The organism is Ensifer adhaerens, from assembly GCF_000697965.2.
GTDB lineage: Bacteria > Pseudomonadota > Alphaproteobacteria > Rhizobiales > Rhizobiaceae > Ensifer > Ensifer adhaerens.
Genome location: NZ_CP015882.1, coordinates 1,329,153 through 1,384,583, shown reverse-complemented (window position 1 = coordinate 1,384,583; position 55,431 = coordinate 1,329,153). Strand labels below are relative to the sequence as shown.

The 55,431-nt window shown below is 58.7% G+C and carries 58 protein-coding genes (2 of these 58 running past the window's edge); 23 read left to right on the top strand and 35 right to left on the bottom strand.

Annotated elements, in window-relative coordinates; translation table 11 throughout:
* Positions 1-215, top strand: the end of a protein-coding gene (gene katE, locus FA04_RS33890) for a catalase (protein ID WP_051659524.1). 1,933 nt of this gene lie to the left of the window's left edge; only the last 215 of its 2,148 coding nucleotides appear in the window; its start codon lies beyond the left edge, outside the window; its stop codon occupies positions 213-215.
* Between the two features lie 207 nt (positions 216-422).
* On the opposite strand, the gene FA04_RS33885 is transcribed toward katE, so the two are convergent.
* The 3 genes from FA04_RS33885 to FA04_RS33875 all read right to left on the bottom strand — a co-directional run bounded on the left by FA04_RS33885 (position 423) and on the right by FA04_RS33875 (position 2,831).
* Positions 423-725, bottom strand: a complete 303-nt coding sequence (locus FA04_RS33885) for a DUF982 domain-containing protein (protein ID WP_034800001.1) — start codon at positions 723-725, stop codon at positions 423-425.
* A 109-nt stretch (positions 726-834) separates the two neighbouring features.
* Positions 835-2,463 carry a chaperonin GroEL gene (gene groL / locus FA04_RS33880; RefSeq protein ID WP_034800000.1) on the bottom strand — a complete coding sequence of 543 codons (1,629 nt, stop codon included), beginning with the start codon at positions 2,461-2,463 and terminating at the stop codon, positions 835-837.
* 53 nt (positions 2,464-2,516) lie between these two features.
* Complete coding sequence (locus FA04_RS33875; RefSeq protein WP_034799999.1) at positions 2,517-2,831, bottom strand: co-chaperone GroES; 315 nt, start codon at positions 2,829-2,831, stop codon at positions 2,517-2,519.
* Between the two features lie 278 nt (positions 2,832-3,109).
* On the opposite strand from FA04_RS33875, the gene FA04_RS33870 reads away from it, so the two are divergent.
* The 3 genes from FA04_RS33870 to FA04_RS33860 all read left to right on the top strand — a co-directional run bounded on the left by FA04_RS33870 (position 3,110) and on the right by FA04_RS33860 (position 4,411).
* Complete coding sequence (locus tag FA04_RS33870; protein ID WP_034799997.1) at positions 3,110-3,382, top strand: usg protein; 273 nt, start codon at positions 3,110-3,112, stop codon at positions 3,380-3,382.
* Between the two features lie 204 nt (positions 3,383-3,586).
* Positions 3,587-3,994 carry an Hsp20 family protein gene (locus FA04_RS33865; protein WP_051659528.1) on the top strand — a complete coding sequence of 136 codons (408 nt, stop codon included), beginning with the start codon at positions 3,587-3,589 and terminating at the stop codon, positions 3,992-3,994.
* Positions 3,995-4,108: 114 nt separating this feature from the next.
* Positions 4,109-4,411, top strand: a complete 303-nt coding sequence (locus tag FA04_RS33860) for a DUF982 domain-containing protein (RefSeq protein ID WP_034800027.1) — start codon at positions 4,109-4,111, stop codon at positions 4,409-4,411.
* A gap of 1,441 nt (positions 4,412-5,852) precedes the next feature.
* Here FA04_RS33860 and FA04_RS33855 read toward each other — a convergent pair.
* The 5 genes from FA04_RS33855 to FA04_RS33835 form a co-directional block, all read right to left on the bottom strand.
* Positions 5,853-6,251, bottom strand: coding sequence for a response regulator (locus tag FA04_RS33855; protein ID WP_034799996.1), 399 nt, complete (start codon positions 6,249-6,251; stop codon positions 5,853-5,855).
* A 13-nt stretch (positions 6,252-6,264) separates the two neighbouring features.
* Positions 6,265-7,371 carry a PAS domain-containing protein gene (locus FA04_RS33850; protein WP_034799995.1) on the bottom strand — a complete coding sequence of 369 codons (1,107 nt, stop codon included), beginning with the start codon at positions 7,369-7,371 and terminating at the stop codon, positions 6,265-6,267.
* A gap of 155 nt (positions 7,372-7,526) precedes the next feature.
* A complete protein-coding gene (locus tag FA04_RS33845) occupies positions 7,527-9,062 on the bottom strand; it encodes a sensor histidine kinase (RefSeq protein WP_034800026.1) in 1,536 nt (511 codons plus the stop codon).
* A gap of 263 nt (positions 9,063-9,325) precedes the next feature.
* Positions 9,326-10,765: a UdgX family uracil-DNA binding protein gene (locus FA04_RS33840; RefSeq protein ID WP_034799994.1), complete on the bottom strand. Its 1,440-nt coding sequence runs from the start codon at positions 10,763-10,765 to the stop codon at positions 9,326-9,328.
* Positions 10,762-11,985, bottom strand: coding sequence for a putative DNA modification/repair radical SAM protein (locus tag FA04_RS33835; RefSeq protein ID WP_034799993.1), 1,224 nt, complete (start codon positions 11,983-11,985; stop codon positions 10,762-10,764). Before FA04_RS33835 ends, FA04_RS33840 begins: the two co-directional genes overlap by 4 nt.
* A gap of 222 nt (positions 11,986-12,207) precedes the next feature.
* Here FA04_RS33835 and hemH point away from each other — a divergent pair, with 222 nt between their 5' ends.
* Positions 12,208-13,254, top strand: a complete 1,047-nt coding sequence (gene hemH, locus FA04_RS33830; RefSeq protein ID WP_064817088.1) for a ferrochelatase — start codon at positions 12,208-12,210, stop codon at positions 13,252-13,254.
* 12 nt (positions 13,255-13,266) lie between these two features.
* On the opposite strand, the gene FA04_RS33825 is transcribed toward hemH, so the two are convergent.
* Positions 13,267-13,557, bottom strand: coding sequence for a hypothetical protein (locus FA04_RS33825; protein ID WP_051659614.1), 291 nt, complete (start codon positions 13,555-13,557; stop codon positions 13,267-13,269).
* A gap of 38 nt (positions 13,558-13,595) precedes the next feature.
* Here FA04_RS33825 and FA04_RS33820 point away from each other — a divergent pair, with 38 nt between their 5' ends.
* Positions 13,596-14,057: a hypothetical protein gene (locus FA04_RS33820; protein WP_034802190.1), complete on the top strand. Its 462-nt coding sequence runs from the start codon at positions 13,596-13,598 to the stop codon at positions 14,055-14,057.
* 839 nt (positions 14,058-14,896) lie between these two features.
* On the opposite strand, the gene FA04_RS33815 is transcribed toward FA04_RS33820, so the two are convergent.
* Positions 14,897-15,922 (bottom strand): IS1595 family transposase, encoded by a 1,026-nt coding sequence (locus FA04_RS33815; RefSeq protein WP_034802192.1) that lies wholly within the window; start codon positions 15,920-15,922, stop codon positions 14,897-14,899.
* Positions 15,923-16,035: 113 nt separating this feature from the next.
* Between FA04_RS33815 and FA04_RS36265 the strand changes: the two genes are divergently transcribed.
* Positions 16,036-16,551 carry a hypothetical protein gene (locus FA04_RS36265; protein WP_234798842.1) on the top strand — a complete coding sequence of 172 codons (516 nt, stop codon included), beginning with the start codon at positions 16,036-16,038 and terminating at the stop codon, positions 16,549-16,551.
* Positions 16,552-16,738: 187 nt separating this feature from the next.
* On the opposite strand, the gene FA04_RS33805 is transcribed toward FA04_RS36265, so the two are convergent.
* Positions 16,739-17,236 carry a TspO/MBR family protein gene (locus FA04_RS33805; protein ID WP_051659619.1) on the bottom strand — a complete coding sequence of 166 codons (498 nt, stop codon included), beginning with the start codon at positions 17,234-17,236 and terminating at the stop codon, positions 16,739-16,741.
* Between the two features lie 384 nt (positions 17,237-17,620).
* Here FA04_RS33805 and FA04_RS33800 point away from each other — a divergent pair, with 384 nt between their 5' ends.
* Positions 17,621-18,178: a fasciclin domain-containing protein gene (locus FA04_RS33800; protein WP_034802194.1), complete on the top strand. Its 558-nt coding sequence runs from the start codon at positions 17,621-17,623 to the stop codon at positions 18,176-18,178.
* 173 nt (positions 18,179-18,351) lie between these two features.
* Here the strand turns inward: FA04_RS33800 and FA04_RS33795 are convergent, their stop codons facing one another.
* Positions 18,352-19,047: an SDR family oxidoreductase gene (locus tag FA04_RS33795; RefSeq protein WP_034802197.1), complete on the bottom strand. Its 696-nt coding sequence runs from the start codon at positions 19,045-19,047 to the stop codon at positions 18,352-18,354.
* A 495-nt stretch (positions 19,048-19,542) separates the two neighbouring features.
* On the bottom strand, positions 19,543-20,457 hold the full coding sequence (locus tag FA04_RS33790; RefSeq protein ID WP_034802198.1) for a MurR/RpiR family transcriptional regulator: 915 nt from the start codon (positions 20,455-20,457) through the stop codon (positions 19,543-19,545).
* Between the two features lie 105 nt (positions 20,458-20,562).
* Between FA04_RS33790 and FA04_RS33785 the strand changes: the two genes are divergently transcribed.
* The 5 genes from FA04_RS33785 to FA04_RS33765 are packed head-to-tail and all read left to right on the top strand — an operon-like array spanning position 20,563 to position 24,693.
* Positions 20,563-21,300 carry a transporter substrate-binding domain-containing protein gene (locus tag FA04_RS33785; protein WP_159416306.1) on the top strand — a complete coding sequence of 246 codons (738 nt, stop codon included), beginning with the start codon at positions 20,563-20,565 and terminating at the stop codon, positions 21,298-21,300.
* A 54-nt stretch (positions 21,301-21,354) separates the two neighbouring features.
* Positions 21,355-22,044: an ABC transporter permease gene (locus FA04_RS33780; RefSeq protein WP_034802202.1), complete on the top strand. Its 690-nt coding sequence runs from the start codon at positions 21,355-21,357 to the stop codon at positions 22,042-22,044.
* Entirely contained in the window at positions 22,041-22,784 is a 744-nt protein-coding gene (locus FA04_RS33775) for an ABC transporter permease (RefSeq protein ID WP_034802203.1), read from the top strand. Before FA04_RS33780 ends, FA04_RS33775 begins: the two co-directional genes overlap by 4 nt.
* Positions 22,784-23,899 (top strand): succinylglutamate desuccinylase/aspartoacylase family protein, encoded by a 1,116-nt coding sequence (locus tag FA04_RS33770; RefSeq protein ID WP_034802204.1) that lies wholly within the window; start codon positions 22,784-22,786, stop codon positions 23,897-23,899. The genes FA04_RS33775 and FA04_RS33770 overlap by 1 nt, the downstream gene beginning before the upstream one ends.
* A 23-nt stretch (positions 23,900-23,922) precedes the next feature.
* On the top strand, positions 23,923-24,693 hold the full coding sequence (locus FA04_RS33765; protein WP_082572972.1) for an ABC transporter ATP-binding protein: 771 nt from the start codon (positions 23,923-23,925) through the stop codon (positions 24,691-24,693).
* A gap of 34 nt (positions 24,694-24,727) precedes the next feature.
* Here the strand turns inward: FA04_RS33765 and FA04_RS33760 are convergent, their stop codons facing one another.
* The 3 genes from FA04_RS33760 to FA04_RS33750 are packed head-to-tail and all read right to left on the bottom strand — an operon-like array spanning position 24,728 to position 26,527.
* The gene (locus tag FA04_RS33760; RefSeq protein WP_034802206.1) at positions 24,728-25,132 is read right to left on the bottom strand and encodes a DUF2177 family protein; all 405 of its coding nucleotides are present in this window, start codon (positions 25,130-25,132) and stop codon (positions 24,728-24,730) included.
* Positions 25,133-25,145: 13 nt separating this feature from the next.
* On the bottom strand, positions 25,146-25,817 hold the full coding sequence (locus tag FA04_RS33755) for a ChrR family anti-sigma-E factor (protein WP_034802209.1): 672 nt from the start codon (positions 25,815-25,817) through the stop codon (positions 25,146-25,148).
* Positions 25,814-26,527, bottom strand: a complete 714-nt coding sequence (locus FA04_RS33750; RefSeq protein ID WP_309139286.1) for a sigma-70 family RNA polymerase sigma factor — start codon at positions 26,525-26,527, stop codon at positions 25,814-25,816. The genes FA04_RS33755 and FA04_RS33750 overlap by 4 nt, the downstream gene beginning before the upstream one ends.
* An 89-nt stretch (positions 26,528-26,616) precedes the next feature.
* On the opposite strand from FA04_RS33750, the gene FA04_RS33745 reads away from it, so the two are divergent.
* The 3 genes from FA04_RS33745 to FA04_RS33735 are packed head-to-tail and all read left to right on the top strand — an operon-like array spanning position 26,617 to position 29,986.
* Positions 26,617-27,975, top strand: coding sequence for an NAD(P)/FAD-dependent oxidoreductase (locus tag FA04_RS33745; RefSeq protein ID WP_051659616.1), 1,359 nt, complete (start codon positions 26,617-26,619; stop codon positions 27,973-27,975).
* On the top strand, positions 27,912-28,772 hold the full coding sequence (locus tag FA04_RS33740) for a DUF1365 domain-containing protein (RefSeq protein WP_335669416.1): 861 nt from the start codon (positions 27,912-27,914) through the stop codon (positions 28,770-28,772). The genes FA04_RS33745 and FA04_RS33740 overlap by 64 nt, the downstream gene beginning before the upstream one ends.
* Positions 28,769-29,986, top strand: coding sequence for an SAM-dependent methyltransferase (locus FA04_RS33735; RefSeq protein WP_034802214.1), 1,218 nt, complete (start codon positions 28,769-28,771; stop codon positions 29,984-29,986). Before FA04_RS33740 ends, FA04_RS33735 begins: the two co-directional genes overlap by 4 nt.
* Positions 29,987-29,992: 6 nt before the next feature.
* Here the strand turns inward: FA04_RS33735 and FA04_RS33730 are convergent, their stop codons facing one another.
* The 4 genes from FA04_RS33730 to FA04_RS33715 all read right to left on the bottom strand — a co-directional run bounded on the left by FA04_RS33730 (position 29,993) and on the right by FA04_RS33715 (position 33,162).
* Positions 29,993-30,799 (bottom strand): SDR family NAD(P)-dependent oxidoreductase, encoded by an 807-nt coding sequence (locus FA04_RS33730; RefSeq protein WP_034802217.1) that lies wholly within the window; start codon positions 30,797-30,799, stop codon positions 29,993-29,995.
* A 71-nt stretch (positions 30,800-30,870) separates the two neighbouring features.
* Positions 30,871-32,199, bottom strand: a complete 1,329-nt coding sequence (locus tag FA04_RS33725; RefSeq protein WP_051659617.1) for an MFS transporter — start codon at positions 32,197-32,199, stop codon at positions 30,871-30,873.
* 3 nt (positions 32,200-32,202) lie between these two features.
* The gene (locus tag FA04_RS33720; protein WP_034802220.1) at positions 32,203-32,706 is read right to left on the bottom strand and encodes a DUF3833 family protein; all 504 of its coding nucleotides are present in this window, start codon (positions 32,704-32,706) and stop codon (positions 32,203-32,205) included.
* 66 nt (positions 32,707-32,772) lie between these two features.
* Entirely contained in the window at positions 32,773-33,162 is a 390-nt protein-coding gene (locus FA04_RS33715; RefSeq protein ID WP_034802223.1) for a hypothetical protein, read from the bottom strand.
* 470 nt (positions 33,163-33,632) lie between these two features.
* Here FA04_RS33715 and FA04_RS33710 point away from each other — a divergent pair, with 470 nt between their 5' ends.
* Positions 33,633-34,400: an alpha/beta fold hydrolase gene (locus FA04_RS33710; RefSeq protein WP_034802225.1), complete on the top strand. Its 768-nt coding sequence runs from the start codon at positions 33,633-33,635 to the stop codon at positions 34,398-34,400.
* 261 nt (positions 34,401-34,661) lie between these two features.
* Here the strand turns inward: FA04_RS33710 and FA04_RS33705 are convergent, their stop codons facing one another.
* The gene (locus tag FA04_RS33705; RefSeq protein WP_034802228.1) at positions 34,662-35,561 is read right to left on the bottom strand and encodes a LysR family transcriptional regulator; all 900 of its coding nucleotides are present in this window, start codon (positions 35,559-35,561) and stop codon (positions 34,662-34,664) included.
* 116 nt (positions 35,562-35,677) lie between these two features.
* On the opposite strand from FA04_RS33705, the gene FA04_RS33700 reads away from it, so the two are divergent.
* The 6 genes from FA04_RS33700 to FA04_RS33675 all read left to right on the top strand — a co-directional run bounded on the left by FA04_RS33700 (position 35,678) and on the right by FA04_RS33675 (position 42,015).
* Complete coding sequence (locus tag FA04_RS33700; protein ID WP_034802231.1) at positions 35,678-36,610, top strand: VOC family protein; 933 nt, start codon at positions 35,678-35,680, stop codon at positions 36,608-36,610.
* Between the two features lie 133 nt (positions 36,611-36,743).
* Positions 36,744-37,433 (top strand): hydrolase, encoded by a 690-nt coding sequence (locus tag FA04_RS33695; RefSeq protein ID WP_034802234.1) that lies wholly within the window; start codon positions 36,744-36,746, stop codon positions 37,431-37,433.
* 71 nt (positions 37,434-37,504) lie between these two features.
* Entirely contained in the window at positions 37,505-37,777 is a 273-nt protein-coding gene (locus FA04_RS33690; RefSeq protein WP_051659618.1) for a XapX domain-containing protein, read from the top strand.
* Between the two features lie 2 nt (positions 37,778-37,779).
* Positions 37,780-39,762, top strand: coding sequence for an amidohydrolase (locus FA04_RS33685; RefSeq protein ID WP_064817080.1), 1,983 nt, complete (start codon positions 37,780-37,782; stop codon positions 39,760-39,762).
* 220 nt (positions 39,763-39,982) lie between these two features.
* Positions 39,983-40,420 carry a DoxX family protein gene (locus FA04_RS33680; protein ID WP_034802058.1) on the top strand — a complete coding sequence of 146 codons (438 nt, stop codon included), beginning with the start codon at positions 39,983-39,985 and terminating at the stop codon, positions 40,418-40,420.
* The gene (locus tag FA04_RS33675) at positions 40,417-42,015 is read left to right on the top strand and encodes an MFS transporter (protein ID WP_034802060.1); all 1,599 of its coding nucleotides are present in this window, start codon (positions 40,417-40,419) and stop codon (positions 42,013-42,015) included. The genes FA04_RS33680 and FA04_RS33675 overlap by 4 nt, the downstream gene beginning before the upstream one ends.
* Positions 42,016-42,104: 89 nt before the next feature.
* Here the strand turns inward: FA04_RS33675 and FA04_RS33670 are convergent, their stop codons facing one another.
* The 14 genes from FA04_RS33670 to FA04_RS33605 form a co-directional block, all read right to left on the bottom strand.
* The gene (locus tag FA04_RS33670; protein WP_234798841.1) at positions 42,105-42,356 is read right to left on the bottom strand and encodes a hypothetical protein; all 252 of its coding nucleotides are present in this window, start codon (positions 42,354-42,356) and stop codon (positions 42,105-42,107) included.
* Between the two features lie 200 nt (positions 42,357-42,556).
* Positions 42,557-42,940: a RidA family protein gene (locus FA04_RS33665; protein WP_034802064.1), complete on the bottom strand. Its 384-nt coding sequence runs from the start codon at positions 42,938-42,940 to the stop codon at positions 42,557-42,559.
* 11 nt (positions 42,941-42,951) lie between these two features.
* On the bottom strand, positions 42,952-43,338 hold the full coding sequence (locus FA04_RS33660; RefSeq protein ID WP_034802067.1) for a RidA family protein: 387 nt from the start codon (positions 43,336-43,338) through the stop codon (positions 42,952-42,954).
* A gap of 26 nt (positions 43,339-43,364) precedes the next feature.
* Positions 43,365-44,825 (bottom strand): NAD-dependent succinate-semialdehyde dehydrogenase, encoded by a 1,461-nt coding sequence (locus FA04_RS33655; protein ID WP_034802112.1) that lies wholly within the window; start codon positions 44,823-44,825, stop codon positions 43,365-43,367.
* Between the two features lie 14 nt (positions 44,826-44,839).
* Positions 44,840-46,225, bottom strand: coding sequence for an aspartate aminotransferase family protein (locus FA04_RS33650; protein WP_051659610.1), 1,386 nt, complete (start codon positions 46,223-46,225; stop codon positions 44,840-44,842).
* Between the two features lie 39 nt (positions 46,226-46,264).
* A complete protein-coding gene (locus FA04_RS33645; protein ID WP_034802069.1) occupies positions 46,265-47,314 on the bottom strand; it encodes an ABC transporter ATP-binding protein in 1,050 nt (349 codons plus the stop codon).
* A 15-nt stretch (positions 47,315-47,329) separates the two neighbouring features.
* Positions 47,330-48,160, bottom strand: a complete 831-nt coding sequence (locus FA04_RS33640) for an ABC transporter permease (RefSeq protein WP_034802072.1) — start codon at positions 48,158-48,160, stop codon at positions 47,330-47,332.
* Entirely contained in the window at positions 48,157-49,008 is an 852-nt protein-coding gene (locus FA04_RS33635; RefSeq protein ID WP_034802075.1) for an ABC transporter permease, read from the bottom strand. The genes FA04_RS33640 and FA04_RS33635 overlap by 4 nt, the downstream gene beginning before the upstream one ends.
* Positions 49,009-49,134: 126 nt before the next feature.
* On the bottom strand, positions 49,135-50,208 hold the full coding sequence (locus FA04_RS33630; protein WP_029742656.1) for an extracellular solute-binding protein: 1,074 nt from the start codon (positions 50,206-50,208) through the stop codon (positions 49,135-49,137).
* A 104-nt stretch (positions 50,209-50,312) separates the two neighbouring features.
* The gene (locus tag FA04_RS33625) at positions 50,313-51,284 is read right to left on the bottom strand and encodes a membrane dipeptidase (RefSeq protein WP_034802078.1); all 972 of its coding nucleotides are present in this window, start codon (positions 51,282-51,284) and stop codon (positions 50,313-50,315) included.
* Positions 51,285-51,295: 11 nt separating this feature from the next.
* Positions 51,296-52,012, bottom strand: a complete 717-nt coding sequence (locus FA04_RS33620; protein ID WP_034802081.1) for a hypothetical protein — start codon at positions 52,010-52,012, stop codon at positions 51,296-51,298.
* A complete protein-coding gene (locus tag FA04_RS33615; RefSeq protein ID WP_034802084.1) occupies positions 52,009-53,745 on the bottom strand; it encodes a hypothetical protein in 1,737 nt (578 codons plus the stop codon). The genes FA04_RS33620 and FA04_RS33615 overlap by 4 nt, the downstream gene beginning before the upstream one ends.
* A complete protein-coding gene (locus FA04_RS33610) occupies positions 53,746-54,465 on the bottom strand; it encodes an IclR family transcriptional regulator (protein ID WP_029742651.1) in 720 nt (239 codons plus the stop codon).
* Positions 54,466-55,303: 838 nt separating this feature from the next.
* Positions 55,304-55,431 carry the 3' end of a hypothetical protein gene (locus FA04_RS33605; RefSeq protein WP_034802106.1) on the bottom strand. Its footprint extends 433 nt past the window's final position, so the window shows 128 of its 561 coding nt (coding positions 434-561); the start codon falls outside the window, past its right edge — the gene reads right to left on this strand; the stop codon is at positions 55,304-55,306.

Below are 55,431 nucleotides of genomic sequence, written 5' to 3'. Positions count from 1 at the left end.
CGGACGCCTTCCAGCATTGCAAGTTCATCGGCTACGACCCCTCGGCGATGCCGTTGATCGAAAAAGCCGGGATCGCCGATGGCCTCGATGAGGGTACAATCGAGCTTCCAGGCGAAAAGGGAATATCCGATTTCGTCTCGACGCTCGGCAAGCTGCGCGTCTGGGCCCGAGAACCGTCGGTGAAGCTGGGTAAAGCGTCGTCGCCTCTAGACTAAGACTAGGCTCGCTGAGATCCCGCGCGCCAAACAAGGGACCCGGGCAAACCATCTGCTCTCCACCCCGAAGCCGGCAGGTTACCCGTTCAGCCTGACGCTTCCTCCGCCGCCGGACAGCGAACCGTCCGACGGCCATATCCTTAATTCGGGAAAAAGCGTCCGTGCTAGACGCCAGCGGGCCTCGCAGCCTCTCGCGGGAAGGTTGGTTTAAGGCGAGAGTCGCCCGCCGCCGGACTTTGCTTTGATCATCCACGGCGCAACCGCGGGAGTTTTCACGAGTATACCCTTCTTCTTCGCGAAGGCGCGCAGTGCGTCTCGCGCCACCTGAAGGGGCTTATGTCCGTCGTGGGCGAGGTAGCACGTCTTCAGGGTTGCGTCGTGAATGATGTCACGGTCTCCTTTGGACCACTCCTCAAGGAAATCGATCGCATCGTCTAGGTTTGTGATTTCGAGGATCAGATCCTTCCTTTCACGCAGGTAAAGTGGCCGGTCAAACATCTTCATTTGCATTTCTACCTCACTTAATAGCTGCGGCACCACCAACCTGTGGACCAGCCGGCGGGGCCGATCGGTGGAGTCGTCAGGCCCGCTCCCGTGAGAACGGGCCTGAACCATCGCTTTAGAAGTCCATGCCAGGGCCGGCCGGTAGTGCTGGCGCGGCGTCCTTCTTCGGCTTTTCTGCAATCATCGCCTCGGTAGTTACCAGGAGGCCAGCGACCGAGGCAGCATCCTGGAGCGCTGTGCGCACGACCTTGGCCGGGTCGATCACGCCCTGGGTGTAAAGATCACCGTATTCTCCGGTCTGGGCGTTCCAGCCGTAGGAGAAGTCCGTCTTCTCGCGCAGCTTGCCGACGATGATTGAGCCTTCTGCGCCAGCATTCTCAGCGATCTGGCGAACCGGGGCCTCGACCGCACGCCGAACGATCTCGATCCCAACCTTTTGGTCTCGATTGGCCGAAGGCAGATCGTCGAGCGCCTTGACGGCCCTCAGCAACGCGACACCGCCGCCCGGAAGAATACCTTCCTCAACGGCCGCTCGGGTGGCATGCAGCGCATCGTCGACGCGGTCTTTCTTTTCCTTCACCTCTACCTCAGTCGACCCGCCCACTCGAATGACAGCAACACCGCCGGCGAGTTTGGCCAGACGCTCCTGGAGCTTCTCGCGATCGTAGTCGGACGTGGTTTCTTCGATCTGGGCGCGGATCTGTGCGACACGGCCGTCGATATCAGCTTTGGCGCCAACGCCGTCGATGATCGTTGTGTTCTCCTTCTCGATCGCAACTTTCTTTGCCCGACCGAGCATGTCGAGGGTGACGTTCTCAAGCTTGATACCGACGTCGTCGGAGACAACCGTGCCGCCGGTGAGAACGGCGATATCTTCAAGCATGGCTTTGCGGCGATCGCCGAAGCCCGGAGCTTTGACCGCTGCAATCTTCAAGCCGCCGCGCAACTTGTTGACGACCAGCGTCGCTAGCGCTTCGCCCTCCACATCTTCAGCGATGATGAGCAGCGGCTTGCTGGATTGCACCACCGCTTCGAGAACGGGCAGCATGGCCTGAAGGTTGGAAAGCTTCTTTTCGTGGATCAGGATGTAGGGATCGTCAAACTCGGTCCGCATCTTGTCCGCATTGGTTACGAAATACGGGCTGAGATAGCCGCGGTCGAACTGCATGCCCTCAACGACTTCGAGTTCAGTCTCTGCAGTCTTGGCCTCCTCGACGGTGATGACACCTTCATTGCCCACCTTCTGCATCGCCTCAGCCAGGTAGCGGCCGATCTCCTCGTCGCCGTTGGCCGAGATGGTGCCGACCTGGGCGATCTCCGAATTATTGGAGATCTTGCGGGCGTTTGTCTTGAGTTCCCTCACTATCGCGTCAACCGCAAGGTCGATGCCCCGCTTCAGATCCATAGGATTCATGCCCGAAGCAACGGCCTTCGCGCCTTCCTTGACGATCGCTTGCGCAAGCACAGTGGCCGTAGTCGTCCCGTCACCGGCGAGATCGTTGGTTTTGGAGGCGACTTCGCGCAGCATCTGCGCGCCCATATTCTCGAACTTGTCTTCCAGCTCGATTTCCTTGGCGACCGAGACACCGTCCTTGGTGATGCGAGGGGCGCCAAAAGACTTGTCGATAACGACATTGCGCCCCTTTGGGCCGAGCGTCACCTTGACGGCATTGGCAAGAACATCGACCCCACGCAGCATGCGTTCACGGGCATCGGTATGAAACTTGACTTCTTTCGCAGCCATTTCCTTAACTCCTCAATAGGCAGCTAGTTGACTGATGGATTTATGGTGTGGGCTTAAGCTGCCTGCTTGCGCTCGACTTGGGCCTCGAGGACACCCAGGACGTCGCTTTCTTTCATGATCAGCAGGTCTTCCCCATTGATCTTGATCTCGGTTCCTGACCACTTGCCGAACAGAATACGGTCGCCTGCTTTGACGTCGAGCGCCTGGACTTGGCCCGCTTCATTGCGTGCGCCAGGTCCGACGGAAACGACTTCTCCCTCCTGGGGTTTCTCCTTTGCCGTATCAGGAATGATGATGCCGCCCCTGGTTTTCTCTTCTGAGTCAACCCGGCGGACGAGAATGCGATCATGCAGCGGTCGGAAAGACATGTTTTCCTCCAATGGACAAACACTATTGACGTTGTTCCCCCATCACCGGACCGGACAGTCCAGACGGGTGCAAAACCTCGAATGAGCGTCTTGCGCAAATCATCTGGTTTCACAATTTTTCGAATTCAAGGGGTGAAATCAAAAAAATCAGCACTCGCATCGTGCGGCTGCTAACATGCTGTAAAGGAACAACAAAGCCTCCTTGCCGTTTAGAATTTCGTTGATGACCGCGAACAATTGCGCCACCTTGGCGCTTGTTGAGGCAACGGAGATGAAACATGCGATATTCATCGGATTTCGAGCGTCAAATAAACGGCTACGGACTGACCACCGCGCATATCCTTTACCGCATTCCCGATTTCGAATCCGTTCTGCAGACCTATATCTGGCAGGATTACGATCTTGCTCCCGAGTTTCCTGAGATGCAGAAATTCCTCGATTTCTGGCAAGCCAATCTTGACGGTCCGCTGCATTCCGTTCGCTATACGCATCACCATCTGATCGGCCCGAATGAATGGCGACGCGTGGATGGCGAGTTCCGACTGAACTGAGCCCTCTGTTGGGGTTTTGAGTCTGCAGATGCAGTCGTTTAAAAACGTCGAAATGCGCACGCGATTTTTTTTGTTATGGGCCCTTGAAACTGCGGTCCATCCTAACCAAATCGCTTGCCGCCAGCCGCTCGTGTAGGGCTGGCCTTGCTGGAAGCGTCGTCTTTCGGCGCTTCCGTACCCATGTTGCTCAAGGAGGATATGGTTATGGCAACAACTTACGACTACGCACCACTGTTCCGTTCGACTGTCGGGTTCGACCGGCTCTTCCATTTGCTCGAAAACGCGCAGCGCGCTCGTTCGATCAGTGATTGGCCTCCCTACGACATTGCCAAGACCGGTGACGATAGCTACCGGATCTCGATTGCGGTGGCCGGCTTTACTCGCGACGATCTCGATATCACGTTTCAAACCAATCTTTTGACGGTCGTCGGCAAGAAGCAGGAGACCTCTTCCGAAGCCTATCTGCATCGCGGGATCGCCGGCCGACCGTTCGAGCATCGGTTCGAGCTTGCCGACCACGTCCGAGTGATGGGCGCGGATCTGAACAACGGCCTTCTAGAGATCGATCTCGCGGCCTTTTCGTCGCCTTCGCCGAAAGGCACCATCTTCTAGCGCCAGCGATGGATGCGAGCATCCCATCTGCGCCGCCGGCTTTTGAGATCGGCACCGTGCCTGGCGCGGCCGTTGAAAAGTCTTTGTATGGCATCAAGGCGAAGGGAGATCACCATGCTTAATCCCGAACTACTGCTCATGGCACCCATCTCGGTTCAGATGAAGGACGGCACGCGGCAGGTATTTGCGTCTGTCAACGACGTTCTCGATTTCCTGGAAGGCGAATGGACTATTTATAGAGGCCGCAAGCACAATAGGGCGGTTCAAACATGTCGTCGGGCGCTTAACCGAATGACGCCGGTTGCCATCGCCCGCGAAGCGTTCGTTGAGGCCTGCCGAGACGCTGGAATGTCGACAGATGCCGAGCGGCCGTTCGGCGCCAAACCCGATGCTGGTGGCCACCATTCCCCAATTTAGAATGTGATAATCCGGGCAACCCGAAGCGCCCGACTCCCCACTTCTCGAGGCCGCTCGTGCGCCAGACTGCTTTAGCCGCAGGAGTGGCATGTGAGAGACGAGGGTCATCGACCCGGTCGCCGACGCGACCGGGTAGGAGACGAGAAATCAACCTCCGTAGAAACCAGTCAGAACCCTCGTACGAGCGGAGTGGCTTTTGGGCACCTCTGCACGATTCCTTACCTCGCCCCGACAGCAGCTGGACGGGGCGACTTCGGTTGCAGAGCAGAGCTGTATCCGTCGCCGCTTGTCAAACCGCGTTGGGGAATAACTGGTTCCAGCCCTCAGCAAGCGACAGGTCGTTCGAGCAGAGAGGGCCGGCGAGAGTGGGGGGCTGCACCCGTCTCACATCGATTGACGGCTCTGCTTGATCGATAGGTCAGTCCCAAGCAAGGGACCTCTTGAGTTTGAGCCACCCATCTGTCGTGCACGGTTCGACGAGTACCGCTGGTTCCCGAGCCGCGCCGGTTCGAAATGAAACTGGCTGGATCGTCGAGTGGCTCGGAACGTCGACCGACGTCCACGAGATGCGGGAGTTGTGGGCACATCAGAAGGTCCTCGTCGCTGAACTGCAATACGGTAATCATCCGGACGTGGTGCTTGCGATGGGGAACAAGACGTCACGCCCCAGAGAGGATCTGTATACCTCCCGGGCTCGCTTCCGTGACCAGCTGTGTGGCCGTCCAAAATGTACTCGCTCAATTGATCTGACCGCGTGACATTTGATGAAATGAACCATGCTGAATCTGCCGCGATGGATGGTTCGACGGACCGAGCAACGGAAGCGGCCGGGTGTTAGACAAGCGATTGGTTGTCGAAGCCATCGGCCTTTCAACGAGGGACGACCGATGAAAGCGTCAGCGAAGACTCTTTGAGAGCATTATCTTGTACAAGCCTCAGCACTTCCTATCTCAGATTCCACCCTCGACATGGAGCCTCGAGATGGACCAGATGGCACGAAAACTCCCTACCGATCGCGTGATCGAAATCATCCCGCCTGCGCCCGTAAAGCGGGACGCGCGGAGCACTTTGACGTGTCAGTGTTGTCAAAAGCAGTTCCCAGCCTCACGTATGGACGTCGATGGTTGTGGCATATGCGAGGAATGTCTCGCCCCGTAAGCATCTGCGGGGCGAGTGGCGCGTTCAAGCTGGCCTGACGTTTGCGGCTCGTACCAGACTGCGTCCAAGCGAAGCGCAGGCCCGCGTTCCGCGGCTCGGATAAGACTGCATAAGAGCCAGTTCGGCCGGCAGAACGTTCTGGCGGTGCAGTAAGGGTCTGAGCGGGCGAGCGGCGCTGTCGCCGAAACACACCAGCTGCTCGGCACTTGAGATGGGCACAGGCATGCGATCAGAGCAAGTGGTGTGAGATAATCGACGGCGCCGGCGCTACTCCGGAGATGCTTTATTGAAAGATTGTCAGGCTTGAGGGAGGTGGTGGCAGATCCTCTCCAGATAACACCGCCCGGAGATACAACAGAGCGTTTTGTAGGCCGTTGGCCGAGTAAGGTTTCTCGATAGCGCCGAGTGCACCCGCGAAGTCCGCCGGAATTCGTTTAAGGTTGCCTGAGACAAAAACGAAGGGGATGCCCCTCGAGGCCAAGTATCGACCGATATCAATACCAGTCGGACCATCGCGCAGGTGGATATCGACGAAAGCGAACTCTGGTTGTTCTCGCTCGACGAGCGCAATCGCTTCGCTTTCATCGCTTGCCAGGCCTATAACCCTGTAACCGCTGGACTCGACCTCATGTTCAAGTTGCAGGGCCAGGAGCATTTCGTCTTCGACAATAAGGGTTCGCAAATATCGGCCCTTCCTAATCTCCTACCGGCAGCGTTACACGAACTTCCGTGCGGTGACCGGAAACCTCTCGCTCGCTGGTTGCCCTTAGCTGCCTGATCGAGGCGTCAAGCATGGCGCGGCTGAAGGACTCTTGTTCTTTGTCGACCTCGACGGGTGTAACCGTGTCCAGGACTCGTATGAGCAAGTGTCCGTTGAGCCTTCGGATTTCGAGGTGTATTTCGCCCCCGCCATCACTGAGGCCGCGTCTGACTGCATCACCAACGAGTTCGTTAACGATAAGGGCGAGGGCCGAAGCTTTCGACGCCGAGACTGTCACAGAATGAAGGTCCGTAGTTAAGATGATGTCTGGCCTTTTCAGAGAACCCACGATTTCGGTAATCAGGTCTCGACCGAAATCGGCCACATCGAACTGACCAACGCGGTTATCATTGAGAAGCTTCCTTTGCGCGGCACTCAGAGCCTCGACGCGGTCGAGTATTGATTTAAGTGTCTGTGCGACCGTAGCGTTGCTGGTCATCCGCATTTGCAATCTGATGATCGAGGCGATTGTCAGAAGGTTGTTTTTAACCCTGTGATCGACCTCGTGGACAAGGGCAGTTTTCACGCGCAGCGCTTCCATGAGCTCCGCAGTGCGACTTGAGACTTCCTCTTCCGCAAGCTGGCGCGCCTTGGCCAGCTCGGCTTCTTTGCTTTTGGTGCTCGTGAAGTCGAGTTGTGACGCGAAGAAGTAGATCACTGCGCCGGCCTGATCGCGGACGGGGCTGACAAACAGCGCGTTCCAGAAGCTGCCACCGTCCTTACGGTAATTGAGGATGTCGACCGAGACATCGCGCGCTTCTGAAATGGCATCCCTGATCTTAGCGATCGCCGCTTTGTCCGTGTCCGGCCCTTGGAGAATGCGACAGTTCCGGCCGACCAACTCATTCTGACTGTAGCCCGTCAACTCGGTGAAGGCTCGGTTTGCAAAGATGATGGGATTATCGTCCTGCCTTGGATCGGTAATTAGCATCGGCATGCGTGTGGCCTTGAACGCAGCCGCGAATGGATCTTCAGATGGGTGTGAAGCTAAGAGGCGGTCGCCCGCATCACGGGCGTCACGAAGGTGGTTTTCGTCGGCCATTTTGCTCATCCAGGTCGGCTGTTGCGGGCCACCCAAACAACGGATTGCAGATGATAGGTATCTATCCGCGCGTTCTGTGTTTTCAAGGTTTTCCGAAATGGGGGCGCACACGGCATCTTATGAGGTCACGCAAACAGTCTTAACGAGGTTGCTCCTCAGTCTGTTAGACCGAGCTCGACTTGCGCGATAAAGTGCGTGCCTTCTGTTGACTTGTATTCGAATGAACCGCGCAACTGACTTACGACCCCGCGAATGATACGGCTGCCCATGCCTTTGCGCACAGTCGATGTGTCGAAGCCCACGCCGTTGTCGCAGATGGTAAGCAGGGAGCGGCGCGAAGACACTTTGTTGAACGCTATTTCGAGCTTCCCTGGGCGGCCGTCCGGAAACGCGTATTTAAGACTGTTTGTCACGACCTCGTTCACCAGGAGCGCGACGGCCGTGGCCTGTTCGGGTCTCAGGTCAAACGCACCGATATCGTACCGTACGGATACGTTGTCAGAATAGGCGCTGACGAGTTTGTCCACGATCGACGGGATAAGATCACGGGCGGACAGGGCGTTGAACTGGTCGCGATCATATATTTGCTCATGGACCGCGATCATGGCGTCGATCCGGTCAAAGAGCGACTTCTGTGACTCGGGCGGCAGTAGCTGCATGCGGATGACGCCCTGCACAGCCTGAAAGTTGTTTTTGACCCGATGATGGATTTCGCGCAGCAGAAGGCGATTGTCCTCAAGTGCGGCCTCAAGTTGGGCGGATTTCTTCACATCGCGCTTAACGAGGTGCCTGACCCATCCTCCTGCGGCAAGCGATGAAGCGGCAGCAAGTGCCATAACGGCGATCGCGATGAAGACGTCATTGCGGAAGGGGACCAGCCCGACACGGTAGTCAGCCGACGCGAGCGCAACGATGTCCGTTCCCTCAACAACCCGATAGGCGACCATACGGTGCTCGCCGTCCGCTGGAGATATTGCCTCGTAAGTCCCGTTGGGCGAGGAGAGAAGATAGTCTGTAAACAATACGTACTTGCTCATGTTCAACGGACCGTCGGGGGCGGGGTAGCGTGCGACGAGTTCTCCGTCCTTGCGGATCATGCTGATAGTCGAATTCGTGCCGAGAGAGACGGCCTCCCAAACATCCCTCAGCAGGTCGCTCCCTTGGAACGACACCATTGCAGCGCCGACGAACACGCCGTTCCGTTCCAGGCGCCGGCTGAACACGAATATCTGCTGATTGTTGAGTCTGCTGACCAGGAGACCGGAAACGAAAGTTTTCGCTCCCTTTTCGACGGCGGCGAAGTATTCGCGGTCCCTTATGTCGATGGGCTTTATATCGGGATCGGTGGACAGAAGTGTCCGGCCATTCCGGTCGACGACGTAGGCCTGAACCTGACCCGGAAGATTAGAAACCGCCTCGTTGATGTTCTTGACTTCATCCGTGGCAATGCCCAGCGTCGGTCCAAGAGCGTCATCAATTCGTTGAAGTGTCTGTGCCGAGAGCGCGTTTATCCATGAGGCGTTCGTGGATACGATTTTCGAGGCGGCAATTGCGCGCTCTTCGGTCCGCCGTATTGCGGCATGATAGCTTTCGTATAACCACAGGCTCAGTAGCACGACAAGCGCCGCGAACATTGCCGCAATGACGAACGTCGCGGCTCTGGACACCGTAACCGTCAGACTTCTCACCATGCCCCAGTCCCTAAAACCTGAGTACATATTAGAAGGCTTCTAATCCAATGCAAGAAACTCCACCCCTCGATCGGACGCCTTTCAGTCCTGGTTACCAAGCACCTGGGCATCATGGAAGCTCCGGCCGATAGATCCTCAAGAGTAGGGTAGGCTGGGAAGCGCCAAGCGACCAAGCAGTACGTGCCTCTCTTTCACTCTCGCCATTCCCTCGTACGGCCGGAGGATGCATATTCGGTAACTCCGTACGGGCTCTGGTTGAGTTGCTACACTCCTCTTTCATAGATAACTGCCATGGCCTTAGCCAGGTCTCGCGCCAAATCATCTCGGGCGATCGTGGCGGCTGCTGGGTCGCCTGCACGCAGGATATAGGAAGGATGCCATGTCACGAGGACGGGGCCGCCGTGAAGACCGGTTTCAATCTCCCCCCGCCGCTCCGCCATTGGACGGTTGTCGCCTGTGAGGGCGAAGGCCGCGGAGGCGCCAAGCGCCACCGTCAACTTCGGTTTGACAAGGGTCAGTTCCAGTCCCAGCCACCAGCGACAATGAGCAATTTCGCCGCGGTCCGGATTGCGGTGCAGGCGCCGCTTGCCACGTGGGCTGAACTTGAAATGCTTGACGGCGTTCGTCAGCCACAGCGTCCTTGCGTCTATACCGGCGTCGGAAAGCAATGCCCGAAGCAACTGCCCGGCCGGCCCCGTAAACGGGCGGCCCTCGATATCTTCCCGGTCGCCAGGCTGTTCGCCGACGATCATGAGCTGCGCGTCAGCGGCACCTTCACCCCAGACGGTCTGCGTCGCGGATTCGCAAAGGTCGCAACGCCGACATTGTGCCGCGGCCTTCGATGCCTCCTCCAGGGTGTCAATTTGCTCGGGCGGCTGCGGCATTGAGGCCCGATAGCGCTCGGACACGGGGGCTGCGCCCGTTCGCGGCGCGGAGATGCCCGCCTCGTGCATCTTTTGCACCCGTGCTTCCGCTGCGGCGAGCATCTCGGGGATCAGGCGCGTTTCCGGCAGGTTGTGCCAGTATTTCTTCGGCATCTCCGACTGCATGGCGTCGAGCTTGATGCGGGCCGGATTGAAGATGTTGACGAAATAGGCTGCCCAAAGTTTCTCGGCCGCATCCTCCGGCAGGTCTGGTTTCGTGCCACCCTGATCAAAGGTCAACGCGCCGTCAACAAAAAGGGCGGTCAAGCGCGGCGTCGCAATCATCCAATCCATGTCGCCGAACCGGCGGGCAAAGAAAGCGCTTCCCGGCTCCAGCGTATTGTGCGTCGGCTCAAACCAGGCAGCAAAGCGTCGACGCGGTCCCTCTGCTGAGATTTCGCGGAAGCGAACGAATGCATGCATCTTGTGAATGTCCCGTGCGACGGATTTCTGCATAAGCGACAGTTTGCGACCGAGCGGATCGGCGGGCGAGAGCGGCTCGCCCTCGCGCCTGTCGAGGCGCCAAAGCGCGCGATAAAGGAGCGCCAAGCCTTCTGGTGCTGAATGCCAGATCACGGACTGCGCCAAAGTCATGAAGGCTTGAGGAACGCGTGCTGCGTGCTCGCCTGGAGTCTCCGGGAGAAAGGCCCTGTCGAATAGGCCGCCCGCGCTATTCCAGTCAATTTGGTCGGGGGCGATCCGGTGGCTGATAGCGCGCCTGGCGGCATTTCGCCAGGCATCAAAAGTTCCCTTGTCCGGAAGTGAGACCCCGTAAGTCATAGAAGCTGAAGTTGCTTTGGCGGGGGCGCCAGGCGCGCGCGCAGATCGCTGCTGTCCGTCAAACCGCCGGGGCTCCAGCCGGGCAGGGCAACGAAGGGGCGGGCCTTGCGTGTCAGCGCTCCCATTCGAGCGAGATCCTCGACACGGAGGCGGCGATTGCGTCGCGCGGTGATGATGCGGTCGACCACGCGCGTCCCAAATCCCGGCACGCGCAGAAGCGTATCGCGGGAGGCGAGGTTGACGTCGACCGGAAAGAATTGCCGGTTCTGCAGCGCCCATGCCGTCTTCGGATCGAGCTCCAGATCCAGAAAGCCTCCTTGCGTGCCGGTCGCGATCTCGTCGGTCGTAAAGCCATAAAATCGCAGAAGCCAGTCGGCCTGATAGAGCCGGTGCTCCCGAACAAGCGGTGGCTGAACCAGGGGAAGCGCAGAGGAAGCGTCCGGGATCGGTGAGAACGCCGAATAGTAAACGCGCCGCAGCTTGTAACCGCTATAAAGCCGGGTTGCGCAGGACAGGATGGCGGTATCGTCGGCGCCGTCAGCGCCGACAATCATCTGCGTGCTCTGGCCGGCAGGGGCAAAGCGTTGCGGCTTGCGGCCGGTGTGGGTCTTGTCTTGCGCGGCTTCACCTTCCAGCCGAACCTGTGCCATGGCGGCACGAATGGTTTCCGGCCGCTTCTCTGGCGCGAACTTCCTTACGCTCGAATCCCTTGGCAGTTCGACATTTATTGACAACCGGTCGGCCCAAAGGCCGGCCTCACGAATGAGCTCAGCCTGTGCGTCGGGGATGGTCTTGAGGTGAATGTAGCCTTTAAAACCGTGGACTTCTCTCAGCGTTCGGGCAATGCGGACCATATCGGCCATGGTCTGGTCAGGCGAGCGGATGATACCTGAGGAGAGAAACAAGCCTTCAATGTAGTTGCGTCGGTAAAACTCGAGCGTCAATGATACCACTTCTTCGACGCTAAACCGCGCGCGCTCGACATTGGAACTGACGCGATTGATGCAATAGGCACAGTCGAAGATGCAGAAGTTCGTCATCAGGATCTTTAAAAGCGATATGCATCGCCCATCTGGCGTGTAGGCATGGCAAATACCGCTCCCACCGGAAGATCCTATTCCTCCTTTGCGTGAATCTCGCTTCTCGCCACCGCTCGAGGCGCATGAGGCGTCGTACTTGGCTGCGTCCGATAGGATCGCCAGCTTCTTTCCAAGTGCCATAGGTGTCATGACGCGACTTTAGATGTTCATGTTATGTTCGTCAAGGTTTCGCGGGGAGCCGCAGGCGAATGTCGAAAGATGAACGGTCGCTGTGTTCCGCTTCCAGTATCGCAGCTTTCAATCAAGAACGCTTTCCCTGGTCGCTTCAGAATTTTCAGTCGCCGCTGATCCATCCCGCATTCCATCCGTATTCAATTGAGTTGATAAATGAAGAAGGATGTGATGCTCGAAAAAACTGCCGGCCACCCCACTATTAAACGCGGCAACATCGGAGTTCTCCTGGTCAATCTCGGCACGCCTGATGGCACCGACTACACCTCGATGCGCCGCTACCTGAAGGAGTTTCTGACCGACCGCCGGGTGATCGAGTGGTCGCGACTGTTCTGGTACCCGATCCTGTTCGGCATCGTGCTCAACACCCGCCCCGGCAAGGTCGGCAAGGCCTATGAGACGATCTGGAACAAGGACTTGAACGAAAGCTACCTCCGGACCTACACCCGCAACCAGTCCGAACTGATGGCGAAGTCCTTCGCCGACCAGCCTAACGTCATCGTCGACTGGGGCATGCGCTACGGCCAGCCGTCGATCGCCTCGCGCATGGACGCACTGCAGAAGGCCGGCTGTGAACGCATTCTCGTCTTCCCGCTCTATCCGCAATATGCCGCCGCCACCACCGCCACCGTTAATGACAAGGCCTTCGAGGCGCTTCTGAAGATGCGCTGGCAGCCGGCACTGCGCACCGTTCCGCCCTACCACGACGATCCCGTCTACATCGACGCTCTGGCAACCTCGATCGAGCGTCACCTGGCGACGCTCGACTGGGTGCCGGAGGTGGTTCTGACCTCCTTCCACGGCATTCCGAAGAGCTATTTCGACAAGGGCGATCCCTACTACTGCCAGTGCCAGAAGACCGCGCGGCTTTTGCGCGAAAAGCTCGGCTGGTCGAAGGAGAAGCTGCAGGTCACCTTCCAGTCGCGCTTCGGGCCTGAGGAATGGCTGCAGCCCTATACCGACAAGACGGTCGAAAAACTTGCGCAGGACGGTGTCAAGCGCATTGCCGTCCTCAACCCGGGCTTCGTCTCCGACTGTCTGGAAACGTTGGAAGAGATTGCCGAGCAGGCGGCCGAAAGCTTCCATCACAATGGCGGCGAGAAGTTCACCCACATCCCCTGTCTGAACGACAGCGCCGAAGGCATGGCCGTGCTCGAACACGTCGTGCGCCGGGAGCTTGCCGGCTGGCTACAGGGAACCGGCAAGAATAACGGCTAAGGCACCCCAAATTCATTCGAATTGCCTTTGCAGACGTCCAAGCAGCAAGGTGATGTCTTCCTGGATGTCCAGGCATATTTCGCGATACCGTCTAAGGTCTTGCTCAGGAGACTGTTTCCTCAAAAGTTCGTCGACCCTCATCGCGGCAAGCGCGTAGGTCTCGAAAAGAAGATCGAATTGCTCGCCGTCCAGAGCGCCTAGCTGTTCACGATGACGAGGCAACGCAAGGGCGACGCGGGCTCGCCCGATCTTAGCCAAAGATGCAGCATTAGGTAGCAAAAACCACCAGACCTGAAATGGCATCCCGACTACCCTGGTTTCCGGTGAAAACGGAGCCTCGAATGAGTGTAGCGTACGAGTTGAAGCAGAAGCGAGCCGCCTTGACTGACAGGCTGCAGCAGCTTGAAAGGGAGCGGGTAGACATTCAGGAACTGATGAGAGCGCTGGACCGCGTCATCCTGAGCTACGAGCCCGACTATCAGGGATCGGCGCTGACGGTACCTGAAGAGGGTAACCGCTCTCGAAAGGCCAAGTCGTCGTCGTCCGAGGTGAAAGCGGCGATGAGCGGCGTAAACAAGCGCCAGGCCGTCTTGGAGGTCCTCCGCGAAGCAGGAGAACCGATTTCGGTGACCGACTGCGCCGCGAAGTTTGCAGCCAAGCTCGGAATCCCGAGCGAGCCAGAGAACCTCTCGGACATCGCCCACCGCCTGTCGGCGGTCCTGACCCAACTGACGACTACGGGACGCGTTCGGCAGTCCGGCCAGTTCGACGGTCGTAAGGTTCTGTGGGAGGTCGCCGCTTAGCCTTCCCAGATCAGGTCCGGCTACCTAATGCCGGGGAAGTGCATCTGCATGCTTCGAGCGGCCGCGTGCACTGCATCCACAAAATAACACTAGGTTGCATATTGTTGTTGCACTAAATTAGAGGCTCTACTTGCAACGTCCGCCCAATGTACACGTGTTGCATTCAGGCGATTTATAATTATGCGCGACTCTCAATGAGATCGGGGAATCCAAATGCCGACGACTTCATGGTCTAGCAAAGAGAAGTCTTTGGTTCTGTGGGGGCTATCAATAGTATTGTTTATCCTCGTCGCGACAATTGCGTTCTCATATATATATGTAACATATGATCGAGAAATTTTGAGTGAATTTACGAAATCAAAAGTTATGTACAGGAACTACAATGCATACATTTCGTGTGGATTTAATATATTTGTTTCGTTTATGTATTATAGACTTTATGCTGAATTTGACTCGATAAAAATCAAATGACGCCGCTAGCAAATTATCTTGATTTCTTTCAGTTTATATTTCTTTTTACAATCTTTGCTATTTCAACGATGGCGTTCATGTGTTTTTTCGTCGGGAGGTTTTCGTTCTTTCTTGTGTTCGGTTTCTAGTGATGGGGAACCGTTATACCGGGAGAAATAGAAGTCCGGGTCGGTATGGCGCTACGTATTCGGCGGGCCGGCGCTGCGAAGCAGGAGAACCGATTTCGGTGACCGACTGCGCAGCCAAGGTTGCGGCCATTCAGACATCGCACACCGCCTGTCGGCGGTCCTGACCCAACTGACGACTGCAGGACGCGTTCGGCAATCCGGCCAGTTCGACGGTCGTAAGGTTCTGTGGGAGGTCGCCGCTTAGCCTTCCCAGATAAGGTCCGGCGGTTTGTTGCCCTGCCAGTACCCACACAGATAGCGTGACGTCGGGCGAGACAGTGCCTTGCCCAGCACCTGGAACGTATGATTGCGATTGCTCACCTGTCGGCAATCCTCGCGCCATGCGAGCTCGGCCACGTACCAGTCGAAGTATTTCAACGAAAACCGATGGTGGATGCCGACATAGGCTCGTTGGACCCGCGAGAAGAAGCTCTCGACCTGGTTGGTGTTTGTTCCGTCGTCGGTCTGATAGGCCTTTGAGTGGTTGACGCGTTGCAGCTCGTTGAGGCCAGCCAGGTCGTTATAGCTGCCGTGCTCGTCCGCGAAGACCGTTGCATCCCGCGACACGTGATCACGGACGGCAGCCCAGGCTGCGTTGCTGTCTTCGTCTCGGATGATCCGGGTAAACGTCTGGCCTCCCAGTCCGCGTTGGCGGATCGCAAGAGCGCACAGACGCTTCATGTTCTGGTATTTCCTGAGGCGGCGGTCGATGCGATCCTCTGCCTTATTCTCAGGACGGATGTGGCCGCCAGCGTACTTACCGTCAATCTCGACCTCGCCATCGAGCACCATCTCCTCCCTGCGCCATGCGATGGCCTCGCGCAGCTTCATGAGGAGCGCCCAGGCCGTCTTGTATTGGACGCCGATCTCGCGCGAGAGCTGGAGCGCCGCCTTGCCCTTCACCGAGTTCGCCGAAAACCAGATGGCGATGAGCATCTTCTTGAAGCTCAGCTTGCGTGCATGAAACACCGTGCCAGAGGTGACGCTGAACACGGCCTTGCAGGTCTTCTCAGTGCATTTGAAGCGGTCGCGGCTCATCGTGTGGCAGCGCAGCGTTCCGCACTTAGGGCAATAAGGCTCGCCCTCCGTCTCGTGCCAGCGCAGACGCTTAAACCAGTTGTAGGCGGTCGTATCCCGCATCTTGGCGAGATCGAGCACCGTCAGCGTTCGGCACTCTGGCGACAGCAGGAAATGCTGGCCCTTGGGCGTGTCGTCGGGGTTCGCCATGGCTCAACCCCTCCGCGATCCGGAGTAAGGTCGGGCGTATTTCCAAGCCCCCGCCCATGGCACTGACGGCCAACACCGAAGCGTAGCTGCGGTGGGCAATGGCGGCGGTAGCGATGGCGATGAGCGTCATGTTCAGGCTCCAGAGGTCGACGGCAGGCACAGCGGATCGGCGGCCGAAGGCCGCGGGGAGATCAGAGCTGTATGCGTATCATCCTGAACATGACCCAGGTTCTTACCTGGACTTTCCGCGGGAGTCGATCGGAGAAAGGCTCAAATGGTTAATTGCCGAGGCCGTAAAAGCGGTTGGCGAGAACGGAAATGATCCGCTGCAACGGATGATGAACCTGAACCTCTGGTGGAATGGGTTTTCCGTACTTACATCGAAGACACAGGCGTTTGAGAAAGTTGATGTCCGCATGACCGAAGACAAACCAACAGCCATTCGTCGTGCGGTTTCGCTGATCAAAATCCTATGGACGGTTTCGATCATCGCGACAGCAACCGCTGTAGGTGCTTACATCGGCTGGGAAAACCACGGCATCGTCGGAGCGTTGGCGTTAGGATTCGTTGGCCTGGTAGTTGGCGGCTTCCTCAGTTCACCATCGGCTCTCTTACAGGTGCTATCTTAAAACCCGCGACGCACTCGCCGAACAATGAATTTCTCATACGAGTCAAATACATAAGCCGCATTTGGTGGCTTTTGCTACCTAATGCCGCAAAGATGTCTTCATGGAGCTAGCGGCCGAGCACATTTGAGCTGTCCAGAGCGTTGCATGCGTCAAAGCGAGAACACCTATTGCCTTCGCGCCAACGCCATCAATTGAGGAACCAGATTGCGAAATTCAGTACGGCCGCAAAGGAGACCCACGCTGCCAGCGGCAAGAGGCAAAGTGCCGCTTTCTTGTCGAGGCGCCAGGCCTGCGCGATCGTTGCGAGGATAAACCCGATTTGCACGATGATGTTCACCAGGCCGGCGACCGGACTTTGCATGGCGAAGAACATCCAGGACCACAACGCATTGAGGGCGAGCTGAACGTAAAATAGCGCCAGTGCCGTCAGCCTGCCCGGCGTCCTGGCAGGGAGGATCAAGAGCCGCCAGGCAGCGTAAGCCATGAGGATGTAAAGCGTTGTCCAGACCGGAGCAAACACCCAGTTCGCAGGATTAAAACTCGGCTTTTCCAGCGCTGAATACCAGCGTTCGAGGTTTGGATAGGTCGCCAATTGTCCTAGCATGGATGTCGCGGCGACCGGTACAATCGCAAATGCCAGCGCACGGACCCATCTTCTTTTGTCAGTGGAAGTTCGTTGCAACATTCTTCTACCCCCTAATGCGGTGGCCAACGCTGACCAGACCTGTCTCATTCGGTGAGGACTGCCAGATCCGCTGGCGGCGCTGGCGAGCGGTTGCCGTCGAAGCGCGAGCCGACGGCTGACTTTTCTTGCTTTACGTATGACCTTGCTGATTGGATCAGCGAATTGAAGTTGGGATCTTACGCGGCCCGGCGAGCCCAATCCCGTTCTCACGCATTCACTGAAGCAGCGGTCCAACATTGGGTCGGTTTCCCGCAGCGTCGGTCATATCGGACGCGACGGTGATCCAGTTTGGTAAAGACGGCGTATTGATGGTGCTGGACAACGTCTGGCGAACATCGGTTGGGAACGCCCGCATGGTGCGGGCCAGCAAGGAGGAATGCACGAATGAAACGGTCCCTAAGACGTACCGCCGCGATCGCGTCTATTTTCGCTCTCGTAGCCTTCGCTGCTAATGCCGACAACCCCATGGTCGGTGGAGCGGCCATGTCCGAAAGCAAAAACATCGTGGAAAACGCAGCAAATTCGAAGGACCACACGACACTCGTTGCAGCAGTGAAAGCCGCCGGTCTCGTGGATACGCTGTCCGGTGATGGCCCGTTCACCGTGTTTGCGCCGACGAACGCAGCTTTCGATGCCTTGCCTGCCGGCACTGTCGACACACTCCTGAAACCCGAGAACAAAGAAAAGCTCGCCAAAGTGCTGACTTGTCATGTCGTGGCTGCCAATGCGCTTTCCGATGCAGTCGGCAAGATGATTGCCGATGACGGAGGGAACCATTCAGTCAAGACCGTGGGCGGTTGCACGCTTTCGGCAAAGATGGATGGCGACAAGATCACACTCACTGACGAAACGGGTGGCATTGCCACTGTAACGATCGCCGACGTCAAGCAGTCAAACGGTGTCATTCATGTGATCGACAAAGTGCTGCTTCCGAAAGCGTAGTAAAACATAAGAACGGGTCGTGGTTGACCACATGCGTTTGCCGCCGGCTAGGTCGGCGGCAAACTGGCAACATCGGTCCCTGCGCCGTTCACCGTCAAACGATGGCAATGCTTGAAATACCGGACGTTTTAGCCGTGGACCAAAGATCTAAGTGCTGTGCCCCCTAACAATGCTCACCACTCAACGGGCAGGCCATCATAGTCGAAGAACTCTCCGGTATTTTCCGGCGTCAACCGATCAATAACCCGGAGCATTGCACATGCGCTCTCACTGGGATCCAACCGGCGGTGGTGAGTGGAGTAGTCTGCCGTCATTTTTGTCGCGACCGTTCCTGGGTGGAGTGCGACGACCACCGCGCGCGGATGGGTGCGGCTCAGTTCTACGGAAGCTGTGCGGACGATCTGGTTGAGCGCAGCCTTCGACGCTCGGTAGGAAATCCAGCCCCCCAGGCGATTGTCTCCGATCGACCCGACCCGGGCAGACAGGAAGGCGACTATGCCGCGGTCGCTGCGGACGAGCTTCGGCGCGAAGTGTTTGAGAACGAGTGCCGGTCCAATCGCGTTCAGCGCGAATTGCCGCATCATCACATCTGGGTCGACTTGCTTGAGTGATTTTTCAGGACCCACGCCGTCGACAACAAGTCCGCCGGTCGCACAAAAAACAAGATGCAGCCCATCTACAGTCTCCGCTGCTACTGCTGCGACACTCTCTTCGTCTGTGATATCGAAGGAATTGTCCCTACGCGAGAGCGTTACAAGCTGCAGGCAATTGGGATCGGACCGGAGTTCGCCGGCGATTGCGGATCCAATGCCGCCGCTGGCTCCCAAAACAACCGCGCGGTATCCTTTAGCAAGTGACGTAAGCGGCATCTTTCAATCCTCCTCTAAACACCAAGACCCTCGTCCAGACGTTGCAGGAAAGCGCTGGCGCTTTGCCGATACTCATTTCTCCGGTCCTGCGTCATGCGCCGTCAGGTGGCGTAGGGGTGTTGAAGTCTTCGGTTTGCCGAAAGCTCTTGGTCGCCAAAAATAAAGATCAGTCTGCGACAGCATTTCATGGGGGAACACCGTTTGAAAACCCAAGAGCGTTTACGAGGGGAACGGCTCGTTGGATTATCGCATAGCGTGGCCGCGAAGGTTTTTCGGCGCAGCAGAGGGAGTTCGGCCCCTATAGAGGACTCACGCTTGGCATCGCCAAAAGTTTCCTTAGGCGACGGATATGCCCTGTCCAGCGGACGCGACGGGAGAGAGGGCGTATTTGATAGGACAACGACGCGTGAGTGGATCCTCGGCAAGTTGACCTGTGAGCGAGAGCACCGATGGCTACCCTTCGATCCTTCGTGGCCTTAAGGGATGGTGGGCTCGTCAATCGCCTTCGGTCAGGTATGACGAAATAGCCTTTGCAAGCTGCTCTGCTCGCCTGACATTGTCAGGATCCGCCAGCATGAAGTCGGACGCCAGGGCTTCGATGATTGCCATGGCCGGGACGTTTGTGGCCGAAAGAACCGGGTGTCTGGATGGCGCGAGAAGCAATCGGTCGGCGAATTGAGCCAGCGGAGCGGCTGGAGAATCCGTTATGGCGACAATTTTCGCCTTTTTGTCACGCGCAAATCTGACGATCTCGACAACATCCCTGGAATACCTGGGAAGAGATATTGCAACCAGTACGTCGCCTTCTCCAATCGACATCGCACGCGCGGCAGCCGACTCCGTTCCTCCGTATTGAGCAACATTCACAACTTCGTCTCGATAAGGTTGCAGCGAAAGGACCAGCATTGCCGCGAGGTGCGCAGAAAGGCCAAAGCCTATCACGAATACCCTTCGAGCCGCTCTTATGTCACCGCAAGCAACGCGTATGTATTCGGCGGTCTGCGGGCTCTTGAGCGCGTCGATGTTGGAGCCCGTCACCTCGATGCTGAGTTCGACACCCTGGCTGCGTTTATCGAGGTCTCTTATCGAGGCATCGAGCTTGGCGACAGGCGCTATCAATTCGCTCACCATAGCGGCGATGGACGATCGAAACTCCGAAAAGCCCGCCAATCCGAGGTCTCGAACAAAACGGCTGACGCTTGAAGCCGAAGTTCCCGTTGCAGAAGCAAGTTCCTCGATGCCATGCGTTGCCACGAACATCGGGTCCCGGAGCACAAAACCGGACAGTGCCCGCTGCGAAGCCGATCCGTCCCGCAGCAGCCTGCTGAGTTCGAGACCTAAAGCAGAGGTGGCGAAGCGTCGATCGGCTTCTGCGTTCCAGGTGAGGGATGTCTGAAAATTTTCTTTCATTTGTTGACTCTATGAAAATATCCTGCCATTGAGAAGTCAGCTTAGCTGATTTTGGGAGGAAATCGCATGCGAATGAAATTTCTCGCGTCAATCGTTGCCACAACGATGCTCGCCGGTACTGCGTTTGCGGAGGATCTTCGCATAGGGGTGGAAGGAAACTATCCGCCCTTCTCAGTAGTTGCTCCCGATGGAACGCTTTCCGGCTTCGATATCGACATCGCAAATGCGATCTGTGCGAAGATGAAGAAGAACTGCGTGATGGTGCAGCAAGAATGGGACGGGATGATCCCGGCGCTTAATGCCAAGAAGTTCGATATCATCGTGGCTTCGATGACGATCAACGAAAAGCGCAAGAAGGTCGTCGACTTTTCCAACCCCTACTACGACGTCCCGTCGCGATGGGTGGCGCGCAAGGGTGACTACAAGAGCTGGTCGCCGGAAGAACTAAAGGGCAAGACGATCATCGTCCTGCGCAACTCTCCGCGGGCCGAGTATGTTGCGAAAAACTACCCTGACAGCACCGTTTTGGCGGTGGACAAGGAGCCGGCCGTCTACCTGGAACTGGCGTCGGGCCGCGGGGACATCGCCTTCGGATCGTCGGTCGTTTCGGCCGAATCTTTTCTGAAGAAGCCCGAAGGAAAGGACTTTGAGCAAGTCGGCGACACCCTCTTCTTGGGCGAGGACGCCGACGGCGGCGTCGGCATCGCCGTGCGTAAGTCAGATGGCGCTCTGCGCGAGGAAGTAAATGCCGCTCTGTCTTCCATCATGAGCGACGGTACTTACAACCAACTGTCGGGCAAATACTTCGACTTCGACGTCACGCCGCAATCGGCAAAGAAGTAGTTCTTTTCCCGCGATCGGCGCCTGGGCGGCGCCGGTCGCAAGGGGTGCTGTTCCATGTTCCAAGGTTATCTACCGATGATTCTGGGGGGGCTACGTGTGACCCTCAGCGTGGCGTCGGTCTCACTGGCGATCGCCTGTGTTATCGGCCTGATTGGCGCGTCTGCAAAGGTCTACGGCGGGAAAGCGGCAAGATTGTCGGCTGCCGCGTACACGACGACGGTGCGCGCTTTGCCGGATTTGCTTGTTATGCTCGTCGTCTTCTACGGCGGCCAGATCCTGCTCAATTCCATCTCCGAAACCTATGGGTGGGGTTATCTCGATGTCGATCCCTACATAGCCGGCGTTAGCACAATCGGCTTTGTATTCGGAGCTTACCTGACCGAGACGTTCAGGGGAGCGATCCTGAGCGTGCCGGCGGGGCAAATCGAGGCTGGCTTTGCATATGGTCTTTCCCGCTGGCAGGTGGCCTTCTACATTCTGCTGCCGCAGATGATACGGCATGCCGTGCCCGGCCTGACGAATACGTGGCTGGTCATGTTGAAAGCGACAGCGCTGGTTTCGATCATCGGGCTCGACGATATGGTCCACCGGGCCGGGCTTGCGTCTGCGGCGACGCGGGAGCCATTTACCTTCTACGCGCTTATCGGCCTCATCTATCTCGCGGTCACCACATTTTCGGTTCTCCTCTTCGGAGCGCTTGAGAAGCTTTCTTCACGCGGCGTTCGCAGCGGAGGTGCTGCATGATCGACTGGGAAATCGTTGCCGATAACCTGCCGGCATTTGCGGGCGGTCTGGTAAACACTTTGATCCTGTTGGCAACCGTCGTCGTCAGCGGTTTTGCGGTCTCGGTGCCACTGGCGCTCGTGCGCTCGATGCGGTCGCCCCATTTTTCTCGCGCGGTATGGCTGTTCACCTACGGCATCCGCGGCACGCCGCTTCTTGTTCAGCTGTTTGTCATTTACTACGGAATTGCTCAGTTCGAATTCGTGCGCAGCAGCGCGATATGGCCGCTATTCCGCTCTCCGTGGTTTTGCGCGTGGCTTGCGCTGACGATCAACACTGTCGCCTATACGACCGAGATATTCGCCGGCGCGATCCGAACCACGGCGCCAGGCGAAATCGAAGCGGCACGTTCGATCGGCTTGAGCCGCGCGGCGGTTCTCAGGTACGTGATCTGGCCATCGGCCTGGCGTCGCGCACTGCCGCAATACGGCAACGAGGTGGTAATGATGATGCATGCCACCGCCCTTGCGAGCACGGTGACGATTGTCGAGGTGATGCGGGTCGCGCGCGACGTCTACACCAATTATCTCGTGCTGGCGGAATCCTTCGGCGTCGCCGCCGCAATTTATCTGTGTCTGACCATCGGTCTCACCACTTTTTTCCGCTGGCTCGAGACGCACTTTTTGCGGCATCTCTCCCGCTCGAACGCTCCGAACGCCAGAGAGAAGCCAGCCGAGCATCTCAACCCGAAAGTTGCGTGATGAAAGAGACAATCTTTGATATCGAAGGTCAGGGACCCGGCACGCGGCATAGCTTGAAATGTGTCGAATTCGGGCGGCACGCAGACACGCCACTCGTCTATATTCAAGGTGGTCTCCATGCCGACGAGGCTCCCGGCATCATCGTCGCGCATGCGCTTTGCGAGACGTTGGCGGAGCTTGAGGCGGCCGACGCGATCTTCGGCTGCGTTCGGGTCGTTCCGGTTGCCAATCCGGTCGGGCTGTCTCAGTTTTCCCTTGGTCAGCAGGAAGGCCGTTTCGATCTTTATGACGGACGGAACTTCAACCGGCATTATCCGGATTTCGGACCCAAGCTGTCCGCCCGGCTTTCCAACCGCTTGGGCACAGACGCTAGCGCTAACACGGCCGTCATCCGCGCCGAGTTGATGGCCCTGGTTGAGGAATGGCACGTCGTCACCCCCTCGGACAACGTTCGAAAATGCCTCATGAAACTTGCGATTGATGCCGATTATGTGCTGGATCTTCATTGTGATGGAGAGGCTGAAGTTCATCTCTACACGCAACCGCATTTCGCACGGATATTCTCGTCGCTTGCGACGCGTCTTCACGCCCGAGCGGTGCTGCTTGCTGAGATCTCAGGACTCAATCCGTTCGACGAGGCCCTCGTGCGCCCATGGTTGGACCTGGCAAGAGCGCTGCCCGACGAAAACATCCCGCTTGGCTGCGCTTCGACCACCGTTGAGTTGCGCGGTCGTAGCGATGTGGATCGGCGACGCGCCCGGAGCGACGCCGAGGCGATCGTCGAGTTCCTACGCGATCTAGGGGTCGTCAAGGGTTCGGCCGCGCAGGCGCCGGCCAAGCTGTGCGAGCCCACCCCGCTCGCAGGTTCAGAAGCTGTCATTTCACCGTCTGCGGGGGTCGTGAGCTACGCACTCGACCTTGGCCATCATGTAAGGGCTGGTGATGTGATAGCTGAGATCATCGACCCGCTTTCAGGAACGGTGACGGCCGTGAAGGCGCAGACATCAGGTGTGTTCTACGCACGCGCTGACAGCCGCATCGCCGAGCGCGGTAAACGCCTTGGCAAGATCGCCGGCAACGATGTGTTCCGCAACGGTCCACTTTTAAGCCCATGAGCGCCAAGGCGCGGAGACAGACTATGACAGCGATGCTCGAAGTGACCAACATCCGAAAGAGGTTCGGCTCCGTTGAGGTGCTCAAAGGCATCTCGCTCAGCGCGAGGCGCGGAGATGTGATTTCCATGATCGGCGCGTCCGGCTCCGGAAAAAGCACGTTCTTGCGATGCCTCAATTTCCTGGAGCTCCCGTGTGAGGGCAGCTATCGGTTTCAGGGAGAAAAACTTGACCTGAGAAAGGCGTCGAGCGGAGACCTGACGGTACATGACCCCAAGAAGCTCGCTTCGATGCGCTCGCAGTTATCAATGGTCTTTCAGCAATTTAACCTGTGGGGCCACATGACGGCGAGGGAGAACGTGATGCTGGGGCCGATGCGCGTACAGGGGATAAGCCGCGCTGAGGCCGCTGAACGAGCCGACGCATACTTGGCAAAGGTTGGCGTGTCGCACCGCCGCGATGCCTTTCCGGCATTTCTCTCGGGCGGAGAACAGCAGCGAGTTGCGATCGCCCGGGCGCTCGCGATGGAACCGGAGATCATGCTTTTCGACGAGCCGACCTCGGCGCTTGATCCGGAGCTTGTCGGCGAAGTGCTTCGGGTCATGCGGGGATTGGCCGAGGAGGGAAGGACCATGATCGTCGTCACCCACGAAATGGCATTTGCCCGCGACGTTGGCAATCATGTCATCTTTCTCAGCCAAGGTGTGATCGAGGAACAGGGCGATCCACGCGACGTTCTGAGCAATCCGAGTTCCGAACGTCTTCAAAGCTTTCTTTCTTCGCGTCACACGAATTGAGCGGCCCCTGGCCGCTTCAATCTCCGAGTTGGGGTCAAATCAGCTTTTGTACGGCCGAAACGGAAAAATATCCGGCGAGAGCGGACGCCGTGGTGATGAAGACACCCCACACCATGTCCACCAAGCTTACCTCCAACGACCACCCCTTGATCGTTGCCAGATTTGTCATGTCGTAGGTGCCGAAAGCGACAAGGCCGAGCAGAGCTCCCGATACCAGTGCTGTCGTCCAACGTCCGGAGCTGAGCGCAGGTATGACGGCAAAATATGAAACACCGGTTACATAAATGACGTAAAATGCAGCGGCGGCAATGAGATTTGGATGCTCGAGCAGAAGCTCTCCAATTCGGCTGCGATAGAATTTCGACGACCCGGTCAGCCACAAAAAGTCCAAGCCGAGAAAGACGATCGCTGTCGCCACGTAGGATATCGCGTAGGTCATCCGTCGCCTCCGATCAGATCCGAAGGACAGGTTGAAGCAAACGCATAAACCAGCTCCGGAACCTGAGCGGCGCGTCGGTTACCGCCAGACAGATACAATCTTGCTCAGGCGTTGCCAGGGGCTGGTGTTCAACGCTCGGGTCTGCCTCCTCTATATCTCCGCGGGCGAACAAGAGTTCTCCGTCATTGAAGCTTCCGCTGAGCACTAGCGTCAATTCGCGCCCTCCATGGCTGTGTTCCGGCACGGGTTTTCCGGCCGGTATGCGAAGCAGACGGGCCGTTGTCGACCGATCGGCCAGCTTGATCGGAATGTGATAGGCGCCACGTCCCAGAGACTTCCATTTCAGCTCCGCCAGATCTCCTCCAAGATAGGATCGCAACGGTTCCGGGATGGTTGGCGGCGAAACGACTTGCATTACTCTCGCAGGTTGCTTCGGCGAGACGCTTGGGTGAGATTCCGCGGTTCGTAGGCGCTCTTTCAACCGATCGAAAGACGAGATTTCTATTGGCACTGGCTCCATGCTCTCGAGCAACTCTCCGGCCGTATTCTCCATCAAAGTCAGTCTTGTCCGGCAGTTGGGGCACAACGCAAGATGCGTTGCAACAGCAAGCCGCCAACCCTCTTCAAGCGTGCCGGATGCATATCCCACCAGCAATTCGTCGCTCACATGATGACGGATATTCATTTTCCGTCCTCCAGCGCAGCCCGAAGCCTCGCAAAGGCAAGTCGGATTCTCGACTTCACCGTTCCGAGCGGCAGGTTCAGCTTGGTGGCAATCGCACTGTGAGAGCAATCGTCGAAGAACGACAGCGTCAGCAATTGGATTTGTTCCTGAGGCAAGTCCTTCATGGCGTCCTTTAACCGGGTCGCATCCTGGCGTTCCGCCAGCTCGTTCTCCGCGCTTTTGGCATCGTCTGCCACAAATGCGGGGTCATTGACGTCGAAATCCGGCCTCCGGTTCTTGCGGTAGGCGTCAATACGAAGGTTGCGGGCAATCGTGAAGATCCACGTACCTGCGTTACCGCGTGTCGCTTCGAACTGGCCTGCCTTGTTCCAAACGGTGATCATCACTTCCTGCATCAATTCCTCGGCGATGTTTGGATCACGCGTAAGGCGCGCCATATAGGCCTTTACGCGCGGAGCGTAATAGCGAAACAGCGCCTCGAAAGATTCAATATCTCGCTTGCGACCGACTGCCTCGAGCAGAGAGCAGGCTTCATCTTTAGTCAGTTCCCCGCCCGGCTCTACCATGCGTCCACGCTTCTTCTGCCTCCCAAGGTCGATCAGCGGCTCATGCCCAGATCGAACAAATGGGATATCTGGAACAGCGGTAGCGGAAATCGCAAGAATTGTCTCCATGGCACCGATTACGATGCCTTCTGCTTCTTGGATCATTGTTGTCCAAAATTTTTCAAGGTGATCAATCCGATCGGGAGATTTTTTCGTAGTGCGTTCGTAATTGTTCGTCAGATTGAGGGGATAACATGCGGTTTGATCGGGGTATGAGGGGTGAATTCGGGCAACGGCGTGTCGCTGTGATTGGCGCCGGTATCTCGGGAATGTCCGCGGCTTGGCTACTCGGTAAAAGCTTAGAGGTCGTTCTTTACGAAGCCGGCGACAAACCTGGCGGTCATGCCAACACCGTCCTCGCGCCGACGGCTGTTGGACCGGTTCCGGTCGATACCGGGTTCATCGTGTACAACGATCGCAACTATCCCAACCTTGTAGCGCTGTTTGACCACCTTGACGTCCCGACCCAAGCTTCCAATATGTCGTTCTCCGCTTCATTGGATGGCGGGGCATTCGAATACTCGGGCTCTGGATTGACAGGCTTGTTCGGTCAACCGTTAAACGCACTTCGTCCGCGCTTCTGGAGAATATTGTCAGACATTTTGCGCTTCTATCGAGAAGCTCCCAAAGCTCTTAATCGGCTAAATCTCGCTAGCAAGACGCTGGGGGAGTATCTCGACGAGAATGGCTACAGCAATGCCTTTGTTACCGATCATCTCCTTCCCATGGGCGCTGCGATCTGGTCCACAACGACCAAACGCATGCGTGATTATCCGCTGCATGCCTTCATTCGATTCTGCGACAGTCATGGTTTGCTTGCATTGACGGACAGACCTCGTTGGCGAACCGTAACCGGCGGAAGCCGAGAATATGTCAGCAGGCTGATGTCGGACTATTGCGGTGAGCTTCGAACAAGAAGGGCAGTCCGGGAGATCCGCCGCGAGGTGGGGACGGTGGTCATAACAGATCGTGATGGCAATCGTGACACTTTCACGGATGTGGTCATCGCAACTCACGCCGATCTAGCGCTGGCGATGCTTGCCGAGCCTGACGCACGTGAAAGAGAGCTGTTGTCCGCGATCAGCTACACAAGCAATAAGGCGGTTCTGCACTCAGATACCTCATTGATGCCCAGGCGGCGAAACGTGTGGTCGAGCTGGAACTACATTGGCGCGTCGGATGATTGTGGTGAGCGCCAGCTTTGTGTGACCTACTGGATGAACCGATTGCAAGGGATCGATCCGGCGACGCCGCTTTTTGTGACGCTGAACCCGCATCAAAAGATAGCCAGTGAGCGGATAATCGCGACATTCGATTATGACCATCCCCTGTTTGATCAGCGAGCGTTGGCGTCTCAAAAGGAGCTTTGGGATCTCCAAGGACGCGGCGGTGTCTGGTTTTGCGGGGCCTACTTCGGCAGCGGATTTCACGAAGACGGACTGCAGTCCGGGCTTGCGGTTGCCGAGGCCATCTCCGGCGAGCGGCGTCCATGGACGGTCCGCGACGATTCTGGCAGGCTCCCCTGCGAGATCGGTTACGCGGCGGCTCAATGATGTCGAGGTCGGCTCTTTACAGCGGCCAGGTGTGCCACGTTCGGTTTAGACCCCGCCGGCATAGGCTTTCCTACAGGGTCTTTTCGCTGCTCCTCGATCTGGACGAGTTGGCTTGGCTGGACAGCAAGTTGCGCCTGTTCGGCCATAATCGCTTTGCTCTGTTCAGTTTTCGCGACAGCGATCACGGGAATGGTGAAGTAGGCGCGCTACGCAGTTGGGTCGAACGCCAGCTTTCCGAGGCCGGGGTGGACGTGAAGCAGATGCGTATCCGTGTGCTATGTTATCCCCGCATACTCGGCTACGTTTTCAACCCTTTGACGGTCTTTTACTGTGAGGCAAGCGATGGCCAAGTCCGGGCCGTTCTCTATGAGGTCTGCAACACATTCCACGAACGCCATACCTATGTCATTCCGGTGAGCGACGACGAGGGCGGAGCGATCCGGCAGTCGTGCGTCAAAGAACTTTACGTTTCTCCGTTTGTACCCATGGATTGCCGCTATGAGTTCAACCTCAGGCCGCCGGGGGAAACCGTGTTCGTCGGCATAACCGAAAACGATTGTGACGGGCGACTTCTCACGGCTGTATTTTCCGGAGAAAGGGAAGAGATCTCGGATAAGAGGCTTTTTCTAACCTTCCTGAAACACCCCATGATGACAGTAAAAGTAATGGGTGCGATCCATTGGGAGGCGCTCAAGATCTGGCTAAAGGGCATGCCCGTGCATCGTCATCGACCGGCGGACCTGCGGGTCGCCACAACGATTGTCTCCCGTTTCGAACAGAAAGACACCTTGGCATGAGCGAGCTTGATCAGGGTGCGGCATTTTCAATATCGTCGGGCCGCCCGCTGTGGCAAAGAATAGTATGCGGTTGGCTTGCCCGTATCAAACGCGGGCAGTTGCGCGCGGAGTTCCCCTGTGGGGCAGTGCATTTGGTCAAAGGCGACGTCCCCGGTCCGACTGCAGCGATCGTCTTTACGAACTCAAGAGCGGTCTGGCGTATGCTCACAAGCGGCAGCCTCGGGTTTGCTCGATCCTATCTTGATGGCGACTGGGAGACGCCAGACCTGGGAACGCTTATGGATTTGGCGCTTGCCAACGAAGAGACCCTCAAGCCAGCGCTCGCCTCTCGCCCGCTAATAAGCCGCCTCGCTTACCTCCGGCATCTGTTCAGACGAAACTCCCGTGCCGGGAGCCGCCGAAATATCGCGTTCCATTACGACCTCGGGAACGATTTCTACCGCGCATGGCTCGATGAGACGATGACGTACTCTGCCGCCATCTTTGAGCGGCAAGGGCAGTCACTCGGTGAAGCCCAACAAGCCAAGTACGACAGGATCCTGAGTGAGCTGCGAATCGGTCCGCAAGATCATGTTCTTGAGATCGGTTGCGGCTGGGGCGGGTTTATGGAGTACGCGGCCTCGCGCACGGGGTGTCGCATTACCGGGCTGACTTTGTCGAAGGAGCAGGCCGACTTTGCGAGAGCTCGGCTGGCAAACAAGGGATTGTCTCCGTTGGCCCAGGTGCGGCTGCAAGACTATAGGGATTGTGAAGGACGTTTCACCAAGATCGTCTCAATAGAGATGTTCGAAGCCGTGGGAGAGGAGAATTGGCCGGTTTACTTTGAGAAGCTGCGCACGAACCTCGCTCCTGACGGACAAGCGCTGATCCAGGTCATCACGATCGACGAGAGGCGGTATGAGCGGTATCGGCAAAACGCCGATTTCATTCAAACCTATGTATTTCCCGGTGGCATGCTGCCTTCTGCGGCAGTCTTCAGGCAGGAGGCTGTCACTTCCGGCCTACGGGTGCGGGATGCATTTTCTTTCGGCCGTGACTACGAGAAAACCCTGCTCTTGTGGGAAGGTGCTTTCCTCAAAAGTTGGCACAAGATTGAATCCGCTGCATTCGACGAACGGTTCAAGCGCTTGTGGCGCTACTACCTTCACTACTGCGCCGCCGGCTTTCGCAACGGGACCATCGATGTCTACCAGTTCCGGCTCGAACCAACGTGACGGAGGTCAGGTCTGCTCCTCACGCAACATGCGGCGCGTCAAGGCGAACCTCAGGCTTGGAGGAAGCGCCTTCAATAGCTTCAAGACCACTTTCATCCTCCACGGGAATGCGATCTCGAACTTCCCCCGCTCAAGCCCGCGCATGATGTATTCCGCCGCACTTTCCGAAGAGATCAGGAAAGGCATTGGAAAGTCATTCTGACGCGTCAAGGGCGTATCGACAAATCCTGGATTGATAATTGTCATCTGAACGCCTTGCCGTTCAAGTTCGGGATAAAGGGCTTCGCACATGTTGATCAAGGCGGCTTTGGTCGCGCCGTAGCCCGCGGCACCAGGAAGACCGGTGTAGCCTGCCACAGATGCCATGACGGCAATCCGTCCCGACCGGCGCGTCGTCATCGCTGGCATGATCGCCTGCAAACAGTTCACGGTTCCCATGATGTTGAGCCCGACCATCTCTCCGATCGACGCGGCGTCGAAGGTCGACAGGCTATCGCGCCGGTACGTTCCTGCGCCGAAGACCGCAAGGGAAATCGGACCCAGGCGCATTTCAATGTCGCGTACGGTGTTTTCTGCCGCTTCGCGGTCGGTCACATCGAGGGGAAAAGAATGGATCTTTTTCTCCAGTGATCGTGCGAGAGTATCGAGCTCCACCGAGTTGCGCGCGCTTACGGCGACGGTCCAGCCGTCAAGTGCCAAACGGAGTGCAAGCGATTTCCCGATGCCGGAGCTTGCGCCGGTAACCCACGCCACCTTTCGACGATCCGTCTCGTGGAAGGCGTGATTGTTGATTAAATCGCGACCGATAGTCATGGAAACCTACCTCAGTGGGCGATGGGGAAAACGTGTCATCAACCTGGCAGCCGTAGACGAGCGCAATACCGTCAAGTCCGACCAATAAGCTCTCGTTGGGCCACACGATCGATCGGAAAGCCCCACATGAGCCCGATTGCTGCGAGCTTCGGGACGATTGGTGCCCAGGCGTAAAGCAACGAAAGACCCTTGAGAGCGTCGGGCGACGAACGATCTTGAGCCGGGTCGAAGCCAATCAGACTGAGCATGGGAAACGTCACCCCGACTGCTGTCGCCAGAGAGAGCTTCGTGGCAAGTGCCCACGCCGCGAAATACATGCCGGAACGCTGAGAGCCTGAGACTGCTGTGTCGTTGTCGATTACGTCTGCCTGCATGGATGGAGGCAAAACAAGGTCGAAGGCGAGCAGAAGACCGGTGCACACGCATATCGCACCAAAGGCGACCAGGTCTCCGTCGCCGAGAAATCCTGATGCCGCAAAGATCGAGCACGTCACCAGCATAGCGCCGCTCCAGGCCTTGTGCTTGCTCCAGCGCCTTGCGGCCTTTACTGCGAGCGGTACGCCAAGAACTGCGCATGCGAAATAGAGTAGGAGAAACGGGCCGCGCCATTCCGCAGCTCCCAGACGCCCTGAGACAAAGTAAAGAAACAAAGTAGCTGGGATTGCGTTTGCAAATCCATTCAAAAGAAAAGCGGCGATGAGACGCAGGAACGGCCGGTTCTTCGACATGAAAACCAGGCTTTGCATCAGGCCAAACTCCCGCGTCGACCGATTGACGGGTTCGGGGACGAAAACGAAAGCCATAAGCCCTGTGAGCGGAAGCAAGACCGCGACAAGAACGGCTACCGCCTTCAGCCCATCGGCGTTATTTGCCCCAGCCGTCCCAAAAGCGAAGGGGAGGCTGATGGCCGATAAAGTCCCGATAAGCGTCGCGCCTTCGCGGAAAGCTGCAACGCGTGTTCGCTCGGCATAGTCGGTTGAAAGTTCTGCCCCCCAGGCGGTGTAGGGCAGAGAGGACCAGGTAAAGCCAAGTGACAAAAGGCCACCCCATATAAGCAGATAACCGAGCCCGATTGTTTGAGGCGGCCAAAAAAGCATGAACGCGGCGACCGCGGTTAGCGGAATTGACGCAAGAAAAAAGCCACGCCGGCGACCGCCAACGCCATTCCACCGGTCGGCAAGCCAGCCGAATATCGGATCACTCGCTGCATCAAGAAGACGAATGGCAAAAAGTGCACCGCCGACGGCCGCGACCGGTAGTCCCATGACTTCGGAGTAAAACGTCGGAACGATGACGAAAAGCGGCAGCGCAAGCGCCGCCAATGGGAACGCTGGAAGCGCATAGAGGATGAGTGTCGAAGGGTGTGACCTGGATGCTCGTCTGCTAGACACTTTCCACATCAGTCACTGTCTCCTGAATTCGACACGCGTCCAGGCAACCGGCAATCCGAATTTCGTCACATAGGCGGTATTGAGGACACGACCGTCATTGTTCAATGTCATGGTGTCGTGAAAGCGAACTTTGTTCTTGCGGTTTTTTGAGTCGAGGAAGACCAGATAGCTGAAGCGCGCGACATTATCTTTAATCCGCACCTGCGTCTCTCCAATCACGTCCTCGCGCGTACCCCTGTATCTGCCGGGTCCATCCTTTATGAACCGCCACGTCTTGCGATCTCGACTGCCGTCATCGAACCTGAAATCTTCCCTGAGCGTCAGGGTGCGGCCGTCCCATTTTCCGACCAACTGGACTTCGAATGTCCTTTTAACCCCGGTGATGCTTTGAAAGCTTCCCTCGGCGCTCGACCTGCCTGTAAAGAAGCTTTCAAGCGAAAAGGACCCGGCGGCCGCTGGCGCAACCAATGCAAGGTTCATGGCGAGGACCGTAAGAAAAACGCTGAAGATGCGCATGCATTTCCTCCGTCAAATCGATTGCGCGGCATAAGCTTCAATACGCGGCCTCCTTTCGCTGCCACATCAAAGCTCGGGACCTATTCGGGCGATACCGGTCTTTCCGTCGTTCCGGATCCACTTCAGCTTTTTCTGTTCGACCCGGTAGAGCTCGAAACACATCGGGCGACCGTCGTACCAGGTGCGAAACTGCTGGCAGAGACGGTCAGACTGTATCCACCAAGTGCCGGTGTCTTTGGGTTTGACGAACCGGCCGAGGCCCAAAGCTTCCCCGTCACCGTCGACACTGCCACTTCTTCGATAGTTTAGCGGGAATTCCCCACCCAATGGAGCTTCAAGGAAGATGCGCCTGCCGACGATCTCTCCCTTGATCTCGTTTGCTCTGTATTGCTCCGCAGCGGCCTCTGACGGTACGGCTGCGCACACAGCTGCGATCGCTATTGCGGTTCGGAACATGGCTCGTTCGTTCGCTCCCGTTGTTTTTCGTCAGCCTGGATTACGAGAAGTGGGCGCGGTTGGATCAGTCCGGATGAGCCTTGTCGTGATTTCGATAAGCGCCACGATCCGCGCCTCATTCGTATTCGTATAAAAAACTGAACCTACCGCGGCAGATGCTCCATCGCGTGCCGGAGGCAGTCAGGCGACCCATTACAGCTGGAAGAAAAATACGCCGGTATATTGCCGCCGGAGATTGGAAAAGCTGAAGCAGCTGAAGGATGAGAATGCGCGGCCGGACCCTCGCAGTGGCGATCTGCGACGCAAAATAGCGCTCTGGCTTCGTTGCGCAAAAAAAATTAGTCGCGCGCGATCTATTAGCGCGGTTGACATGTCTCTTTTGAGGCAATATAGATTGTGCACAAACTAATCGGGCGCGATAAAAACTCCCTCGTAGCCTGTATTGGACCGAAGCCACAAAGGATATCGTCATGTTTAAACTCGCTGCGACCGTTGCCTTAATCGCCGCTCTCCTGTCCGGCGGGGCTGTTGCCCAGCCCGCAAAGCCCACAGTCGTTCTCGTTCATGGCGCTTTCGCCGATGCGTCGAGCTGGAATGGTGTGACGAAGATCCTTCAGAAAAACGGGTTCACGGTCGTTGCCGCTGCCAATCCACTGCGCAGTGTCGCAGGCGATGCGGCCTATGTTTCAGACATCATCTCGAGCATCAAAGGATCCGTCGTCCTCGTCGGGCATTCCTACGGAGGCCAGGTGATCTCGACCGCGGCAAACGGCAAGGACAACGTCAAGTCGCTGGTCTACGTTGCAGCCTTCGCTCCGGAAGCTGGAGAAGCAGCTGCCGATCTCGCCGGTAAGTTCCCCGGGGGCACGCTTGGCCAAGCGCTCGCCGCCCCGGTAAAGCTGATAGGTGGCGGCGTCGATCTTTCCATCGACCAGGCGAAGTTTCACGACCAGTTCGCCCACGATGTTTCAATCGAGGATGCTGCACTGATGGCCGCCGGCCAGCGCCCGATCACCGAAGCTGCCTTGACGGAAAAGTCAGGTTCGCCCGCCTGGAAGACGCTGCCCTCCTATTTCATCTATGGGGACGGCGACAAGAACATCCCAGCGAAGGCACTCGGCTTCATGGCCGAACGGGCGGCCTCCAAGCACACTGTCGTAATCGAGGGTGCATCCCACGTTGTGATGGTGTCGCAGCCCCAAGCCGTCGCAGACGTGATCGAAGAGGCTGCGAAGTAGTCTCTGAAAACTCCAGTGACCAAAGCCGTCACCCGAGAGGGTGGCGGCTTTGCCGTGACGGGGCGGTTCAGCCATTGCGGCGGCGCCGACGGGCCGAGGCGTGTGCTAGCGCTTCAGTGACAGCATCGGCGAGGCGCTGCTGTTCGACGCCATCCTGCGGGCGAAGCGCCGGTGCTGACGCGCGCGAACCCTGCGTCAGAATGACTGAACGCCAGGCGCTAACAGCCGCATCGGGTTGTAGCTCCGGATCCATTTCGCTCGTCAATCAAGCATGATCATGTGAGCCGGCAACTGTTCTTCGAAGAATTTCGAGAAGGTCGCTATGCGGGGCGGCAGCGCTTGATAAGGCGGATAGTATAGGGTCAGCCAAAGTTCCGGGGGCGACCAGCCTTGAAGGACATGGACGAGGCGACCGCTGCGGACTCGCTCCGCGATATGAAATCCCGGAAGCATGGCAACGCCCGCTCCATCGGCGGCCATGTCGGCAAGCACCTCGCCGCTGTTGGCGCTGAACGCCCTCCCGGCCGTGATGGTCGTGCTCGATCCGCCATCAGAAAGGTGCCAGGTCTCCCGCCTGCTTTCGCCGCTGTATGCAAGGCAGTCGTCCGGCGTCAACTCGCTCGGGTGGTCCATCTCGGTGAACCGGGTGCCCGGCGCCGCCACCAAAATTCTCGGCACGGCCCGGATCTTGCGCCATATCGTAAACTTGTCCGATGGCTGGGATGAGATGCGGATCGCGAGATCGTAGTCATCATCGACGATGTTGACCAAGCCGTCCGAGAGCGAGATTTCAAACGACATTTTTGGATAGAGTTCTCGAAAGCCGGACAGGATCGACGGTAGAACGGTTTTACCGAGCCAAGTCGGAGCGCTTATTCGCAAGCGACCCTGGTCCGCCTTATGAGCGTTTCTTACGTCGCGTCTGGCGCTTTCCAGCGCCTCTAGGGACGGCTGGATTTGCGCGGCAAAGACGGCGCCGTCCGTCGTCAGCGAAACCTGGCGCGTTGTCCGCACAAACAGCTGCACGCCGAGATCGTCTTCGAGCGCGGCGATCGCCCGCGTAACTGCGGCCGGCGTCATATCAAGCTCGCGTGCAACCTGCGCGAAGTTGCGCTTCTCAGCCGCCATAAGGAAGGTCTTCAGGGCTTTGTAGTCGTTCATCGCATTGTTTCAATTTTTGCAATTCATTCGAGATAAATATTGCAATTCTTTGCGCCAATCAACCCGGCTATAACCTTGTCTATCGACGGACAACGTCAACGGAAAGGGCACTGGCCATGATCAAGGATATCAAGGGACTGCATCACGTCACTTCGATGGCGTCGGACGCGCAAAAGAACAACAGGTTTTTCACCAACACGCTCGGCCTGCGCCGGGTGAAGAAGACGGTCAACTTCGACGAGCCCAGTGTCTACCACCTCTATTACGGTGATGAGTTGGGCACGCCCGGAACGGTCATGACCTACTTTCCCTTTCCCCATATAATGACCGGACGGCCCGGTGTCGGCGAAGTCGGCGAAACCCAGTTCTCTATCCCGAAAGGAACGCTTAGTTTCTGGAAGGAGCGCCTGGTTGCTCAAGGTGTCGGTGGCATGCAGGCTGAAACGGTCTTCGGCGCAGAGCGCTTGCGCTTCACAGGCCCTGATGGCGATGGCCTCGCTTTGGTCGAAACGGCTATAGACGGGCGGGCGCCATGGCTTGGTGAGGGTATCTCGGAGGACAACGCCATTCGCGGCTTTACCGGCGCCCGTTTCAATCTGCACGACACTGCTGCGACCGAGGAATTGCTGCGCTTTATGGGCTATGAGATTGCCGGAGTGGAAGGAGACGTCACGCGATTGATCCTTCCTGGTGGCAACGGTGCAGACACCATTGAACTGGCGGCCTTGCCGAAGACGCCATTCGCCCGTCAGGGGGCGGGTTCGGTCCACCATATCGCTTTTGCGGTCGAAAATCGGGAAAAGCAACTCGAAGTGCGCAAGGCCCTGATGGATACCGGCTACCAGGTAACCCCCGTCATCGACCGGGACTATTTCTGGGCGATCTATTTCCGGACACCCGGTGGTATCTTGTTCGAGATTGCAACCAACGAGCCCGGCTTCGACCGTGACGAGGACACCGCCCATCTCGGCGAGGCGTTGAAGCTTCCGAACCGTTACGAGCCTTTCCGCAACAAGATCGAGGCCGGTCTGGTTCCGCTTGCCGCTTAGAACCGTCGAATCTGATACGCACGACTTAACCAACCGACAACCTTGAGCCGGCTACTCGCGCCAGCCGGCTCGTCTCCGAAACCCTTCTCATTTCAACCGTCGCACGCCGGCGACACCAAACGGAGTATTCCAGATGTCCAAGCTCGAAGTTCTGACCCCGCAAAACAGCCAGCTTATCTTTATCGACCAGCAGCCGCAGATGGCTTTCGGCGTGCAGTCGATCGATCGCCAGGCTCTGAAGAACAACGTCGTCGGCCTCGGAAAGGCTGCCAAGATCTTCAACATCCCGACGACGATCACCACTGTCGAAACCGAGTCCTTCTCCGGCCACACCTATCCTGAACTGCTCGCCGTGTTCCCGGAAAACGACATCCTTGAGCGCACTTCGATGAACTCCTGGGATGACCAGAACGTCCGTGATGCCCTGGCGAAGAACGCCGCCAACGGTCGCAAGAAGATCATCGTCTCGGGGCTCTGGACCGAAGTCTGCAACACCACCTTCGCGCTTTCAGCCCTCCATGATGTGCCGGACTACGAAATCTACATGGTCGCCGACGCGTCGGGCGGCACCTCGGCCGACGCCCACAAATATGCGATGGACCGCATGGTCCAGGTTGGCGTCATTCCGGTCACCTGGCAGCAGGTACTGCTCGAATGGCAGCGCGATTGGGCTCGCAAGGAAACCTACGACGCCGTCACTTCGCTGGTGAAGGAGCACTCCGGTGCCTATGGCATGGGCATCGACTATGCCTACACCATGGTCCACAAGGCCGGCGAACGCGTCACCCACGGCAAGCGGATCGGCCCGAACCCGGTCAAGTGATGCAGTAGGCAGCCGCTCTGACCGGGTCGAACCGGTAAGGGCGGCAGCCTCAACAGGTGAGGATCACCCGCATGAAACTTTACCTCATGTCACTCGGCGCCGGACTTCTGGTCGGAATCGTCTACAGCCTCCTCAATGTCCGTTCGCCAGCGCCCCCGGTCATTGCCCTTGTCGGCCTTCTTGGGATTCTGCTCGGCGAACAGATCGTCCCCTTTGCCAAGACCCTGTGGAGCAACGAGACGGCGGCAATCTCGTGGATCAACCAGGTCAAGCCGCACGTGTTCGGCCACCTCCCGGGCGGACAGACAGCGGCTCGCAAAGTTAACGATCGCGAGAGTGTCTGATCATGCCGACAAGACGCTCGTTCCTCGGTGCCGCCTCGTCGCTGGCGCTGCCCGCTCTCTTCTCGTCGGCCCGCACCGCCGGCGCCCAACAGACCGGAGATACTTCGATGACGCCCGACCTGATCCTTCACAGCGGCCTCGTGACGACGCTCGACCGCGCCAATCCGACTGCCACTGCCGTTGCCGTCAAGGATGGCCTGATCCTCGCTGTCGGTGACGACAGGACGATCATGGCGCTGGCAGGCTCAGGCACAAAGACCATCGACCTCAAGGGCAAGCGCGTCCTGCCGGGCCTGAACGACAATCATACCCACGTCGTGCGTGGCGGCCTCAACTTCAACATGGAGCTGCGCTGGGACGGCGTGCGCTCGCTTGCCGATGCGATGGACATGCTGAAGCGGCAGGTGGCGATCACGCCGGCGCCGCAATGGGTGCGGGTCGTCGGCGGCTTCACCGAGCACCAGTTCGCCGAAAAGCGGTTGCCGACGATCGATGAGATCAACGCGGTCGCGCCCGATACGCCGGTGTTCCTGCTGCATCTCTATGACCGGGCGCTGCTCAATGCCGCGGCGCTCCGCGCCGTCGGCTACACCAGGGAAACGCCGAACCCGCCGGGCGGCGAGATCACTCGCGATGCCAGCGGCAACCCGACGGGGCTGCTCTTGGCCAAGCCCAATGCCGGCATCCTCTATTCGACGCTCGCCAAGGGGCCGAAGCTGCCCTTCGAATACCAGGTCAACTCGACCCGTCATTTCATGCGCGAGCTCAACCGGCTCGGCGTCACCAGCGTCATCGACGCCGGCGGCGGCTTCCAGAACTACCCGGATGACTATGCCGTCATCCAGAAGCTCTCGGACGAGGGCCAGATGACGGTCCGCCTTGCCTACAACCTCTTCACCCAGAAGCCGAAGCAGGAGAAGGACGACTTCCTGAAATGGACGTCGTCGGTCAAGTACAAGCAGGGCAACGACTATTTCCGCCACAACGGTGCCGGCGAGATGCTGGTGTTTTCCGCCGCCGACTTCGAGGACTTCCGCGAGCCGCGCCCGGACATGCCGCCGGAGATGGAGGGCGAACTCGAAGAGGTCGTGCGTATTCTTGCGGAGAACCGCTGGCCCTGGCGACTGCATGCCACCTATGACGAGACGATCACCCGTGCGCTCGACGTCTTCGAGAAGGTCAACCGGGATATCCCGCTTGAGGGTATCAACTGGTTCTTCGACCATGCGGAGACGATCTCTGACCGCTCGATCGACCGGATCGCCGCCCTTGGCGGCGGCATCGCCGTGCAGCACCGCATGGCCTATCAGGGCGAGTACTTCGTCGAGCGCTACGGCCATGGTGTCGCTGAAGCGACGCCGCCGGTGGCCAAGATGCTGGCAAAGGGCGTCAACGTCTCCGCCGGCACAGACGCTACCCGCGTCGCCTCTTACAATCCTTGGGTTTCGCTGTCGTGGATGGTGACCGGCAAGACTGTCGGCGGCATGCAGCTCTACCCGCGCGCCAACTGCCTCGATCGCGAGACGGCGCTTCGGATGTGGACCGAGAAAGTGCAGTGGTTTTCAAACGAGGAAGGCAAGAAAGGCCGGATTGAGAAAGGGCAGTTCGCCGACCTCATCGTGCCGAACAAGGATTTTTTCAACTGCGCCGAGGACGAGATTTCCTTCCTCACGTCAGAGCTCACGATGGTCGGCGGCAAGATCGTCTATGCGGCCGGCGAACTTGCCTCTCACGACGAGAACAAGGTGCCGCCGGCAATGCCCGACTGGTCGCCGGTCCGCACCTTCGGCGGTTATGCCGCCTGGGGTGAGCCCGAGGGCGCCGGAAAGCGCTCGCTCCGGCGCACCGCGATCACGTCGTGCGGCTGCGCCAGCGATTGCGGCGTCCATGGCCACGATCATGCCGGCGCCTGGACGTCGAAACTGCCGATCGCCGACCTTAAGGGTTTCTTCGGCGCGCTTGGATGCTCCTGCTGGGCGGTGTGAAGGCACGCAAATCATGCATGAACACCAAAACGGGCAGCTCGGTCGCTGCCCGTTTTGGTGTTTGGCTGGAGCACATGCAATGCGCTTCTATTGTTGCAAAAAATGCAATTAAATAGCAAATATTGATGCAATTGTTGGTAGGGAACTTCCCGGTCAATATCGCTCTATCAGACGAACCACATAGCCGGTTTCAGAGACAGCGACGATCGCAGGAGCAAAAATGATCCATCACCCGACCTCTTCAATCCGTGGGCATTTTGCCGAAGTCATCGCGGCTCCCGCAATGCGGACCGCGGCGCTGCTTGCCCTTTGCGCCGCCTACATTCAGGGGCCGCTTGCCAAGACCTTCGACTTTGATGGCGCGATCGCCGAGATGGCGCATTTCGGTCTTCATCCGCCGGCGTTCTTCGCGGTTGCTGTCATCGGCTTTGAGCTTGCGGCTTCGGCCATGGTGGTATCAGGCATCCTGCGTTGGGCTGGCGCGCTGTCACTCGCGGGGTTCACTCTTCTTGCAACCTTCATTGCCCTTCGCTTCTGGGAAATGGCACCGGGCATGGATCGCACGATGGCCGGCAATGCCTTCTTCGAGCATCTCGGCCTCGCCGGCGCATTCGTCATTGTCGCCTCAATCGATCTGACAAAAGGAGATCGCAAATGAGCGACAAAAAATCTGTCGGCGGAAGCTTCGCTCCCCTGGCTCAACCGGTTTTCGCGGTCCTTTGGACGGCCACAGTCCTGGGCAATACCGGCAGCTTCATGCGTGACGTTGCCAGCTCGTGGCTCATGACTGACCTGTCCGCTTCAACTGCCGCAGTGGCGATGGTGCAGGCGGCGGGAACCTTGCCTATTTTCCTGCTCGCCATCCCGGCCGGTGTGCTCACCGACATCCTCGATCGGCGCAAGTTCCTGATTGCTGTTCAGATCTTGCTTGCCTCCGTCAGTATCAGTTTGATGGTTCTGGCGCAGACCGGAATGCTCTCCGTCAGCGCACTGATCGGTCTGACCTTCCTCGGCGGCATCGGTGCGGCACTGATGGGGCCGACCTGGCAGGCGATCGTTCCAGAACTGGTCAAGCGAGAAGACGTCAAAAGCGCCGTGGCGCTGAACTCACTCGGGATCAATATCGCACGATCGATCGGCCCCGCGGCAGGCGGACTTTTGCTTGCCGCGTTTGGCGCAGGCGTCACTTATGGTGCCGACGTGGCCAGCTACATCATCGTCATCGCCGCGCTTCTCTGGTGGCCACGGGCAAAAAGCGCCAACGATGCGTTGTCTGAAGACTTCTTTGGCGCATTCCGTGCCGGTCTCCGCTACACCCGCGCCAGTCGTCCACTGCATGTCGTCCTGCTGCGTGCCGCGATCTTTTTTGCCTTTGCGAGCGCGGTCTGGGCACTTTTGCCGCTGGTCGCCCGCCAACTCCTGGGTGGGGACGCAAGCTTCTACGGCATTCTGCTCGGCGCTGTCGGTGCCGGTGCGATCGCAGGAGCATTGGTCATGCCGAAGCTGCGTGACCGGCTGAGCGCCGATGGACTGTTGCTCGGGGCGGCCGTTGTCACCGCGATCGTCATGGCCGTACTTTCGCTTTCCCTCCCGAAGTGGGTTGCCATCATCGCCCTTCTGTTCCTCGGTGGCGCATGGATCACCGCGCTGACAACCCTCAATGGCGCAGCACAGGCCGTTCTCCCCAACTGGGTGCGTGGTCGCGGTCTCGCGGTCTACCTCACCGTTTTCAACGGGGCGATGACCTCCGGCAGCCTTGGCTGGGGTGCAGTTGGCGAAGCAGCGGGTATCCAGGGGACGCTGCTGATCGGCGCTGCCGGACTGCTTGCCGCCGGCTTCATCATGCACCGACTGAAGCTGCCAGCCGGCGATGTGGATTTGGTGCCTTCGAACCATTGGCCGGAACCGCTTGTTGCCGAACCTGTCGCTCATGACCGTGGTCCCGTCCTGATCCTGATCGAGTACCAGGTCGAAAAACATCACCGCCGCGCCTTCCTCCATGCGCTCGACACGCTCTCCCAGGAACGTCGCCGCGATGGTGCCTATGGCTGGGGCGTGACCGAAGACTCCGCCGACCCGGAAAAGATGGTTGAGTGGTTCATGGTGGAATCCTGGGCGGAACACCTTCGCCAGCATCAGCGGGTTTCCAACGCCGACGCAGACTTGCAGGGCAAGGTTCTGACCTATCACAAAGGCCCGGAGAAGCCAGTGGTTCGACACTTCCTGAGCATCAATCGGCCTGGTCAGGCCTGATGTGACGACATCGGGGAGGGGAGCGCAATGCTCCCCTCGTGTTCGTGGGGAACCGTTTGGTTCGGAGCGGCCGCCGCAAGACCCCTTGCTCAAAACCTCAGCCCACCTGTTCTGCGGCGCAACCGCACCGTCAAAGGTTTGAGCCGGCTTCCGTCGAGGGCATAGATCACGTCTAGCGCCTCTCGCACTGAGTTGCCGTAGGTGCCGCCTTGCGCCGCCCCGGCGCGGACCCTGAACTTGCCCTTCATGAATTCTGGCGTGTCGAATGACTTGGACGAACCGGTCACCCGAGCCGCCTCGTCTCCAATCTCCTTCTCGGTCGCCACCGGCACATCACGCATGAGCGCTCTGTGGTGGAAGCCAATCAACGGATGAAGAAGGAACGGAAGGCGGCGTTTCCACATACGTTCGTGGCATGTCTGTCATTGTTAAAAAGACTTGGTTAGGGACCAGGTCCCTTTTCTCGGTAGAGGCCGGTGCCGCCGGTTGCCGTCTTCTATCTCTTTTGGACAGACAGCGCCAAACAGGCGAGACACCATCGTCACGCCGAGGAGGAAAGGACAGCCGTTGCGAGTACCTCAAGGCGTATTCCGCTGGAGAGAAGATCGACTACGACGGTGGCACGAACCGGATAAGGTGCAGTAAAGAACTCCCGGTAAATCCTATTCATGCCGCCTGCATCCGCCTTATCCGTGAGATAGGCCTGGATCTGCACAACATCGGCAAGTGTTCCGCCGGCCGCTTCGAGCGCCTGTCGGAGGTTCAGGAACACCTGGCGTGCCTGTGTCTCGATGTCACCGGTAATGGGTTCGCCCGTCGTCGGATTCTTTGCAATATGCGCGGATCGCACGATGCGGCCTGCCTTGACCGTAGCGCTCAAAGGCGCCTTTGACGAAGCGATACCGGTTTCGACTTTCTCAAACATGATCGGCCACTTTAAGCTCTGTTGCCGAGAACGGCGTGGGCAAGGATTTCGATGCGAAGGCCTTCGGCCAAAAGCTCCTTTACCACCACGGTCGCACGCACCGGATAGGGCTCCTTGAAGAACTCGGCGTAGACCTTGTTCATTCCTGGTGCGTCCGATCTTTCAGTGAGGAAAACCTGAACCTGCACGACATCGGCCAGCGTGCCGCCCGCAGCACGGATCGCGATTTCGAGATTTCCAAGCGTTCGGCGCGTCTGGGTTTCGATGTCACCTGTGACGAGGTCGCCATTCTCCGGGTCTTCGGAAATATGGACCGACCAGACGAGATTGCCGGCGCGCACGACCTCGCTGACTGGCGCGTCTGAGGGGTCTGATCCGGTATCGATGGCTTCAAACATTTTGTTCTCCAAGAAAGTAAGGCTGCTCATTCGGGCCGCGCGTCGAAGCGGGTCACGAATTTCGTGTTGAGATAGCCGTCAAAGGTTTCAGTCCCACCTTCGCTACCATAGCCGCTGTCGTTGATGCCACCGAAAGGCGTTTCGGGTAGCGCCAGGCCGAAGTGATTGATGCTGACCATCCCGGCGGCAAGCGCTTTTGCGGCGTGCTGGGCTCGACTGCTGGAGGCGGTGAACACGTAGGACGCAAGGCCGAAAGGAAGGCTGTTGGCGCGCCGCATCACGTCGTCAAAACCAGAAAAAGGCGCGACGACCGCAATGGGTCCAAAGGGCTCCTCGTTCATCAGCCGCAACGCGTCGGAACCACCGGCAACCACCGTCGGCGCATAGAAAAAGCCGGCGTCGCCGATGCGACTGCCGCCGGTCACGATCTCCGCTCCCCGTTCGCGGGCATCCTGTACGAAGCCTTCCATAGCCGTGACCCGGCGGGCGTGGCAGAGCGGACCCATCTGCACTCCTTCGGCAAAGCCATAGCCAACCTTCGTGGCGGCCACCTTGTCGGCGAAGCGCGCTAGGAAACGGTCATACGCTCCTGTTTGAACGTAGAAGCGGGTCGGCGAAACGCAGACCTGTCCGGCATTGCGGACCTTTTGCGCGGCAAGCGCGTCGGCAGATGCTTCAACGTCGGCATCGTCGAAGACGATAACCGGAGCGTGGCCGCCAAGCTCCATCGTGGAGCGCTTCATATGGCGGCCTGCGAGCGAAGCAAGCAGCTTGCCGACTTCGACGGACCCCGTAAACGAGATCTTCTTCACCTCGGGCGCCGAAAGCAGCGTTTCGGAAATATGCGAAGACGATCCCCAGACGATATTGAGGCAACCGTCCGGCAGACCCGCCTCCTGCATAAGCCGGCCGATCGCGACCGTGGAGGAGGGCGATTCCGCCGGCCCTTTGAGGATTATCGTGCAGCCGCTTGCCAAGGCTGCCACGACCTTGCGCAGTGCCTGGCTAAACGGGAAATTCCAAGGGGTAAATGCGATGCAGACGCCGACGGGTTCGCGCGTGAGCGCCTGCTGTACACGTGGATCTCGCGAAGGGATAAGGCGACCATAGATGCGCCGCGCTTCCTCCGCATGCCAATCGGCATGGTCGGCGGCAAATCGGATCTCACCGATTGCTTCCGCCAGCGGTTTGCCCTGGTCAAGCACCATGTTGCGGCCGACCTCCTCGGCGTGCGTGCGAGCAAGATCGGCGAAGCGCCGCAGGATCTGCCCGCGGTCGAGCGGTGAGCGATCCTTCCAGCTTCCGAACGCCCGCTGCGCGGAGGCGACGGCCGCCGCTAGGTCGGCGTCGGTGGCGCAGGGCAAATAGCCGATGACCGCTCCGCTTGCCGGGTCGATGACCGCGTCCTGCCCCTCGGTCTCGTAAATCCAGCGGCCGCCGATCAGCATGCCGAGCCGTTCATAGGAATGTGGCGGACGGGTGGACATGTCGATCTCCGGCATCACGCGATGTAGCCTTGGCTGCGCGCCCACGAAAGCGTGTCGTCGAGAGCAAGCTGCATGCGGGCCATGAGATCGTCGATCTCATTCTCCGAGATGATCATGGCCGGGCACAGGCTCACCATGTCGCCGAGACCACGCGTGAGGACGCCGCGCTCGGTTGCGAACTTGCCAGCATGGTTGGCGACCTGCCAGGCAGGTGGGAAGTTCTCTTTCGTTACCTTGTCCTTGACGAATTCGAGGCCGGCGACAAGACCCACACCGCGGGCTTCACCTATCAGCGGATGTTCGCCAAGCTTTCGTATGCCCTCCTGAAAGCGCGGGCCGACGGCGCGGACGTGGGAGACGATGTCGACCTCCTGGTAGATAGTCAGGGCCTCCAGAGCCACGGCCGCGGCGACCGGATGACCACCATAGGTAAAGCCATGCGAGAATGTTCCGATCTTGCGGCTCTGGTCGAGGAGGACGTCAGAGATCGTCTCGTTGATCATCAGCGCGGAGATCGGCATGTAGGCGGCCGAAAGCTGCTTTGCGCAACTGATCATGTCCGGTTTCAGCCCGTAGGTTTCCGACCCGAACATGTTACCGGTACGCCCAAAGCCGCAGATGACTTCATCTGCCACCAGAAGGATGTCGTACTTCTTCAAGACCGCCTGGAGTTTTTCGAAGTAAGTCTTCGGCGGTGTAATCACTCCCCCAGACACCATGACCGGCTCGGCGAAGAAGGCCGCCACCGTTTCCGGACCCTCTTCGAGGATCATAGCCTCGAGATTGGAGACAAGCCGGGTTGCAAAATCTTCCTCGCTCTCACCAGGTTCTGCAAACCGCCAGTAATGCGGGCAATCGGTGTGGAGGATGTTGGCGATCGGCAGATCGAAATCACGGTGGTTGAACGGAAGACCCGTGAGGCTTGCAGTCGCCACCGTTACGCCATGGTAAGCCTTGCGGCGCGAAATGATCTTCTTCTTCTCAGGCCGTCCGACCGCGTTGTTGTAGTACCAGACCAGCTTGATCGCCGTGTCGTTCGCTTCGGAACCGGAACCGGCAAAGAAGACCTTCGACATGGGTACCGGCGCCATTTCGAGCAGCTTCTCTGCAAGGCGGATACCCGGTTCCGTCGATTTGTGGGCGAAGGAATGATAGAATGGCATCGTCTTCAGCTGCCGCGTCGCCGCTTCCACCAAACGCGGCTCGCTGAAGCCGAGCCCCGCGCAGAAGAGGCCAGCAAGACCCTCGATGTAACGTTTTCCCTGATCGTCGACGACGTAAATGCCCTCACCACCGGTGATTACATGCGGCCCCACTTCCTGGTGAACCGCAAGGTTGGTGTAGGGGTGCACGAGACTTTGCCGATCCAGGGCGTGAAGGGAGTTGGGACGGTCGTTCATGGCAGGCTCCAGGGTATGCTTGATTGCGCTTTGCGATTGTCAGGCGATGACGTGCACATCTTCGCTGCGCCAGGTGACGTGGCACTCGGAAGCACCGTCGAGCCTTCGTGCATCGACGCCGGGCACGCGCATGCGGATCGCTTGCGCGCCGAGTTTGCCGATGACCAGCAGGTTGTCACCATAGTTGATAGTGCTGTCGATCTTCATCGCCTGGCAGCTTGGGTCCGCTCCATCGGCGAGGCGGATCATCTCGGGGCGCAACAGCAATTCGGCTTTGCTGTTGCGGTCACCGCCTGCGGCTTTGGTGTCGACGACGCCGACTGGCGTCTCGTAGCGGCCATCGCCAAGCGAGGAAGCGGCGAGGATGTTGCTGTCGCCGATGAAGGAGGCGACGAAGCGGGTCTTCGGCGCGAAGTAGATCTCGTTTGGGGTGCCGACCTGTTCGATGCGCCCCTCGTTGAAGACGGCGATCCGGTCCGACATTGTCATGGCTTCCGACTGGTCGTGGGTGACGTAGACCATGGTGACGCCGAGGTCGCGGTGGATGCGCTTCAACTCCACCTGCATGTGCTCGCGAAGCGCCTTGTCGAGCGCGCCGAGCGGTTCGTCGAGCAGAATGATATCGGGCTCAAAGACGAGTGCGCGGGCAAGGGCCACACGCTGTTGCTGTCCGCCGGATAGTTCCGAGGGAATGCGCTTCTCGAAGCCCTGGAGGCCGACCTTCGCCAGTGCCTCCCGCGACCGCCGTTCTTTCTCGGCCTTTTCCACGCCGCGCATGCGCAGGGGAAAGGCGACGTTGTCGGCGATCGTCATGTGCGGGAAGAGGGCGTAGTTCTGGAAGACCATGCCGATATTGCGCTTGTGCGGCGGCAGCTTGTCGATGGCGCGTTCGCCGAGGCGGATTTCTCCGCTCGTCGGATGCTGGAAGCCGGCAATCATCATCAGCGTCGTGGTCTTGCCGGAGCCGGAGGGGCCAAGGAAGGAGACGAACTCGCCAGCCTTGATGTCGAGCGAAACGTTGTCGGCCGCCATATGCTTGCCGTCGTAGCTCTTGTTGACGTTGCGAAGTGTGAGAGAACGGGCGTTCATGGCTGTGCTCCTTGATCAGGATGCCGCCGCAGCGGTGTTGGTGGCGCCGTTTTCGAGCGGCTGACGTGTGGTCCCGGACCGGCGGCGCACAAATTGCGGCGCGAGCCAGACGCAGACGCCAGCCAGAACGAGCAGAAACAGGAAAGAGGATGCCGCCGAGATGGTTGGATCTGCCTCCTGGCGGACGGCGTTGAACATCTGGCGCGGCAAGGTCGCCCTGTCGCGGCCGGAGATGAAGAGCGCGATCACCGCTTCGTCGAAGGAAGCGATAAAGGCAAAGAGACCGGCGACGGTGAAGGCGGGACGCAGGATTGGGAAGGTCACCAACCGGAATGTCGTGAAGGGCGACGCGCCAAGGTTCATGGCAGCCCGCTCGACGGACCGGTCGAACCCTTTGAGTGCCGCCGTCAGGATCAGGGTCGCCATCGGCATGGCGATGCAGCTATGGGCGAGGATGACGCCAAGGTAACTCTGCACGAGGCGAAGTTGACCGAAGTACATGTAGTAGCCGAGCGCCATGACGATAGTCGGCACGATCATTGGCAGCATGATTAGGAGATTGAACAATTCACGGCCGAGGAAGATATGCCGCACAAGTGCGAAGGACGCGGGGATGGCAAGGCAGAGCGTCACCAGTACCGTTCCAAGACCGATGATGAGGCTGTTGATGAGCGGCTCAGTCCAGTTGGGGTCCGAGAAGAAGTTGATGTAGTTGGCAAGCGTGTAGCCGGGCGGCGGGAAGGTCAGCGACGCAGCCGAGCTGAACGACATCGGGATGACGATGAACATCGGTGCAGCGACAAAAAAGGCGATGAGGAGCGCAAGCGCGCGAACGAAGGGGTTCATCGGCCACCTCCTGCCCATAGCCGGTCAAGTCCGAAGAAGCGGTTGTAGAGCGCGTAAACTGCGAGCGTCAGGCCGAGCAACACGATCGAGATTGCCGAGCCAAGCCCGAAGTCGAGTGTCTGTTCGATCTGGTCGCCGATGATACCTGCGATCATCTGGTCGCGCGGGCTGCCGAGCAGCACGGGCATCACGTAGAAGCCGAGGCAGGAGATGAAGACGAGCGTGCAACCGTTGACGATGCCCGGTGCCGAAAGCGGCAGATAGACTGCGAGGAAGGCACGAAGCGGGCTCGCGCCGAGGCTTTCCGAAGCGCGAACATAGAGAGGATCGATGCGCTTCATGACCGAGAACAGCGACATGGTCATGAAAGGAATGAGCGCATGGGTCATGGCAAGCGTTGCGCTGAAGGTGGTGAAGAGTAGCTTCGGCGCAGGATCGAAGCCGAGCCAGGTAAGGAGTGCCGTGACCGGCCCCTGATTGCCGAGAATGACCATCCAGGCATAGGTGCGCACGAGATAGCTCGTCCAGAAAGAAAGGGCGACCACGGTCAGGAGAAAGGTGGCGAAGCGTTTGGATCCGTTGGCCGCAGCATAGGCGAGCGGATAGGCGAAGAGGAGCGCAAGAGCGGTGACCAGGAAGGCGGTCCTGAACGTCTGATAGAGCACGGACGCAAACAGGCTCGAATGTAAAAGCCGTGCGAAGTTCTGCAGGCCGACCACCGGCTGCGAGATGCTCATCCAGCCCACATAGGCAAGCGGCACCAGGAAGAATACCGCAAGGAAGACCGCTGCCGGGGCCATCAGCGGTATCGGCCCCTCCGCAATGGGCGAAAACGATCTCTGTTTCATGTCAATGCTCCCTCAGTACCTGATCGGGAAACCCCGATCCCATGGCGGCGGCGGGCCGTCCCTAGGCAATGCACCTGTTTCTTAGACCAACCCGGTTCCGTTTCTCGCGGAACCGGGAGGGTTGCATCAAAGACCGACCCAGCTCTCGAACCGGCTGCTCAACTCGTCGATCTGTGCCGTCAGCTTGGCGCCATCAAGCATGACGGCGCGGGCGAGGTGATCGGGATAAGTCGGCATGGTCTTGGCCACCTCAGCTGGGATGAAATCGAACGATTTCGGGTTCATCGGGCCATTTTGGTCGGCGATGCAGAACTTCGCGAGGCCTTCGGCATTCTGGCCGATATGGCTGATCAGCTTGAAGCCGTTTTCGGCACGCGGGCTATCCTTGGCGACGATCCAGCACGCCTGGTCGACGATCGCCTGGTCCCAGACGATCTCAATCGGCTCTTTCGAAGCCTTCTTCGCGCCGGCGGCATCGCTGTCCCAAAGGCCGGCCATGTCGACCTCGCCGTCGGTCAGGATCTGGCGGGCCTGCGGGCCTGCCGTCCACCAGACACGCACGTTGTCCTTGACCTTGTCGAGCGATGCGAAAGCGCGGTCGAGATCATAAGGGAACAGTTGATCCGGGGAAACGCCGTCGGCGAGCAACGCGATTGCGAGAACGCGGGCGGCGTGGCGCTGCAGGCTGCGGTTGCCCGGGAATTTCTCGACGTTGAAGAAGTCGGCCCAGTTCTTCAAACCATCCGGGTACTTGGTTTTGTTGAACGCGAGCTGCGTGGCAAAGCCGTGGGTCGAGAGGCCGTTCTCATAGATGGCGCCCTGCCAAAGTTTGGACGCATCGACATGGTCTCCGAGCGTTTCCAAGAGGCCGGCTGCATTCGCACGGGCGACGTCGGCCACGCCCAGTGTCGTGACGTCGAATTCAAAGACGCCGGTCGTCTTTTGCGCAGCAAGCTTGGCGAATGAGATCGGCGAGACCGTGCGGATCTCGATGCCGGTGTCGGCCGTGAACGGATCGAAGAGGAACTTCTTGACGGAAACTTCCCAGTCGCCACCCCAGGTGTTGACATAAAGTACATTGTCCGCAGCACTTGCGCGGCGCACGAGGGGTGAGGCAAGCATGGCGGCCCCAAAAAGGCCAGCACCGAGCACTGCGCGTCGCGACATCGGTATTACCGATGCTTTCTTGAACGTGTCCATTCGTTGTTCTCCTTAGTCGAACGGTCGTTGATTGCTGTTCCCCGTGGCCGCTCGCGAGTCTGGCGGCGGCCCTTCTTTCGTTGGAGTTTCGTTTCCCTAATCGGTCAGTCGGCGCGGAAGACCTCACCGTAAAGACGCAGCCAGTTGCCTCTGAGGATCTTGTTCACCTCTTCCTGATTGAAACCGACCCGAAGAAGCGCCGGCGCCACGTCCTGAAGGTTTTCCGGTTTCAGCAGCCATTCCGGCTTTGGCACGGCTCCAGGCGTGGCCGCCGAACCCGCGCCGTACTGAACGGATCGTGTCCAGCGGCCCTTTCGCATCCAGTCGTAGTCACGCTGGGTGTGGTTGTGGGAAATGTCGGTGCCGATGCCGACGTGGTCGACGCCCGCGATATCGACCGTTCGCGCCACCATCTCGCACCAGCCGTCGACCGTGGCGCAGGCGCTGGCGGGCGTGATGTTGCGGTAGGCTACGCAACCGATCACACCACCGCGGGCGGCAAGCGCCTTGATTACGCGGTCGGACTTGTTGCGCTTGTGCTCAAAGAGCGAGGCGGCGTTGGCATGAGTGATGGCCACGGGCTTTTGCGACCATTCGATCGCGTCCAGCGTCGTCTTGTCGCCGACATGCGACAGATCGACCAGTATGCCGACCCGGTTCATTTCGCGCACGACGTCCCGGCCGAACCGGGCCAGGCCGCTGTCATTTTCCTCGTAGCAGGACCCACCGAGTTCGTTCTGGTTGTTGTAGGTGAGCTGGACAACGCGCACACCAAGTTCGGCAAAGAACTCCACATAGGCGATGCGGTCTTCGAAGAGATTGGAGTTCTGATAGCCGAGCACAACAGCGAGCTTTCCTTCCTGCTCGGCGCGCTCGATATCGGCGGCGGTGCGGGCGATCAGGATGATGTCGGCGTTCTCACGCTCCATGTCGCGCCAGCGGGCAAGGGAATCGAGCGATTCCATTGTCCCCTCCCAGAAGCCGAGCGTCGGGGTGACGGCGCTGTAGCCGCCGCGTTTCAGGGCCTGGAAGGACGAGCGGTCAAAGTGGCCGCATTGCAGAGCATCGATGATCATGGTTATTCCATTCAGTGTTTGCCGGAAGCAGCGCTCTTGGGCGCGTCGGCCAGAAGCAGGGAAAAATCGGTCTCGTCTTCGTCCTGGCGGCCGATGACCTTGCCGTCGGCCTCGACGATGATCGGGCCGGCATGGCGACGCGAAAGATAGCTGTCGGGCGCGAGGGCTTCCGCCGAGCGATGGTAGAGTTCCCACCAAGTCGCTGCGTCCACGGCAACGCCATTGCGGCGGATCTTGTCGAGAAGGGCGATTTCATCGGGATCAGGCGCTTGTGTGACGGCGATTGCCGCGCGGTCGACGTCGACGGCGACTGTTGCCTTCAGGCTGAAGCGCTGCGCGAGTGCCTCGATGACTTTGAGTTCGCCGATGTCTTTGGCGTTACGCACGGTGACAACGCCGCTGCCGCCTGTCTTCATGTTTTCGACCGCGAGCTCGAGCGCTGCATCGGCGGCGAGCCAGGCATGCTGGCCGCCACAGTCGATGACGGGGTCGCCCGATACGTCGAGTGACAGGGCCTTTGGGGTGGCCTTGCTGATCGTCTCGAGCGTTGCGGTCAGACGCGAAAAGCCGCCAAGACCGAGGGCCGCAGAGTAGACGGCACAATCCCTAAGGGCCGGGACGAGGCCGCTTTCGATGCGCGTGACCTGGAGGAGACGCTCGAACACCATGCGCATCTCGCGCAGGCTCACAGTCATCGAGTTCGAAAGGTTGGACTGGCAGGTGCTCACAGGCTTGGCTCCGCAGGATAAAACCACAGCGCGTCGGCGTTTCCAGAAGCAATGTCTTCGGGAAGAGGCGCGCCATGAAACAGGACGCCGCGCAGGTTGCGGTCGAGGAAGTCGCGTGTCTTGTCGATGCCGTGAATGCCGACATTGAGAAGGCGGGTGATATGGGCTGGCGTAAACGAGCCGCTCATGATGTCGGCGTGCGGCGAATGCAGGCTGGTGCCGGCAAGCGCCTGGACGCGGGTGACGATGGCGCGGTGCTGCGGATGGGCGAACAGGAAGCGCGCCGTGCTGAGGTTGGGGTCAACCGCAGAAAGGTCGCGGTCCAGCGCCACCACGAGACGTGGCAGGTCGAGGCCGAGATTGACGACATCGTGACCGACCTCCGTTGCAAGGCCGCGACGCGGTTCTTCCGCGGTCACTGACTTGTACCAGACGTAGCGCTCGCCGGCGGGCACCTCTAGATTAAGATTGAACGCCCATGCATAGTCATTGCGAACCAGGTCGCGCAGCCGGTGGACCGGCATCTCCGGGCGCCCCGTCAATTCCTCATCGATGACCAGGCCCCCGACCAGGGCGTCGGCTTCATCGGGCACGAGTTCGATCAGCAGCGAATGAAGGGTTTCCATCGCCTCCGCGTGCACGCGGCCCTCAAGCGAGGCCGCAAGCTCTGCGAAGGGCTCTGCCTCGAAGCGGTTGCCCGCCTGCCAGCGTTGCAGAAGGTCGGCGACAGCGCGCCGGATGGTCTGCAGCTCTTGTGCGAGCACATCGGAGCGCGTGAAGTTCTCGTAGGCCGCACGGTCCTGGCTGCGGAAAATGATCGCCTTGTCGACGAGGGCAAGCAGCTTGGCAATCTCAGAACCAGAGTCATCAGGAAGAACCGCCTTGGCTCGCGCAATGGCCTCTTCGCGAATAAAGAGCCAGCGTTCGATCAGCCGCGGGTGGTTGTTGACGAAGAGCATCAGGCCGAGAGCCGAGCCGTTGCCGACGCCGAGGAAACGGCGAAGGTCCTTGGCCATGTCGGGACCCTGCGGTGAGCCAAGGCGCACAAGGTGCTGCAGCAGGTCCTGGGCAAAGACGCGCATCATGTAGGCGCACAGCATTTGCGCGGCGAGCGACCAGCGCAGGGGGTGATCTTTTTCAAAGGCAAGGAATGTCTTGGTTCCAAACGTGCCGTTGCCGTCGAGACCTGTGTTGCGCATGAGGTAGCAGGTCTGCGCCAGCTCAGCGACGTCCGGCTGCCTTCCTGACGCAAGCGCCTGGCGTGCACTCTCGAAGAAGCGACCGCTTCGGTTGGAGCGGCACCAAATGAGCGTGCCGGCTGTGGCGCGTCCCTCATAGAGCTTGGGAAGTTCAGCGCGCGTCGTCTCGAAATCGGCCCGGCTCATATCGCCTTCGACCAGCGCGCCCATCATGTCCCAGGCCCGGCCAATGATGCGGCCGGTGCGGCCGTGGGGTGAGGGCTCAAAGGAATAGACGGGAAAGCTGAAGCGCCATCCGCCAATATCGATGCGGTATTCAGCGACACCGTTGCCCTTCTCATCGATCTCGAAGCGCTTGCACCGGATTTGCCAGCGACCGCGGATTGCCTGGCTGAGCAATGCGCGAGATGCGCTGACACGCGACGGCTGGATCGCGGCCAGGCGTTCGGGCGCCATCATTTCTCCGGCTGAACGCATTAGCCGCGCGATGCGGTGGGTGTCCGATTCCGGAGCAGGTCTTCTAAGGGCAGTCATTTATTGGTCTCCTCGCATGCGTCCAGAGCTCGCCGCCGCTGCCGCGACGACGATCCCAGCGCATTTTTCAGTGTCAAAACCTTGGAACGGGCCCGAAAGGGCCAGTGCTCCAATGCACTCGCCCTGCGCATCCAGGATCGGGGCGGCCACAGCCGAGACAGTGCGCGGGCCCTCGACTTCGGAAATTGCGTATCCCTGCTGGCGAACCAGCGTCATCATCTCGTCATCGGGCAGGCTCACGCCCTGCACCCGAAGGCGCTCGATGATTTCCGGGCGTGCATGCGAAGCGAGGACGCGGCCAAATGCCGTGCGATCGAGTCTCAGATGCGCACCAACCTTGAGGTCGGCCCGAAGAACGCCGCGCGATTCCACCCGGCGAACGATGACCGCATCCTTGCCATCGAGGACAGCAAGCGAAGCCGTTTCACCGCTCTGCGTCACCATTTCCTCGAGAACCCCCGCAAAGCGCGCGCCGAGATTGGACTGCTCCAACGCCATTGCTGCGTGACTGACGACCCGCAGTGTCAGCCGGTAGCGACCGTCCTGCGTCTGCTCGATCCAGCCCGCTTCGACCAGCGTGACGAGGCGCTGGTGGGCAGCGCCTCGGGCTTCTCCGAGCTGCTTGGCGACCTCGGCCAGTCGCATCGGTTCCGCGGCGGCCGCGACACAGTCGAATGCAGCAAGTGTCTTCAGCACGGATGAAAGGGGGCGGACTGCCATTCGAAATTTCTTCCTTTTTCCTATTGTCCAATATTAGAAGACGTTGTATATTTATGTTGGACGATATGTTGATATCTGTCAACTTGGGAATCGTGTGGCTGGGTGAAAAATATCTGCGCCCGAGCGCGCTCGCGGCTGACCAGGCGCTAACAGTTTGAATGTGGCAACATCTTCGGCGAACCCACGCAATGCACCGCTCGTTGCTGGGCCGGGCATTGGGGCTGGCTTGTAGGCGGACCACTTCTCATAGACATCTGGACCGGTACCCACATTGGCAAGGCAAAGGCCACGCGAACCACCAGGTAAACTTCTGCGGCCGGTTGCGCCGGCTTCCGCTGGAGCGAACTCAAAACTGGCTAGGACATTGGGGCAAGGTCAATCGTCGATGATCGGTCGTGAGTGTCGGGTGCCGGCGGCATTTGGGGTGCGCCTTTTGACGCGATCACAAAAGCGGCTCCGTGATGAAAAGGGATCCACCGCAAAGTAGAAGGGATCAACGTCCCCTCAGCAGTTCTATTGAGCAGCGACCCAGCTCGAACTGCGGACAGAAGCAAGCTCGGCGAGGGATCGGCCTATAGGGACTGACGCAAAACCTTCGTCAGGGACGTCGGCCCCCTATGGATGATTAAGCCTCCGCGACGGGCGGAGGCTTAATCAAGGTGCGCGTTCGATAAATGGAGGAATTGCGCGGCAATAAGATCAGCACGAATCTCATTTAACGTGTGCTTTGTGGTTGCGCAATTACAGGTATATTGTTTCAAGTGGGGTGCTCAAAAGCGATGGATTTTTAGGGGGCCTGGCTAATCAATTCGAGTTACGCAGCAACCGCCGGGCTATTTCAAGATTTCACGATCGGCCAGCCGGCGTCCAGCGGAGTCGGCATCATCGGTGAACTCCCAGGGGATGGAGAGGGGCCTCTGACTTCGGCAACATACACCTCGTGGCCGAAGTGTGGATCCTGGCTCA

Excerpts from the sequence above, each read along its gene's own strand:
- FA04_RS33885 (WP_034800001.1), bottom strand. The coding sequence starts at position 725 with ATGCAAATGAAGATGTTTGACCGGCCACTTTACCTGCGTGAAAGGAAG.
- groL (WP_034800000.1), bottom strand. The coding sequence starts at position 2,463 with ATGGCTGCGAAAGAAGTCAAGTTTCATACCGATGCCCGTGAACGCATG.
- FA04_RS33875 (WP_034799999.1), bottom strand. The coding sequence starts at position 2,831 with ATGTCTTTCCGACCGCTGCATGATCGCATTCTCGTCCGCCGGGTTGAC.
- FA04_RS33870 (WP_034799997.1), top strand. The coding sequence starts at position 3,110 with ATGCGATATTCATCGGATTTCGAGCGTCAAATAAACGGCTACGGACTG.
- FA04_RS33865 (WP_051659528.1), top strand. The coding sequence starts at position 3,587 with ATGGCAACAACTTACGACTACGCACCACTGTTCCGTTCGACTGTCGGG.
- FA04_RS33860 (WP_034800027.1), top strand. The coding sequence starts at position 4,109 with ATGCTTAATCCCGAACTACTGCTCATGGCACCCATCTCGGTTCAGATG.
- FA04_RS33850 (WP_034799995.1), bottom strand. The coding sequence starts at position 7,371 with ATGGCCGACGAAAACCACCTTCGTGACGCCCGTGATGCGGGCGACCGC.
- FA04_RS33845 (WP_034800026.1), bottom strand. The coding sequence starts at position 9,062 with ATGGTGAGAAGTCTGACGGTTACGGTGTCCAGAGCCGCGACGTTCGTC.
- FA04_RS33840 (WP_034799994.1), bottom strand. The coding sequence starts at position 10,765 with ATGACTTACGGGGTCTCACTTCCGGACAAGGGAACTTTTGATGCCTGG.
- FA04_RS33835 (WP_034799993.1), bottom strand. The coding sequence starts at position 11,985 with ATGGCACTTGGAAAGAAGCTGGCGATCCTATCGGACGCAGCCAAGTAC.
- hemH (WP_064817088.1), top strand. The coding sequence starts at position 12,208 with ATGCTCGAAAAAACTGCCGGCCACCCCACTATTAAACGCGGCAACATC.
- FA04_RS33825 (WP_051659614.1), bottom strand. The coding sequence starts at position 13,557 with ATGCCATTTCAGGTCTGGTGGTTTTTGCTACCTAATGCTGCATCTTTG.
- FA04_RS33820 (WP_034802190.1), top strand. The coding sequence starts at position 13,596 with ATGAGTGTAGCGTACGAGTTGAAGCAGAAGCGAGCCGCCTTGACTGAC.
- FA04_RS33815 (WP_034802192.1), bottom strand. The coding sequence starts at position 15,922 with ATGGCGAACCCCGACGACACGCCCAAGGGCCAGCATTTCCTGCTGTCG.
- FA04_RS36265 (WP_234798842.1), top strand. The coding sequence starts at position 16,036 with ATGGCGATGAGCGTCATGTTCAGGCTCCAGAGGTCGACGGCAGGCACA.
- FA04_RS33805 (WP_051659619.1), bottom strand. The coding sequence starts at position 17,236 with ATGTTGCAACGAACTTCCACTGACAAAAGAAGATGGGTCCGTGCGCTG.
- FA04_RS33800 (WP_034802194.1), top strand. The coding sequence starts at position 17,621 with ATGAAACGGTCCCTAAGACGTACCGCCGCGATCGCGTCTATTTTCGCT.
- FA04_RS33795 (WP_034802197.1), bottom strand. The coding sequence starts at position 19,047 with ATGCCGCTTACGTCACTTGCTAAAGGATACCGCGCGGTTGTTTTGGGA.
- FA04_RS33790 (WP_034802198.1), bottom strand. The coding sequence starts at position 20,457 with ATGAAAGAAAATTTTCAGACATCCCTCACCTGGAACGCAGAAGCCGAT.
- FA04_RS33785 (WP_159416306.1), top strand. The coding sequence starts at position 20,563 with ATGCTCGCCGGTACTGCGTTTGCGGAGGATCTTCGCATAGGGGTGGAA.
- FA04_RS33780 (WP_034802202.1), top strand. The coding sequence starts at position 21,355 with ATGTTCCAAGGTTATCTACCGATGATTCTGGGGGGGCTACGTGTGACC.
- FA04_RS33775 (WP_034802203.1), top strand. The coding sequence starts at position 22,041 with ATGATCGACTGGGAAATCGTTGCCGATAACCTGCCGGCATTTGCGGGC.
- FA04_RS33770 (WP_034802204.1), top strand. The coding sequence starts at position 22,784 with ATGAAAGAGACAATCTTTGATATCGAAGGTCAGGGACCCGGCACGCGG.
- FA04_RS33765 (WP_082572972.1), top strand. The coding sequence starts at position 23,923 with ATGACAGCGATGCTCGAAGTGACCAACATCCGAAAGAGGTTCGGCTCC.
- FA04_RS33760 (WP_034802206.1), bottom strand. The coding sequence starts at position 25,132 with ATGACCTACGCGATATCCTACGTGGCGACAGCGATCGTCTTTCTCGGC.
- FA04_RS33755 (WP_034802209.1), bottom strand. The coding sequence starts at position 25,817 with ATGAATATCCGTCATCATGTGAGCGACGAATTGCTGGTGGGATATGCA.
- FA04_RS33750 (WP_309139286.1), bottom strand. The coding sequence starts at position 26,527 with ATGATCCAAGAAGCAGAAGGCATCGTAATCGGTGCCATGGAGACAATT.
- FA04_RS33745 (WP_051659616.1), top strand. The coding sequence starts at position 26,617 with ATGCGGTTTGATCGGGGTATGAGGGGTGAATTCGGGCAACGGCGTGTC.
- FA04_RS33740 (WP_335669416.1), top strand. The coding sequence starts at position 27,912 with ATGGACGGTCCGCGACGATTCTGGCAGGCTCCCCTGCGAGATCGGTTA.
- FA04_RS33735 (WP_034802214.1), top strand. The coding sequence starts at position 28,769 with ATGAGCGAGCTTGATCAGGGTGCGGCATTTTCAATATCGTCGGGCCGC.
- FA04_RS33730 (WP_034802217.1), bottom strand. The coding sequence starts at position 30,799 with ATGACTATCGGTCGCGATTTAATCAACAATCACGCCTTCCACGAGACG.
- FA04_RS33725 (WP_051659617.1), bottom strand. The coding sequence starts at position 32,199 with ATGTGGAAAGTGTCTAGCAGACGAGCATCCAGGTCACACCCTTCGACA.
- FA04_RS33720 (WP_034802220.1), bottom strand. The coding sequence starts at position 32,706 with ATGCGCATCTTCAGCGTTTTTCTTACGGTCCTCGCCATGAACCTTGCA.
- FA04_RS33715 (WP_034802223.1), bottom strand. The coding sequence starts at position 33,162 with ATGTTCCGAACCGCAATAGCGATCGCAGCTGTGTGCGCAGCCGTACCG.
- FA04_RS33710 (WP_034802225.1), top strand. The coding sequence starts at position 33,633 with ATGTTTAAACTCGCTGCGACCGTTGCCTTAATCGCCGCTCTCCTGTCC.
- FA04_RS33705 (WP_034802228.1), bottom strand. The coding sequence starts at position 35,561 with ATGAACGACTACAAAGCCCTGAAGACCTTCCTTATGGCGGCTGAGAAG.
- FA04_RS33700 (WP_034802231.1), top strand. The coding sequence starts at position 35,678 with ATGATCAAGGATATCAAGGGACTGCATCACGTCACTTCGATGGCGTCG.
- FA04_RS33695 (WP_034802234.1), top strand. The coding sequence starts at position 36,744 with ATGTCCAAGCTCGAAGTTCTGACCCCGCAAAACAGCCAGCTTATCTTT.
- FA04_RS33690 (WP_051659618.1), top strand. The coding sequence starts at position 37,505 with ATGAAACTTTACCTCATGTCACTCGGCGCCGGACTTCTGGTCGGAATC.
- FA04_RS33685 (WP_064817080.1), top strand. The coding sequence starts at position 37,780 with ATGCCGACAAGACGCTCGTTCCTCGGTGCCGCCTCGTCGCTGGCGCTG.
- FA04_RS33680 (WP_034802058.1), top strand. The coding sequence starts at position 39,983 with ATGATCCATCACCCGACCTCTTCAATCCGTGGGCATTTTGCCGAAGTC.
- FA04_RS33675 (WP_034802060.1), top strand. The coding sequence starts at position 40,417 with ATGAGCGACAAAAAATCTGTCGGCGGAAGCTTCGCTCCCCTGGCTCAA.
- FA04_RS33670 (WP_234798841.1), bottom strand. The coding sequence starts at position 42,356 with ATGCGTGATGTGCCGGTGGCGACCGAGAAGGAGATTGGAGACGAGGCG.
- FA04_RS33665 (WP_034802064.1), bottom strand. The coding sequence starts at position 42,940 with ATGTTTGAGAAAGTCGAAACCGGTATCGCTTCGTCAAAGGCGCCTTTG.
- FA04_RS33660 (WP_034802067.1), bottom strand. The coding sequence starts at position 43,338 with ATGTTTGAAGCCATCGATACCGGATCAGACCCCTCAGACGCGCCAGTC.
- FA04_RS33655 (WP_034802112.1), bottom strand. The coding sequence starts at position 44,825 with ATGTCCACCCGTCCGCCACATTCCTATGAACGGCTCGGCATGCTGATC.
- FA04_RS33650 (WP_051659610.1), bottom strand. The coding sequence starts at position 46,225 with ATGAACGACCGTCCCAACTCCCTTCACGCCCTGGATCGGCAAAGTCTC.
- FA04_RS33645 (WP_034802069.1), bottom strand. The coding sequence starts at position 47,314 with ATGAACGCCCGTTCTCTCACACTTCGCAACGTCAACAAGAGCTACGAC.
- FA04_RS33640 (WP_034802072.1), bottom strand. The coding sequence starts at position 48,160 with ATGAACCCCTTCGTTCGCGCGCTTGCGCTCCTCATCGCCTTTTTTGTC.
- FA04_RS33635 (WP_034802075.1), bottom strand. The coding sequence starts at position 49,008 with ATGAAACAGAGATCGTTTTCGCCCATTGCGGAGGGGCCGATACCGCTG.
- FA04_RS33630 (WP_029742656.1), bottom strand. The coding sequence starts at position 50,208 with ATGGACACGTTCAAGAAAGCATCGGTAATACCGATGTCGCGACGCGCA.
- FA04_RS33625 (WP_034802078.1), bottom strand. The coding sequence starts at position 51,284 with ATGATCATCGATGCTCTGCAATGCGGCCACTTTGACCGCTCGTCCTTC.
- FA04_RS33615 (WP_034802084.1), bottom strand. The coding sequence starts at position 53,745 with ATGACTGCCCTTAGAAGACCTGCTCCGGAATCGGACACCCACCGCATC.
- FA04_RS33610 (WP_029742651.1), bottom strand. The coding sequence starts at position 54,465 with ATGGCAGTCCGCCCCCTTTCATCCGTGCTGAAGACACTTGCTGCATTC.